Raw genomic sequence first — 45,387 nt, forward strand, 5'->3', positions numbered from 1 at the left:
ATCCGGATAGTAATTATTCCGAAGATAAAATTAGAAGTGTTGTCATTGCTAACTGGATTACTACCAGTGGTATTGCTTCATTATTAGTTAATAAAATTGCAACATTTTCGCAAACACAAATTATAAATGTTTTAACAGCACAGATTAACGATGCAATCTTAAATGACTGGCTAAGCAAGACAAATAATGTTTCATTATTTGATACTAATGAAGGCAAGAACAAAAAATAAACCTTAATGCATTATTAGTAAAGGATTTATTGGTTCGAAGCGGGTATTAAATTATTAAAACCATCTGAAAGCAGAAACATGCTAAAAAGGTACGGATATGCTATAATTAGTACAGAAATTAGTTTCCTGAAAGGTGGTTTTTATGAAAATCCTTGCATTATCTGGCTCAAATGCCAATAATTCATTTAATGAGGCATTGCTTAAATTTATTTCTAAGCATTTTGCCGACAAGTATGATTTTAAGTTTGCAACTGTTAAAGGGTTGCCAATGTTCAAAGAGGGTGAAGATGCTCCTGAAGCAATCCAAACCTTGAGTAAACAAATTGAAGACGCTGATTTGGTTTTAATCGGCTCTCCTGAGCAACAACACTCTGTTACTAGTGCCTTGAGTAGTGCACTTGAGTGGTTATCCTGTGTAACTCACCCATTTAAGGGCAAGCCTGTTGCTATTGTTTCAACTTCACCAATGCCACAAGGTGGTTCTCGTTCACAAAGTCGTTTGAAGAGTTTGTTGACTGCACCAGGCTTTGGCGCTAAGGTCTTTAACGGTGATGAATTCATGATGGGTGTTGCACCAACACAGTTTGATGATAATGGTGACTTGAAAGATGAGTCAACCGTTAAATTCTTAGGTCAATTTTTCGATGAAGTTGATAGTTGGTACGCACAAGTAACTAAGTAGGAGGGCCGAGAATGAAAATATTAGCAATTGTTGGTACAAATGCATCTTTTTCATATAATCGTTTTTTAGCACAATTTATTGCTAAGCGTTATAGTGATAAAGCAGATATTGAAGTAAAAGAAGTTGATAAATTGACTCCTTTCTGCAGAACAGAAATGGCTGATGACTCTATTAAGGCCTGGATTGAAGACATTAAGAGTGCTGATGGCATAGTAATCACTACCCCTGAATATGATCATACTATTCCTGCTGCTTTAAAGAGCAGTCTTGAATGGTTAGGCTCACATGCAGGTCCTAATGTTATGAAGATGAAGCCAGTTGCTGTTGCCGGTGCATCTTATGGTTCACAAGGTACTGGTCGTGCTCAAGAAGATATGCGTGAAATTTTGCTTTCACCTGATATGAGTGCAAATGTTTTGCCAGGAAACGAAGTTTTGATTGGTCAAGCTCCAGATAAGTTTAACAAAGAAACTGGTGAGTTGACTGATGAAGCAACTATTAAGCAGTTAGATGGCATGATGGATAACTTCTTCAAGTTTGTTGAGCAAGCACATAAATAAACTTTTGCCAGTTTAACTGGCAGAGAGTAAAATAACCGGATAGGAGCATCCTATCCGGTTATTTTTGATGTGAAAGGAAGTTGGCATGACTGAACCTGTCGTTTTACCTGTAAAATCTGTGCGAAATCCCCGTGACTTGGGTGGCTATATTGGCTTTGGTGGCCACAAAATTAAAAGTCATCGCTTATTGCGTACAGGCAACATTAGTAAAATAATTCCAAAAGATGAAAAATTTTTGCTTGATTATGGCCTGACTAAAATTATCGATTTACGTTCCCCGGCTGAGTGCAAGGCTAGTCCCGACCAAAAAATACCAGGTGTTGACCATTATGAATTTCCATTGTCAGTCGATGACAATACTGGTGGCAACGGACTAGATATGAGTATAGATTTTGAGCATTATCGCCATGATCAATATGCTGGCTTCTATACTATGTGTCAGAGATATCATGACCATGTCAGCAATAAATTTGCTCAGAATAGTATTCACCAAATTGTCAGTTTAATTGCTAAAACGACTCATGGCTCAGTTTTATACCATTGTTCGGAAGGTAAAGACAGAACAGGATTAGTAACTGTAATATTGCTTTACATTTTAGGAGTAGATTTAGAGACGATTCGACAGGATTATCTTTATTCGAATTTGATGCTCAACGATTACCGCAAGGTTCGTGATGAACAATTTAAAAGAGCCGGAGAAAATGATAAGTTTCGTGCTAACATGCGTATTTTAGGTTCAGTAGCAAATGCGTATATTGATACGAGCTTGATTACAATCAATGAAAACTATGGCGATATTGATTCTTATATTGATAAACAATTAGGAATTGATGAACAGATGCAGGAAAAAATAAGAGAAAACTATTTGGAGAAGTAGGGATAAAATCAATGATAAAAAATTTAGCTTTAGAACAACAAGTGGGACAACATCATGCTTTAGGCACATCAATAACTTTACAAATCTTTGGAGCACTGGATAAAAGCGTCATTAATGATTCTTTTACTTTGATTGATCATTATGAAGATCTGTTAACAGTTAATCGTGATGAATCTGAAGTTATGGATGTAAACCATGCGGCTGGTAAACATCCCGTGCAAGTTTCCAGTGGTACCTATGATTTGATCAAATTGGCAGTAGAAGAGAGCCGAAAAAATTTTGGCTTTAATGCTTTAATTGGTCCAGTCGTTAAACTATGGGCGATTGGTTTTAAGGATGCCCATGTTCCAACTGATGATCAGATTAAAGAAAGGATGAAACTGATTGACCCGTTTAGCGTTGACTTAAATGATGCTGATCAAACCGTCTTTTTGAAAAAGTCAGGAATGGAATTAGATCTTGGCGGTATTGCTAAAGGTTGGATTGCTGATCGCATTAAGGATTACTGGATGGCTTATGGCGTTCATGCTGGAATTATTAATCTTGGCGGCAATATTTTACTTGTTGGTGATTCTCCTAAACGGACTAGTGGTCAGTGGTCAGTGGGAGTGCAGGATCCTAAAGAGCCTCGTGGCAATAATATAGCTTCGGTAATGGTGCCACAATGTTCAGCCGTTACCAGTGGTACTTATGAACGGTACCTGGAAGTTGATGGGCATAAATATCACCATTTAATTGACCCTCGGACTGGCTATCCGGTTGAAACAAATTTAGCTGGAGTCACTACCTTTACTAAGTATTCAGTTGAAGCAGAAATTGAATGCAAGAGGCTGTTTTTTGCAGGTAAGCCGGTAGCTGGTTGGCATGATAATCCTGATCGCATCGGAGCTGTTTTTGTTTATAATGATGAGCACGTTGAGTATGACAATTTTCAAAAATAATAAATTAAAAAGTGCCTCGGAAGGCACTTTTTTGTTACAGTAAGTTTTTGTCTTAAAAGGGAAATGAAAAAGGCGTCATTTTTATTTTTTTAAAATAAAAACGGAGTTCTAATTTTAATTATTTTAAGCAGCTGTTCGACTAATGCTAAAAATGCTGTTAAACAGACCATTGGATAAACCTGGCGTACTGTAAATAATGAAACGGATAAATGATGAATCAAGAGTTTGCTGGATAAACCACGGATTTTGTAAAGCATTTAGCATAGACAAAATAATATAAACAAAAAAATAACTGGCAAAAAAAGACGCAACAGCACCTAATACGCTATCTAGTAAATTGCCAAAATTAGTTGCATGAGGATTTTTATTTGGCACCCATCCTTTAAAAATCTTAACCACCATTTTGCCGATAAAGACAATAATGAAAAAAGCTAAAAAACGGAAAAGCATCAGATTGGTTCCGGGAGTTAATGTGGTTTGAATATTTTGTCCCGTGATCTGACTATAAAGCCAATTGCCGACTGGATTTTGAAAAAGTATTGCTGCAATGAAGACAATGGCAGAAAATACCAAATTGATTATTAGTCTGGTAAAGCCTGTTTGAAATCCTTTATAAGTTTTTAGTGCCAAATAAGCCAGAACAATTAAAGTAACAATCATATTAATCTCCTTTGACGATATTATAGCTTAATTTATGCGTTTAGACTTTGACGATAGTCAAAAAATATTCCATAATTAAAGGGATGCATTGACTTTACAATAAGCCATTTTTAGCGTTAAATTTAAAGGGTGTGAAACAAGGTTTCACGGGTGAAAAATGAATCCTGAACAGTTTGTCCAAGAATTATCAAAACGTAATTTTAAATTAAATGAAAATCAAATCAACCAATTTAACCAATACTTTACCAGTCTGATTGAGACTAATAAAAAAGTTAATCTAACACGAATAACAGAAAAAGATGATGTTTACTTAAAACATTTTTTTGACAGTATTACTCCTCTTTTTACGTTTGGCGAAATATTTACGAAATCTCGGACTTTGTGTGATGTTGGTGCAGGAGCAGGCTTTCCTTCAATTCCTTTAAAAATTATGGTGCCTGAATTACGAGTAACAATAGTTGATTCTCTTGGCAAAAGACTGAACTTTTTGCAGGAATTAGTCACTCAGCTGGACTTGAAGAATGTTGCTTTAGTTCATGGACGTGCAGAAGATGTTGGACAGAATAAGCAGTATCGTGAGCAGTTTGATATTGTAACTGCCCGTGCTGTTGCCAATATGGCTGTGTTGAGTGAATATTGTTTGCCACTAGTTAAGAAAAATGGCAATTTTATCGCTCTCAAAGGACCAAAAGCCGAAGATGAATTAAATTCCAGTCAAAAAGCCTTAAAAACTTTAGGTGGCAAGACAACTGCTGTAAAAGAATTGCAATTGCCTCATAGCAGTGAAGACCGCACGCTGATTTTGGTAAAAAAAGTGCAGGCCACACCTAAAAAGTACCCGCGACAGGCGGGCACACCACACCGTAAACCAATTCAATAAACAGGGGGACTCAAAATGTCATTATTTTCTTCTTTGCGTCATCATGAAGAAATACCTAAAAATAAACAAGTTCAGGATATTGAACTAAGTAAAATTAAACCTAATTCATATCAGCCACGGCATGAGTTTTCTGAAGAATCAATTCGTGAATTAGCAACGACTTTAGATAAAGATGGCTTGCTTCAGCCTATTATTGTGCGTGAAAAGGGCGATGAATATGAAATTGTTGCTGGTGAACGCAGATTGCGGGCCGCAAAACATCTAGCTTGGGAAAAAATTCCGGCTATCGTAAACAATATGGATGATAGTCAAGCTGCTTCATTAGCTTTAATAGAAAACCTGCAAAGAGAAGATTTAAATCCCATTGATGAAGCACAAGCCTATAATAACCTCATGAAGTTAAATAATTTAACACAAACAACTTTGGCTCAAAATATTGGCAAGTCACAATCTTATGTAGCGAACAAGTTGCGCCTTTTAAAGTTAACGCCTAAGGTGCAGAGCTATTTAGCCAGTGGAGAAATTTCTCCTCGTCATGGACGCTGTCTAGTCGGACTTAGTGAAAAAGATCAAAGCCGCGTTCTCGATGAAATTTTGGCTCATAACCTTAATGTGAGCGACACCGAAAAAATAGTTAAAAATGTAGAACAATATTTTGTCGGTAAAAATGCTAAGGATAAAGAAAAAGAGCAGGCTGAAAGAACAAGACGAGCAGCCAATCGAATTCCCAAAGACCTAAAAGTGCAGATTAATACGATTAAAAAGGCAATAAAGCTTGCACAGCAGTCAGGTATTAAGGTTAAGTTTAAGGAAAATAACGATCCTGATGATTATATGATTACTATAGAATTAAAAAGAAAGTAGGAAGGCATGGAAAATATGGTGAGTGTAATTTCGGTTGCTAACCAAAAAGGTGGCGTTGGCAAGACGACCACAACTATTAATTTAGCGGCTTCGATTGCGGAACGCGGATATCAAGTCTTAATTGTGGACATTGATCCGCAAGGTAATGCAACCTCTGGCTTGGGAATAGAAAAATCCGAGATTGATCAAGATATTTATAGTGTTTTGATTAATGATGTTCCGCTTAAAGATACGATTTTCCATACCTCAACTAATCGCTTGGATTTAGTTCCGGCAACTATTAATTTATCAGGTGCTGAAACAGAATTGATTAGTATGATGGCACGTGAAACTCGCTTAAAATCTGCTTTAGATTCAATTAGTGGCAATTATGATTTTATCTTTATTGATTGTCCACCTTCTTTAGGGCAATTGTCGATAAATGCATTTACAGCATCGGATTCAATTTTAATTCCGGTTCAAAGTGAGTATTATGCAATGGAAGGTCTGAGTCAGTTGCTTAATACGATTCGTTTAGTACAAAAACACTTTAACAAAGACCTTGGAGTTGAGGGAGTTTTACTGACAATGCTGGATGCCCGGACTAATCTGGGCGCTGAAGTTGTTAAAGAAGTACGTTCCTATTTTTCTGATAAAGTTTATAAAACTATTATCCCGAGAATTACCAAATTGGCGGAGGCACCTAGTTATGGGGAAGCAATTACTGAGTATGCGCCAAATTCTCGTGGTGCCGAAGTTTATGATGATTTAGCTAAGGAGGTGTTGAAGAATCATGGCAAGAAACTCAAGAAGTAAAGATACAAAAAAACATGGTGGCCTGGGTCGCGGAATTGAAGCCTTGTTTGAAGATGAGCCACAGATTGAAGACAATGAGGAAGAAATTCAGGATTTAAACTTAGGCGATATCAGACCTAATCCATATCAGCCACGCAAAAATTTTGATGATAAGTCTCTTAAAGAGCTGGCTGATTCAATTAAAGAAAACGGGGTTTTTCAACCGATAATCGTCCGTCAGTCAGTTAAGGGCTATGAAATTATCGCTGGTGAACGTCGCTTTCGTGCCTCAAAACTAGCCAAAAAGACTACAATACCTGCCATTGTGCGTGACTTTAGTGAAAGCCAAATGATGGAAGTTGCGGTTCTGGAAAACTTGCAGCGTGAGGATTTAACACCGCTTGAAGAAGCCCAGGCATATGAAATGCTGCAAAAAAACTTAGGCTTAACTCAAGAAGAAGTTTCAAAAAGAATGGGCAAATCCCGTCCTTATATTGCAAATTACTTGCGTTTGCTTACTTTACCGAACAAGACAAAGCATTTGCTTCAGCATGGTGATCTTTCAATGGGTCAGGCCAGAACGCTTTTAGGTTTAAAAAACAAAGACAAGATTGATGAAGTAGCTAAACAAGTGGTTAAAGAAGGAATGCCAGTGCGCAAAGTTGAGGCACTGGTCGCCAATCTTAATGCTAAAAAGCCACGCAAAAAGACAGTGCAGAAGTCACCTTTTGTCCGTGCTACTGAACATCAGCTGGCTAATAAATTGGGTTCAACTGTCAATATTTCTGAAAGTAAAAAAGGCAGTGGTCATTTATCTATTGGCTTTTCTTCAACTGCTGAATTAAACAGAATACTTGATGTACTAGGAGTCGATCTTGATGAATAAAGAAATTTCCTATAGTTTAGCGGACACGGTACTGATGAAAAAGCCTCACGCCTGTAAAACTAATGACTGGGAAATTCTACGCTTAGGAGCAGATATCAGGTTAAAATGCATGGGCTGCGGCCACGTCGTAATGATGCCGCGTTCAAAATTTACACATAACTTTAAAAAAGTTTTAACTAAGGCGAATGATCCGGTCAACACCAAAAATGAGCTTTATGTGCCTAAAAATGAAATAGCACAACCACACTTTAATCAAGATAATAACTAATTTTGTTTTAGAAAGAGGATAAAAAATGTCACTAACTGCTGGGATTGTTGGGCTGCCTAATGTTGGTAAGTCGACCTTGTTTAACGCAATTACTAAAGCGGGGGCGGAAATGGCCAACTATCCGTTTGCTACGATTGAACCGAATGTTGGTATGGTTGAAGTTCCAGACAAGAGACTTGCTAGAATTCAGGAATTGATTCCTGCTAAAAAAATAGTTCATACTACTTTTGAATTTACTGATATTGCCGGCTTAGTTAAGGGAGCTTCAAAAGGAGAAGGTTTGGGTAATAAATTTCTGGAAAATATTCGCCAAACTGATGCCATTATTCATGTTGTCCGTGCTTTTGAAGATGACAATATCACTTCAGTTACTGGCAAAGTAGATCCGGAAGAAGATATCAATACTATTAATCTGGAATTAGCAATTGCTGACTTAGATGCCGTTAATCGTCGGATTAGCAAGGTGAAAAAGATTGCCCAGCAAAATGACAAGGAAGCTAAAGCTGAATATAATGTTTTGCAAAAAATTAAACCGATTTTGGAAGAGGGTAGCGCCGTTCGCTCAATCAAGTTCAATGAAGATGAACAAAAAATTGTTAAGGGCTTGTTCTTGCTAACTGATAAACCAGTTATTTATGTTGCTAATATTGCTGAAAATTCAATGGCCGATCCCGAAAAAGATCAATATTATCAAATTGTTAAAAAGCACGCTGAAAGTGAAAATGCTGAATGTCTAGGAATTTCTGCAGCTACTGAAGAAGAGATTGCTGGTTTGGATGATGATGAAAAAGCGGAGTTTTTAGAAGCTGAAGGGGTAACTGAGTCGGGTCTTGACCGTTTAATCCGGGCAGCCTACCATATTTTGGGACTAAGAACTTTCTTTACAGCTGGTGGTCCTGAGACTCGTGCCTGGACTTTCCATAAGGGGATGAAAGCACCACAAGTGGCTGGAGTTATTCACTCTGATTTTGAACGCGGATTTATTCGCGCGGAAGTAGTTTCATACACCGATTTAGACAAATATGAAACCATGCAGAAAGTTAAAGAAGCTGGTAGGTTGCGTCTTGAAGGGAAAGATTATGAAGTTCAAGATGGCGACATTATTGAATTTAGATTTAACGTTTAGGAAATAATAATGGCAGAAAAGAAAACTGAAGCACAAGCTAAAATAGATACTAACAAGCAGGAAAAACTAAAGGAAAAAGTAATCAATCAAAATATAGATGATGAGGTCAAACAAATGCAGCCTGCCGAGTTGCGTAAACAACTTAGCAATAAAAATTCTGACTATGTTTTTCGCTTGCAAAAAGAACTTGAAACACAAGGCAAGATGAGTCATGAAGAGGCTCAAAAAAGAGTAGATGCGCTCTTGAATGATTTAATAATTGCACAGCGTCATGGTCAACCTGCCAGTACATATTACGGCATGTCACCTAAATTAAAAGCTGCTGACATGTTAAAGCCCAAAAAGAAGAAAGCTTCAGATATTCCGTTTTGGCAATATGCCACGGATAATGCACTGTTTTATGTAGCTTTGCTATTTGGTCTTTTTGGCTTAATTGGTTTATTCCAAAAGAACAACAAATATAATTCAGAGATGGGTGCCTTAACTTTGTTGATTGTTGGTGCTGCACTGGGCGTTTTTATGACGAAGTATAATGAATGGGTCTTACCTAATGGCAGTAAAAATCGCAAGATCCCCTGGTCAAAATTAATTTGGGGTTTTATTTCAATGATGGCATTGCTCTTTATCTGCTTTGGCGTTTTATCTCTGAGAGCATTACAAATTATAAATCCTGTTTTGCCTGGAATATATAATTTAATAATTGCTGCAGTGGTATATGGTATTCGCTGGCTTTTCCGTCGTCATTATCAAATTATCGGCTCTGCTTTTTCACCAGCTGATAGGAGCAAATAGGTGCTTTTTGTCAAGAAAAGAGCTATACTTAGATAACTATATGTTTTAAAGGATAAATAGATTTATCATGAATCTATTTATCCTTTTTAAACTGAATACACGTTTAAAAATAACGCATTAATAAATTAGAAAGAGGTATTTAATGATTAACACGCTGAGTAAGTCAATCAGGCAGTATAAAAAACTGTCTTTGCTGTCACCACTCTTTGTCACTGGTGAAGTTATCATTGAAATGTTAATACCATATTTGGTTGGTATTTTAATTGATAATGGCATTATGAAAGGGAACATGCCCTACATTACTAAAAGCGGTATTGTTTTATTGGTGTTTACGGTTCTTTCACTTGTTTTAGGTGCTGGTGCCAGTTATGCCTCTGCTCATGCTGCAGCTGGGTTTGCAGCCAATTTGCGTAAAGACATGTTTTATCATGTGCAAGATTATTCTTTTGAAAATATTGACAATTTTTCTAGTGCCAGTTTGGTGACGAGAATGACGACTGACGTTAATAACGTTCAGATGTCTTATCAAATATTAATTAGAATTGCTGTCAGAGCGCCAATGATGTTATTGGTGTCAATAATCATGTCTGTTATTGTCAGTCCCCAATTATCACTGGTATTTGTAGTGATTGCACCAGTTTTTGTCATTCTGCTCGGTATCATTATTAAAAGTGCCAGCAAGTATTTTCCTAAGATTTTTAGGGGCTATGACCGCATGAACCAAGTAGTGCGGGAAAACATTCGCGGCATTCGTGAAGTTAAAACCTATGTTCAAGAAGAAGCACAAACAGTTAAATTTAAAAAATCTGCCGGCTTTATCTACAGACTATTTGCAACTGCACAAAAAATCATGTCGCTGAACTCACTTGTTGTTATGGCAGTGTTAAATATTTCTAACTTGGCTATTTGCTGGTTTGGAGCCAAAGAAATTGTTGGTGGCAGTTTACAAACCGGTCAGCTTATCTCAATGTTTTCATATTCAAACTCTGTCTTAGGCAGTTTGAATATGTTGGCAATGATCTTTACACAGCTGGTTGTCTCTGCTGCTAGTGGTCACAGAATTGCTGACGTTATCAATGAAAAGCCATCAATTGAAAATCCACGCAAACCTTTAAAGCATGTAAACAATGGTGAAGTAATTTTTGATCACGTTAATTTTAAATATGATCCAGATGATAAGAACCTGGCTTTAAACAATATCAATCTAACCATTAAACCGGGTGAGACAATTGGTATTATTGGGAAAACCGGGTCATCTAAATCAACCTTAGTATCCATGATTCCACGGCTTTATGATACAGACTCAGGAGCCGTTCGGGTATCTGGACACAATGTAAAATCATATGATTTAAAAACACTGCGCGACAACGTAGCAATGGTTTTGCAAAATAATGTTCTGTTTTCAGGAACCATTAAGGAGAACCTGAAATGGGGTAACGAAAATGCCACTGATGAAGAAATTGTTGCTGCTGCCAAAATTGCTCATGCAGATGATTTTATTCGTGAAATGCCTGACCAATATGAAACTATGGTTGAACAAGGGGGGACTAACGTTTCCGGTGGCCAAAAGCAAAGAATTACAATTGCACGGGCATTGCTGAAGAGGCCTAAGATTTTAATTTTGGATGATTCTACTTCAGCGGTTGATACACAAACTGAGCGTCAAATCCGCGAAGCACTGGTAGAAAATATGCCAGATACCACTAAAATAATTATTTCGCAGAGAATCGTATCCATTAAGGATGCAGACAGAATAATTGTCATGGATGATGGTAAAATTCAAGATATTGGTACACATGAAGAGTTAATGAAACGCAATGATCTGTACAGCTCAATTGCCAAGTTTCAAGAAGAACAAAAGAAGTAGGTGATTAATTTGAATAAAGCAGTGGAAAAACAAAATAGCCAAATCTCTGGTAAACGTTCTGCAATACTGTGGCGTCTGCTTAAATTAGTTGCTAGTACCAGTCCTTGGATGCTTATCAGTTCTACAGTTGCCATAATTCTCACGGCTGCTGCGAATGTTTTAGGATCCTTGTTTATCGAGCGCTTGATAAATACTTACATTATTCCGCTAACTAAAGAGGCCAGACCAGACTTCGGTCCACTTTTGCACGCAATTGCAGTAATGTTTGGCTGTTACGCTATTGGATTCATTTCTAATTATCTTTTTGCAATGTTAATGGCAGTTTTAGCTCAAAAAGTCCAATTCAGAGTGCGGATGGAAATGTTTGAGCACATGGAAAAATTGCCAATTTCTTATTTCGATGAGAATGATTATGGCGACATCATGAGCTGTTATACAAACGACATTGATACGTTGCAACAAATGATTTCACAATCGATTCCACAGTTTATGAACTCAACTTTAAACCTTATTTTCGTTTTAGGTGCGATGTTGGTTTTAAGCTGGCAGCTAACTATTTTTACTTTAATAGTCTTTGCTCTTTCTATTATCGTTGTACGCTTTTTAACGATACGTTCAGCTCATTACTTTAAGCTGCAGCAAAAAGAATTAGGACAAGTTAACGGTTATAATGAAGAAATGCTTAATGGCCTTAAGGTAATTAAAGTCTTTAGCCATGAGCCTGAAGTTGAGCAAGATTTTAATGCTTATAACGATTCATTGCAGGTAGCATCTGGCAAGGCTCATACTTATGCCACGATTTTATTCCCAATTATGGGTAACTTGGGCAACTTGCTTTATGTGTTAATTGCAGTTTTAGGTGGTGCGGTGGCCATCAATCATATTGCACCTCTTTCATTAGGTGTTATTGGTGCCTTTCTGCAGTTATCAAAACAGTTTGCAATGCCGATAGCTCAGATTTCGCAACAGTTAAATTCTATCGTAATGGCATTAGCCGGTGCGGAAAGAATTTTTAAATTAGAAGATCAGATAGTTGAAGTTGATGATGGTGATGTAACCATCACTAAAGACGAAGATGTAAAGGGTGCATGGCACTGGAATGTACCGCAAAAAGATGGGTCAGTGAAGAAAGTTACTGTCAATGGTCATATTGTTTTTGATCATGTTAACTTTGGTTATTCGCCAAATAAACAAATTTTGTATGATATTTCGATTGATGCCAAACCTGGTATGAAAGTAGCGCTGGTTGGTGAAACTGGAGCGGGCAAAACCACTATTTCTAATATGATTAATCGTTTCTACGAAATTAATTCTGGTACTATAACTTATGACGGTATTCCGATTAATAGAATTAAAAAAGATGATTTAAGGCGGTCGTTATCAATAGTATTGCAGGACACACACATGTTTACCGGTACAGTTATGGATAATATCCGTTTTGGTAATGCTGAAGCAAGTGATGATGATGTGTACCAGGCAGCGCACTTATCGCATGCCGATGAATTCATTCATCACTTGGACGAAGGCTATAAAACTATTATCGATGGTAATGGCGGAGATCTGTCTCAGGGTCAAATGCAACTTCTCAGTATTGCGCGGGCGATGATCGCTGATGAACCAGTCATGATTTTAGATGAGGCAACTTCCAGCATTGATACGCAAACTGAAAAGCTAGTGCAGGCTGGTATGGATAATCTGCTTGCAGGACGTACAAGTTTTGTTATTGCCCACCGTCTTTCAACAATTGTTAACTCGGACTTGATTTTAGTACTTGATCATGGTCATATTATTGAAGCCGGTAACCATGAGCAGCTTCTAAAGCAAAAGGGTTACTACTACGAGTTATATACTGGTAAAAAAGAAATACAGTAATTTTTGATTATATTTTCTCAGCATTATGGTGCTGGGAATTTTTTTGCTTAAAAAGACTTGCAAGCAATAATTGCTTGCAGAACTCAGGTTTGTGTTATGGTAAGGTTTAAGAAATTAGCTAGGTCTAAAGCTATTAGCATAGTACTTTATGTAATTTAGGATAATTAAAAAATTGGCCTAGACAAAAGGAATTAAACGATGAATCAAATTTTCCAAATCTTAAGTGAGCGCAGGGGCGATTTGGGCGTAGCCCTATTGCAGCACCTGCAAATCTCATTAGTTTCGCTACTAATTGCAATGGTAATTGCAATGCCTCTGGCTTTTTGGGCAGTAAAACACACCAGGGCTGCGGAATTTTTATTACAAATTGCCAGTATATTGCAGACAATCCCTTCATTGGCACTGTTGGGTTTGCTAATTCCACTTGTAGGAATAGGAACAGTACCTGCTGTGATTGCCTTAGTTGTATACGCCTTATTACCAATTTTTCAGAATACTTATCTGGGTTTAACTGAAATTGACCCTGCTCTTGAAGAAGCTGCAGACGCATTTGGCATGTCTCGTTTGCAAAAGTTGCTTAAAGTAGAATTGCCTTTAGCTATGCCAACAATTATTTCCGGTATTAGGACAGCACTGGTTTTAATTATTGGAACTGCCACTATGGCGGCTTTAATTGGTGCTGGTGGTCTTGGTAGTTTTATTCTATTGGGAATTGACCGTAATAATACCGCATTAATTGTTATAGGAGCAGTATGTTCAGGTATTTTAGCAATCACGTTAAGTGCTTTGATTAAGTGGCTGGAGCATGCGTCGGTTAAAACTGCTTTAGGAATTTTAAGTGTCAGCATTATATTTTTGGCCGGAAGCGGCATTTACCAAGCAGTTACCAGTCAAAAGGAGACTATTATTATTGCCGGCAAGTTGGGTTCTGAACCAGAGATTTTGATCAATATGTATAAAGATTTAATCGAGCAAGACGATTCACATGTGCAGGTGACTCTGAAACCCAATTTTGGTAAAACGACCTTTTTATACAGTGCTTTGAAAAATGGCAAGATTGATATTTACCCTGAATTTACAGGGACCGTTTTGGAAACTTTTGCCAAATCTCCAGTAAAAACAGCAGGACTAAGCGAAAAAGAGACTTATGAAAAAGCTAAAAAATTAATGTATGAGCAAGATAAACTAACTTTGCTTAAACCCATGGCGTATGATAATACTTATGCTTTGGCTGTCAAAACCTCTTTTAAAAATAAAAATCATTTAAAGAAAATCAGTGATTTGGCTAATATTACTAATCAGTTAAAGGGCGGCATGACTTTAGAGTTCATTGACCGTGGGGATGGTTTTAAAGGGATCAAGAAACTATACAAAATCGATTTTCCTGTTAAATCAATGGAGCCGGCTTTGCGCTACCAAGCAATAAACCAGAATAAAGTTAACATCGTTGATGCCTATTCAACTGACAGTGAGTTGCGGCAGTATCATCTAAGTATTTTAAAGGATGACAAACATAACTTCCCTATTTATCAGGGTGCTCCTTTAATGAGTAATGACTTTGCAAATAAGCATCCTCAAATTGTGCATAGTTTGAATAAATTAGCAGGCAGAATTACTGAAAAGCAAATGCAGGAAATGAACTATGAAGTAAACGTTAAAAATATGGATCCGGGACAAGTTGCACATAATTTTTTAGTAAAACAGCATTTGCTTAAGGAGAAGTAAGATGACTTCAGCGATAAAATTTGATCACGTAAAAAAATCGTTTGCTGATAAAGTAGTAGTAAATAACCTTAATCTCGATGTTCAGCAAGGTGAATTATTTGTTTTAGTTGGCAACTCCGGTAGTGGGAAAACAACATCTGTTAAAATGATTAATCGTTTGGAAGACCCAAATTCTGGCCTGGTTTTAGTTAATGAACGGCCCACTACAGAATACAATGTGCAAAAATTGCGCTGGCAAATTGGCTATGTTTTGCAGCAAATTGCACTTTTTCCCAACATGACAGTTGCTCAAAACATTACTCTGATTCCGGCGATCCAGGGTAAGAGCAAGAACCTTGATGAAATAGCTGCACGACTATTAGAAAAAGTGGGGTTAAATCCGCAAGAATATGCCTCAAGATATCCGCATGAATTATCTGGTGGGGAGCAACAGAGGATTGGAATACTACGGGCAATTGCTTCTAAGCCGCCTATTGTCTTAATGGATGAACCGTTTAGTGCCCTTGATCCACTTTCACGGGCAAATTTGCAAAAACTGGTTGTTGACTTGCATCAACAGCTTCATAACACCATTATATTTGTCACTCATGATATGAATGAGGCGCTGCTTTTGGCGGACAGAATTGGTATTATGAAAGATGGGCAATTATTGCAGGTGGACAAACCGGAAGAAGTTTTAAGGCACCCGGCAAATGACTTTGTGAGAGACTTTTTTAAAGGCAGTTTGGGCAATAACTTATACGAAACGCCTTTGAGGCAGGCGGCTTTATTTAATAAATATAAAAAAGATGCTTTAAGGTCACTGCCTGATATGATGGTAATTGGTGAAGAAGAAACTATCGCCAGGCTGCTGCAGCTGTTGTGCGATCATGAAGAAGTGGCAGTGCAAAACCAAAATAAGGAACTTTTAGGATATATTGATCGACAGTGGATAGTGGAATATTTAAATGGTATTAGTAATTTAAACTAAGAAAGCAAGCTGGAAAAATCCAGCTTTTTTAATAAAATAATAAAGTTATGCTTGAATATTAGTAGTTTGTTACAAAATTGTCTAAAATATTAAACATAGATTCTGCTACACTATATTTAGTAGAATAGAAAAACAAAACGAATATAATCAATAAGTAAAAAGAAGGGAAATTAGCCCTATGAAAATTTTAGTTGTTGACGACGATAAAGAAATCGTCGAACTGTTAAGTATTTATCTCAAAAATGAAGGTTATACCCCGGTTGTTGCATATAGTGGCAAGGAAGCAATTACGAAATTAACTACCACTCCGGATATTGCTTTGATGATCTTAGATGTCATGATGCCTAATATGAGTGGGATTGATGTTATCAAGGAAGTTCGTAAAGATTCTGACATTCCTATTATCATTGTGTCTGCTAAAACAGGAGACATGGATAAAATCCAGGGTTTGATTACGGGTGCGGATGACTATGTGTCAAAGCCATTCAATCCATTAGAGGTTATGGCGCGAGTTCGTTCGCTTTTACGTCGCAGTCAAAAACAGGTCAAAGATGATGAACCTGACATTCTTGAAGTTGGACCGCTCATTATTAACCGTGATTCACATGAAGTTAAAACAATTGATGGCAAAGATATTCAGTTGACTGCTTTGGAATTCGGTATTCTGTATCTTCTTGCCAGCCACCCTAATCGTGTATTTTCTGCTGATGAAATTTTTGAACGGGTTTGGCAACAGGAATCGATAGTTTCTGCTAAAACCGTTATGGTGCACGTTTCGCACTTGCGTGACAAGATTCAAACGGCCACAGGCGGCGAAGATGTTATTCAGACTGTTTGGGGTGTAGGCTATAAAGTTGAGGCTTAGCTAGATGAAAAAAGAAAGGGTCAAGCTGACAGCTGCTGAAAAAAGCGAGTTGTTTGCTGAAGGCGTTATAACGGTTATTTTGCTGTTATTGTTAAACCTATCGGTGATTATTTTAATCAACTTGACAATTTTACAAAATAAAAACCTGGTTAACGGTATTTATTTTTTAAAAAAGACCATTACTTTTGCTGGTGGACGCCATCTATGGTCTTGGCAAAATACCTTTATTATTTTTATGGGTATTGGCGATTTAATCGTGCTCTACTGGCGCTTAATTCGGCGTTATCATCAAATGCAGTTAAGACACGTTATTTCTGAACTGCATTATATTGCAAAGGGACATTTTGATCACACAATTTCTTTTAAAGTCAAAACAGATTTACAAAAAGTAATTGATTCGATTAATTCATTAGTCGATAGTACAGTCAACGCAATTAATGAAGAAAAGGCGATTGAAAAATCTAAAGATGAATTAATCAGTAATGTTTCTCATGATATCAGAACGCCCTTAACTTCTATCATTGGATATTTAGGATTACTTAAATCGGGGGTGTCAGATCCAGCAGATCAGCAAAAATATCTTAATATCGCGTATATGAAAGCTGAACAAATGAAGTCTCTGGCTCATGATCTGCTTGAGTATACAACGTTAAAATCAACAAGTACCAAACTGAATCTGTCTTCTTTACATATTTTTTCTATGTTGGAACAAGTGGCAGCGGGATTTGAATTTGAAGGTCAAGAAAAAGGGATAGTATTTAATATTGAAGCAAGACCTAAGAATTTAACGATTGAAGCCGATGCAGAAAAGTTAGTACGTGTTTACAATAATCTCATCACTAACGCTTTGAAATATGGTACAGGGGCAACACAAATTAATTTGATTGCTAATTTGGTCAATAACAATGAAGTGGAATTACGGGTAGAAAACAATGGTGCCCAAATTCCTGAAGAGTCGTTAAAAAAAATATTTGAACGGTTCTATAGAGTAGAAGGATCTCGGAATACTAAAACAGGTGGTACAGGACTGGGTCTGTCAATTACCAAAAGCATTGTTGATCTTCATCACGGCAAAATTCGTTGTGAATCTGATAAAGATTGGACACGTTTCATTATTTGTCTGCCTTTGAACCTAAAGAGTGAAAAAACTCCAGCATAGCTGTGGTATAATTTTGACTGAGATATTAAATAGAGGAGTATAGCATGAGTATTTCTTTAAATACCTGTATTTTAATTTTAAAAGAGCACCATCTGCTTAAATCAAGTGCTGTTCAGGACACCGTCCCATCTAAAATGGAATATGTGTCATATGATTCACGGGATGTTCAAACCAATACACTGTTCTTTTGTAAAGGTGCTGGTTTTCGTCCTACATTTTTGTCAATGGCAAAAGCAAATGGTGCCAACTGTTATGTAGCAGAGCAACCATATCCAGAAGGCAAGGGAATGCATGCACTGATTGTGCGCAATGTTTCTAAGGCAATGGCTCTATTGTCTGCAGCCTTTTTCCGCTTTCCTCAAGATGATTTATATTTAATTGCTATTACTGGTACTAAAGGTAAAACCACTTCTGCTTATTTTTTAAAAGGAATGCTGGATCAAGTCAATGGTGGCAAAACAGCACTGATTTCTTCGGTCAACACAGTTGTAGGTCAGGGAAAAGATGATACTTTTAAATCCAGCTTAACCACTCCTGAATCACTTGATTTGTTCCGTGATATGCGAACGGCTGTGGACAATGGTATGACGCATATGGTTATGGAAGTTTCCAGTCAGGCTTATAAGAAAAACAGGGTGTTTGGACTAACTTATGACTTAGGCTTTTTCTTAAACATTTCACCCGATCATATTGGACCTAATGAGCATCCTAACTTTGCTGATTATTTACACTGCAAACTGCAGTTATTGGTTAATGCGCGCAAGTGTATTATTAACGCTCAGACTGACCATTTTGACGAAGTTTATGCTGCTGCCACGACTACTACTGATCCAGACAGTATCTACTTGTTTGCTGACGAAAAATTTAGCAATCCGAACCTAAAACAGACAATTGATTTTCGGTTTGCAACCGAAAAACTTGATATGGCTCAGACTAAATTTCAGGTATTATGTGTCAGTGACAAAGCAAGGCAGCTTAAAATAGCTGGTGATTACCAGTTAAAGATGCTGGGTGACTTTAATGAATCAAACGGTACGGCTGCAGTAATTGGAGCCGGACTGGCCGGAATGGATCATGACGATGCTGCTAAAGGAATTAGTCAAGTAACGGTTCCTGGACGGATGCAGACAGAAGTGACCAAAGACCATGGTGTAGTGGTTGTAGATTATGCACATAACGAAGCTTCCATGATGGCACTTATGGGCTTTATGCAACGTGAATTTAATAATCCAAAAATCATTGTTGTTGTAGGTGCTCCAGGTGATAAGGGTGTCTCTCGCCGTCCCGGTTTTAGTCACAGTTTAAATACGTATGCGGATAAGGCTTTTTTAACTACTGATGACCCGGGATTTGAAGATCCAAAAGAAATTGCACAGGAAATTAATGCCGGAATTGATCATTCTAAAGTTGATGTAACAATAGAACTCGATCGTAAGAAGGCCATATATGATGCCATTAATTTGTCGAAAAAAGGTGATATTGTCCTGATTTGCGGTAAAGGTGCAGACGGTTTTCAAAAAATACGCGGTGTAGATACGCCATATCCATCTGATATTATGGTTGCTCAACAGGTAATTGATGAGCTTGAAGGCAAAAAAGAACACTTTAGAAGTTAGAAAAGCAGGTATAATGAAACATTTTTTTAGTATTATTGGCGGTATGGGCACTATTGCGACTGAAAGTTATGTCCGGATGATTAATCATCGTATCAAAATTACTAAAGATCAGGATTATTTAAATTATATTTTAGTTAATGATGCACAAGTTCCTGATCGTACAGCATATATCAAAGATCCCAGCAAGCCTAATTTCTTCACTGCTTTGCGTGAGGATGTGCTCCAGCAAGCACAACTAAAGCCTGATTTTTTTGTAATGCCATGTAACACAGCTCATTATTGTTATGATGACTTGGTCAAACTGACAGACATACCTTTTTTGCATATGATGCGCATTGCTGTTCATAAGTTTATAACCGATTATCCACGAGAGAAAAAAATTGGTTTAATTGCCACCGAAGGATCAATTTACGATCATTTGTATGAAGATGAGATTAAAGAAGTAGGGCGCGAGGTTGAACTTGGTGGGCCTGAGATTCAACCAATGGTTACTGAGCTGATTTATTCCAACATTAAGGAAAAAGGCGTAGTTGATGGCGAACTTTATCACCGCATATTACGCACTATGCATGATCAGTATGGCTGTAATGTAATTTTACTTGGCTGTACTGAATTATCGTTAGCTCAGGAGAAAGCGCCAGAGCATCCCTATAATGTTATCGACCCGCAAGTGATCTTGGCTGATGTAGCAATTGAATTAGAACTAAAAATTCGTGCAGGAATGGATCCTAAAACAGCCATAGAGAAGTATCTGTATTAAATAAAACGTAAGGTTTAACAGATTAAAATAGACTAGTAATCAATTTGATTGTTAGTCTATTTATTTTGCCAAAAAAAGTTGACAATGTTATCACTAAGTAGTAGTGTATTATAAAAGTGATACAGTTAAAAATAGGAGGGCTAAGATGCTATATCTTTTGTATATATTTATTAGCATACTGATAATTGTCACTACTAATTTAGCAGTGACAACAATTTTGAGTATCAGAGACGCTTATTGCAATCATCTTAAAGATCATTCGTCATTTGGCACTGCCTTTAAAAAATATTTTGGTAAAAACAATAATATTCCTCTCCATTTGTCTGATTGGAAGTTTTAAGGAATAATTTATTTAAGTTTGAGCTTATCATGTATTTAATTATATAAAACAATAAATTGCTATTGCCGATAGGGCATAACTATATTATACTAAAAACAGTTGAATACGGTTTCTTCGGGGCAGGGTGTAATTCCTTACCGACGGTGACAATTAATGATTGAAGTCCGTGACCCGCGTTTTGCGGTGGAACTAGTGCAAGTCTAGTACCGACAGTTAAAGTCTGGATGGGAGAAGAACAAACAAGATTAAGCAGAAAACTCGCGTCGTTATTAAACTTCGCTGAAATCTTATTTGATGAATAAAAAAATAAGCCTCGTTGATTTTATCAACGAGGTTTTTTAATGCTTAGGAAGTGAAATAGTGCAGGATAAAGATTATATGCAAATGGCAGTCCAAGAGGCTTTAAAAGCTCAGGGAATGACTTGGACAAACCCATTAGTTGGTGCAGTTTTGGTTAAAGATGGTCAGGTTTTAGCAACTGGCTACCACCATCAATTTGGCAAAGAACATGCGGAAGTAAATACACTGTCACACTTAGCAGATCCCAAACAAGCTCGGGGAGCAACTTTGTATGTAACATTGGAGCCTTGCAGTCATTATGGTAAGCAGCCACCTTGTTGCAAAAAAGTAGCCGAGGCCGGAATCAAAAAAGTTGTTATTGGTCAGGTCGATCCTCATCAAATTGTGGCAGGTAAAGGCATTAAATATCTTAAAAGTCATGGTGTTCAGACTGAGGTCATTGGTGGCACTGAGAGTTTAAATGTTGCGTATAACTTTTTTTATCAGCAAGAAAGGCCCTTTGTGACACTTAAATATGCAATGTCTATTGATGGCAAAATTAATGCCGCAGGCAAAAGAAGAACAATGTTGACTGGGGATGCGGCTCAAGTAGATGTACAAAAATTGCGGTTGCAAAATCAAGCTATTTTAATTGGCGCAAACACATTACGCATTGACAATCCGCTGTTAACTGTCAGAATAAAAAACTTACCACATCCACCTATTAGGATTGTGTTAACTAAGGATGCCAATCGGTTGGATTTTACCAGTCAAATATTTAAGACCCAGGGTCAAATTTGGTTACTGAGTGAAACAAACTTAACTCAAAATGTTGGAGAAAATGTGTGCTGTTATACTGCTAGCAAATGGACACCCCAAAAGGTGATCCAACTTTTGGCTGAACATGAAATTCAATCGTTGTTAGTTGAAGGTGGCAGCAATGTACAAGCCCAGTTTATAGCAACTGATTTGGTGGATGAAATAGTAACGTATATTACCCCTCTGGTGTTGGGTGGTACAGCACTACCTGCTGTGTACGGACAGGCTTTAGCAGAAATAAGTCACTACCAATTATTGGATGTTAAAAGTTTAAACCAAGATGTAAGAATTCGTGTGAGGAGAAAAGAATGTTTACAGGAATAATTCAAACAACTGGTACGATAACTCGCTTAGAAATAAGTGCGCAACATGCCAGACTAGGTATTTGTGCGCCAAAATTGATGCAAAAAGATTTGCCTTTAGGAGCAAGCATTGCCGTGAACGGCATCTGCTTAACCATTACCGATTGGAGCGATAATGACTTTGCGGTAGACGTGATGCCGGAAACGATGAAAAGGACTAATCTAGGCCATTTACAAAAAGGTAGTTTGGTAAATTTAGAGCCCGCACTAGCACTGAACGGCAAACTAGATGGTCATATTGTTGCGGGTCATGTTGATACCACAGCTGAACTGGTGATAAGAAACGAAAATGAAAATTCCATAGAATTAGAATTCGCAGTACCACATAAGTATGCTCCCTTTATTGTTGAAAAAGGGTCGATCGCTATTGACGGCATCAGTTTAACCGTCACGATGGCAGAGAATGATCATTTTGGCGTAAGTTTAATTCCTTATACTATCCAAAATACTACGCTTGCACATTATCAGGTCGGTGATAAAGCAAATATTGAAGTGGATATGATTGGTCGCTACGCAGTTAAGCAGATTCAGGCTTGGAAAAAAGAATTTTGATGGAGAAAAAAATGACAGAACAATTGAATGAAAAAATGCAAAAAGTATTACAGCATATGTTAAAAGGTGGATTAGTTATTGTCGCTGATTCGCCTCAACGTGAGTCTGAAGGGGACATGATTGGCTTAGCAGAGAAGGTTACACCGCAAGCGGTTAATATGATGATTACTAAGGCTCGTGGATTATTATGCGTACCAATGAGCAAAGCGTATGCCGACCGTCTGCAATTAAAACCAATTGAAACTGGCTCGAACGATACTTTTGGCACGGCTTTTACTCTTAGTGTTGACTCCACTGAAACTACTACGGGAATTTCAGCTTTTGATCGTGCGAAAACAATTAAAAAGTTAGCTGATCCTAATAGTAAATGGGCTGATTTTTATCATCCTGGTCATGTTTTCCCGTTAGTAGCTAAAGAAGGTGGCGTGCTGGAACGGACCGGTCATACAGAAGCAGCCTTAGATTTGGCAAGACTAGCTGGCGTTGCTCCTGTTGGCTTTATTTGTGAGTGCATTAAAAAAGACGGAACAATGGCCAGACGCAAAGATCTAAAAGCTTTAGCAGAAGGACTTGGCATACCTTATTTGACCATTGAGGAGTTAATTGAGTACCGTAAAAATCAGGAAAACAAAGATTTGGGGATTGAATCTTTTACTAAGGTTGACTTTCCTACAAAATATGGTCACTTCCAGCTTGAAGGTTTCAGAGATACCAAGCATCCTGAAAAGCAGCCTACTTTATTAATTAGCAAAGGTGAAGTTAAAAAAAGTGAGCCGCTTTTATTGCGGCTTCACAGTGAATGCTTAACGGGAGATGTATTTGGTTCTAAGCGTTGTGATTGTGGCGCTCAACTGGCTGAAGCATTAACTAAAATTGAAGAAAATGGTTCAGGAGCGGTTTTATACTTGCGTCAAGAAGGTCGAGGAATTGGCCTGGAAAACAAGTTACGAGCCTATAAATTGCAAGATGAAGGTATGAATACGGTAGAAGCTAACCAGCATCTAGGCTTGCCAGTTGATGCTCGCCGCTATAATGTCGCAGCCGAAATCCTAAGACAAAAGGGCATTAGTGAGGTTAATTTGATGACCAATAATCCTGACAAAGTGGCACAATTAGAAAACTATGGTATTAAAGTTGCGAAACGAATACCAGTTGAAGTGGGCATGACTGAAGAAAATAAAAAATATTTAGCGACTAAAAAACATGAAATGAATCATATTTTAAATGAGGTGGATTAATTATGAAAGAAATTAACGGAAACATTGCTCAAGGACAAGATAAAAAGATTGGTATTGTTGTTGCTCAGTTTAATGGTGTGGTAACGGATCGTCTCCTTTCTGGAGCTGTGTCACAATTAAAAAAATCGGGCGTGAAAGATGAAAATATTGTGGTAATACGGGTACCTGGTGCCTTTGAAATTGCCCGTACGGTAAACTGCTTGGCAAAAAGTGGTAAGGTTGACGGTATCATTGCATTAGGAGCAGTAATTCGGGGTGAAACAGCTCACTTTACCTACGTTTGTGAAGGCACTACTTCACAGTTAGCAGCGGCATCAGCAAATGGCACAGTGCCAGTGATGTTTGGCGTGTTAATGACTGATACGGTGGCACAAGCAACTGATCGTGCCGGTGGTAAATCGGGCAATAAAGGTGCAGAGTGTGCTACGGATGTGTTAGAGGTTTTAAATATAGAAGAACAAATTAAACAATTATAATTACTACATTTAATCACTGTTAATAATAACTAGAAAACAAGTCGCTTCTACTATCAGAAACGACTTGTTTTATTTTTTAATTAATAAATATATTGTTATTATATAATTATATATTGCATAAAAGTTGTTGGTGTTATTTTATATCTTGAATTTTATTGTGATATTTTAATTTCTTTATCATTATTTTAGTAAAAATAATTTAAAATAAGCTTGCTTTGTTATTATTTAATATATATAATAAAGATGTAATAATATACATACTTTTTTCGGATAGACAAAATAGTTGAATTTATGTTAGGAGGTAAGAAATGAATAAAGGATTAGATCACAATAAGCGGACTGGAGCACTGCTTTTTAGCAGTTTAACGGCAGCTGCGCTTGGTTTGATGAGTTTGAATACTAATGTCGTAAAGGCTGATAGCAATTCAGGAACACAAGACACTGCACGAAGCTTTAATAAGAATGATAATGATAGTCGTGTTAAAACTCGAGTAGCAAACAATACTGTATCTCAAGCAAATAATCAGGGCGTTACTACTGATAATGCGAATACCACTGCACCTGAAGGAAATACTAATGGTACTACAGATAATGCAGATGAAACTCAAAATGGGAGTGTAGAATCGCTGCAGGGCAACAATAAAGATTCCAACTCCCAAACTTCTGCTGGTAATGATCAACCAGAAACAGACATCACTAAGAATGAAAACAAAATTAGTACAAAAACTATTAAAACAGGTAAGTGGGGTAATGCTGACGTAAGTTATGATAGTGATACTAACGTATTAACTGTGAGTGGGAGCCATGATAAGGAAAACCCGACCATTGTAAGTAATGCTGGTCTCGTAGCTGGATTTCTAGGTCAAGATGGACCGGACCCTGAGTGTACGCATGTAAAAAAGGTAAACTTTGACGGTTACTTTAAAGTTGTTGGCGAAGTCAAGTCAGTTTTTATTCGTCTTAGGGGTCTAACTGATATTGAAGGCTTGGAAAACGTTGATACTTCGGAAGCGACCACCATGTATGCCTGGTTTAGTCAATGCAGTAGTCTTAAACACGTAGATCTTTCTCATTTTAATACCTCAAATGTTAAAAACATGTCTTATATGTTTGACCGCTGTACCAATCTCGAAGATCTTGACCTAAGTAAATTTAATACTTCCCAAGTCAAAGATATGTCATATATGTTTGTTGGTTGCAAAAGTCTCAAAGAATTAGATTTGCAGAGTTTTGATACTTCCCAAGTCACAAATATGTCATGGATGTTTGCAGGGTGTGAGAGTCTTAAAAAATTAAATGTTACTAGCTTCACTACTACTAATGTTAAAGACATGTCATTTATGTTTAATCACTGTGCAAGTTTGACTAACATTGATGTACACAGTTTTGATACTAAAAATGTTGAAAATATGGCGTCAATGTTTAGTATGTATTATTCTTATAAGAGCGATACGAGTTCAAAGTTCGGTTGGGATTCCAGCCTTGTCTCACTTGATCTTTCTAACTTTAATACTAGTAAAGTTACGGATATGTCATTTATGTTCATGAAATGTACAAAGCTAAAAGACCTAAACATCTCTAGCTTTGTTACCTCTCAAGTTACAACTATGAACAGTATGTTTCAAGGATGTAATAAGTTAACATACTTAGACCTGAGCAACTTTGATACTGCAAATGTTATAGATATGTCATACATGTTTCGTGATACGAATAGTTTAGTTGGTTTGAATTTGTCAAGTTTCAATACTTCTAAAGTACAAAGCATGAGTCAAATGTTCTATCTCTACGCTAATCCTAAAGTAGATGGTCAATATCCTAAAATTTCGAACTTAAGAACCCTAGACATCAGCAATTTTGATATGAGTAGTAACGGTAACACCTTTGATATGTTGAGAGGGCACCAAAACCTGCTAGTTTTGAAACTGGGAAAAGGAAACAAATACGTTTCACAAATGGGTCTTGATACACCAGGAACTTGGTTAAATGTTGGAAATAAAACAATGCAGGATCCTGAACGCTCAGAAATATGGTCATCAGATCAACTGATAAACAATTGGAAAGATGGTGCAAAAGATGAAACGTACGTGCGTGAAACTACAATAACAGCTCATTATCAAGATGAAAAGGGCAAGACGCTTGCAGATGATGAGACTTTCACTGGTACATACGGCACTCCTTATGAAGCTAAAGTCAAAGAAATTCCTGGTTACGTTTTAACGGCTATGCCGAAAAATGCTAAAGGACTGATAGGCGAAAACGTAGATGATATTATGTTTATCTATCAAAAACCTACTAAACCTACTGACAATGGTAACGGTAAAACGCCTGTTAAGGCCGCTGATGTAACGGTTCATTATGAAGATGAAAACGGTAATCAAATCGCTCCTAATGTTATTTTAAGCGGTAATGTTGGTGACGGCTATCAAACTGAAACAAAAGCTATTTCTGGTTATACGTTAAAGACCAGACCTAATAACGCTACAGGTTTCTTTACCAGCGAATCTCAAGATGTGGTTTACGTTTACACGAAGAATGATCAAAGTGCTAAGGAACCGGGAAAAGAACCGGGACAGGAACCAAGCGACAATCACAATAGTCATAATTCTAGCGGTAATTCAAAGCCGAATAAGAATAAGAAGGGAACACATAAGACTAATAAAAAGGCAACTAAAGAAAGCAAGTCTACCAGTAAGCCAAATGAAGGTCGTGAGCAACTAGGTAAGTCTACTGGAGCAAATAAAAAGACCAGAACTTTGGCTCAGACAGGTTCAGATTGGAAATCTCAAGTAGGTATGCTTCTCTCAGGTGCTTCAGCATTAGTTTTGAGTCTTTTAGGTGTGGGGATTAAACGCAAAAGAAAAGAATAATAACTTTTTAAAGCATACTAATTTAAAAAGTTAACTTAAATCAATCACTTCTATTATGAGAAATGGTTGATTTTTTTGACCAATTTTTAATTGATCATTTCTAAGCGGTATCGTTGCACATTATTGCCTAAAAGGCTAAAAACCAGTAAAAGGGCAATTCCAGCAGCAAGTAAAGTAAGAGCTGGCTGGTGGCAAGCATTGGCAATTGCGGATACTCCGACAGTAAAAAAGATATTCAATAGAGCACTCCCCAACTGCAAGAAACTTGATTGGGAAGACTGCACCTCTTTACCGGTTCTTTTAATTCTGGTTTTATTGCACCAATTAGCGATTGGTAAAGTTTCGCCATATATCAGTACAGTAATAACGCTCATAGTAACGATTGTTTGATTTAAAAAGAAAATTCCTAAAGCCAGCGTGGTAATAAATACTAAAGTACTAAGTAGCCAAAATGTATTATCAAAGCGAATAAGAACAGCACCTAGGAAAAGACCGCTGACTACTGCAACTAGTAGCCAGTAAACGTGACTGTAGTTAGGATCAATTGCTTTCCAGAAATAGATCATCAACCCGTTAAATACTGATTGGAGGGCACTGGTAAAAATGGCAACAATAATTGAGGCGCGTAAGCCTTTGCTAGCAGTTATGTTGTGCCAAACTGTCATGAGGTGGGTTAAGGTTTTAAAACTATTTTGGTTTTTAGTAAAGTGATTTTGGCGTAAAGCAATAGAGAGAAAGATATTTATAAAAAAACCGTAGCTTGCTACTAAGAGAAAATACAAATAGTTGCGGGTAGTAAAAATTAAAACTGCCATCGCTGCCACACTGGCAATATTACCAATAAGTCCGGCAATGGAATTAAGGTTAATAGTTGACTCCACTGCATTATCAGTCAGAAGTGACTTTAAATTCCCAGTGAAAGATAACCCTTCTACTAAGCTAAACATTGTTATACAAAGGTCAACCAGAATGTATAAGGGTACAAAGTATTTTTGCGGGAAAGTAAAAGGGAGTAATAAAAATAAACTCAGTAAAATATACATCCAGATAAGCATGCGTCGCTTATCAGTGTTGTCGAGCTTGGAACCAATAAATAAAACGCTCAAAATAAGTGCTAACGAACTGATACTCGAAATTAAGCCGTTAATAACGATATTATCTGAATATTCACGGATAATTAGTGAACCACCAATTCCAACTAAGATGCTGCTAAAATTAGTCAAAAAATTGATTAGTGGTAATAATATTTGGTTACGGCTGAGAAAGTTATTATTGTCCAATTTTGCCACGCTTTCGTTTAGTGTAATGAGAAGCGTAACATATAGGAACTTAGCTGACACCAAAAGTAACATAAAAGGCCGTTTCTTTTACTTGAAACGGCCTTTTTCAATATGCAAAAACCAATTTACACTCTGATATTCGAAAATGCTTATTCATCTTTGAAATTATCTAAAATCACTTTTGTGTGTTTACTTAGTCTTTTTATAAATCGCTCTTTTAAATCGTTATTAGTTATCACTCCAGTCACATTTTTCCAATCAGTAATTTCATAAAGACTTTTTCTTTCAAACTTGGTTGAATCAGCCAGGATATAACTTTTCTCACTATGAAAAATCATTTTTCTCTCAATTGCAGAATCGGAATAAGAAGGTGTAGTCGGCCCAAAAAAGCCATGAAAACCATCACTACCGATAAAAGAAATATCAACATTAATTTGGTCGAGTGCTTCTTCAGTCCAACTCCCGTAAACTGAAGAACTTTTTGGTCGTAATTTTCCACCCAAGAAATATACTTCGTTATTTGAAGATTGCAAATAACTAACCGCAGGTATTAAATCAGTAATTATTTTCAAATTATTTCTTAAGACCAGCAATTTTGCTAACTCATAAACTGTACTCCCTGTGCCTAAAATTATACTGGCTCCATTTGGTATTAAACTTAGAGCCTTTTTGGCGATGCTTTGCTTTCTGTCAATATTTTCTTCCCTTTTTAATGTAAAAGGATTTTCAATAGAATTCTGATTTGAAATTGCACCACCGTGACTTTTTACAAGTTGGTCTTTTTCCGCTAAATAATTCAGATCTTTTCTGATAGTTTCATATGACACGTTAAATTTTTGAGACAAATCATGAACTGTTACGGTTCCATTTTTTAGCACCTCTTCAAGAATTTTCTTTCGTCTTTCTTCCATAATTGCCATTTCATTCACCATTTCCTAATAAAAAATGTAGTTTCCATTTATTTTACACCAAGACTTAGTTAAATGAATATTATGTACAATAATTTGGCTTTTATTGGCATTAAGTTTAAAATTACTGTTGACTACAACTAAAACCAATTATATAATTGGTTTTAGTTGGAAATGTAAATATATTAAAGGAGGAGTTATTTTGAATAAAAAGATTGCAATTGCGTGTGACAATGTTGGGTTTGAAAGAAAAGAAGAAATCAAAAAATACCTAATAGAGCAAAAAGGCTATGAGGTTGTATTTGATCCTGTGAAAAAGAAAGAAGATGGTATCCATACTTATGCCAAATTAGCTGATGAAATGGCTGAATTTATACAACGGGACAAGTGTAGATTAGGTATTTATATTTGTGGAACTGGTATCGGTTTCACAATGCAGGCAAATAAGCATTGGGGAATTCGGGCTACGGCAGTAACCAATCCTTATTCAGCTAGAAGAGCAAGACTGAGCCAAAATGCACAAATTATTGGTTTAGGAGTCAGAGTTAATGGTCTTCCGTATATGGAAATGGTTCTCGATGCCTGGCTAGATGAACCTTTTGATTTTGATAAAGCACGCGAAAATTCTAAGGTAAATTTGCTTGAAGCTAAAGCAGATGACGATCGTTTTCTTAAAAAGCCAGACTTTGTCGCGTGGAATATGGGCTTTGAAAGAGAAAGCTAGAGGTAATAAATATGGCGATGATAACACAATTTATCAATGATATTGGTAATTTTATATTTATTCCCGTAATTTTCCTATTTTTGATGAAAGCGTTGGGTAGAAGCTGGTCGGAAGCGACACAGGCTGCGATGAAAGTAGGTATAGGTTTCATTGCATTAAGCATGGTTGTCTCATTTATGCTTGATAAAATGCAGCCAGCCATTACCGGTCTTTCTCAAAAAACAGGCTCTTCACTGTCAGCAGTTGATGTTGGTGGTGCAGCTACAGCGGTCATGGGATTTGGTTCACCTGTTGGTGCAGTAGTAATCCCACTATGTGTAGGTGTTAACATAATTATGCTGATACTGAAACTAACTGATTGTGTAAATGTTGATGTTTTTAATTTGCATCAAAACGCATCCATGGGTGCCATTATGTATGCTTTTACTGGCAGTTTTGTTGATGGATTATTAACAGCAGCAATTTTCCATATGATTGCTCTAATTGGAGCAGACTTGGGTGCGAAAAATAATCACGACTTTTATGATTTGCCTGAAGGTGTGTCAATATCTCATCCAGTTGCAAATACCTATCTGTTCTTTGCATATCCATTTAACTGGCTGTTTGATCATATCCCAGGTGTTAGAAATTGGAATGTAACGGCAAAAAGCATCCAAAAGAAATTTGGAATTTTCGGTGATCCAACAATGGTTGGCTTCATAATTGGTTTATTCTTGGGACTAGCAGGATACAATTGGAATGATCCTTATCATGCTATTATTGACAGTATTCAACTAGGTATGTATTTAGCTGCTATTATGCTTTTATTGCCGAAAATGACCTCAATAATGATGGAAGGCTTAGTACCAATGTCAAATGCTGTGCGTAAAAAGATGGTTAAGAAATTTCCAGATAGACAAATTACTGTTGGTATGGACACAGCTCTAATAGTTGGTGACCCGTCAGTTATAGCACCGGCATTGTTATTGATTCCAGCTTTGGTTATTTTGGCAGTTTTGCTACCAGGTAATAAAGTACTACCTATGGGAGACTTATCATCATTAGTATTTTATGTAGCTGCAATGGTTCCTGTATTTAAAGGTAATATAATCCGCACATGGCTTTCATCCATTATTTTATTCGGTGGAGGATTATACATCGCTTCTTGGATGACTCCAGCTACAAACCAGGTCTTTCAAAAATTTGGTGCTGGTGCTAAGAGTGGCGTAATGTACTCATCAATTGATCCATCAGCTAATCCTTTTACTGGATTATTTGCTTTAGCTTCTCGCATTGGCATCATTGGCTTTATTTTGATCGCAGTGCTTGTTGTACTTGTAGGCTACTGGCTTAAAAAAGTAGAACGAGCTAAGGTTGCTTAATAATTTGAATTTAGAGGAGAAATAAAAATGAAAAAAGTTTTAGTAGTTTGTGGAAATGGTATTGCTTCTTCATCAATTATGTTGGCTGGATTAAAAGATTATTTAGACGAACAACATATTTCTGCAGATTTAGAAAAAGCTTCTTTAATGACTTGTTCTGATGATTTCTGCAATGATAAAGACCTAATTGTTTCGTCCACTAAACTTGATCGGCCAGGTATTAAAACTCCGGTCATTGTAGGCTCTGGTTTATTGACAGGAATTGGAGAAGAAGAAGTATTAGAGAAAATAAAAGAAGCCATTCTTAGCTAACACTGGAGGAGTTATGAAAAACAGAATTTTAGTTTCGGAAGCTAAAAATGAGACATTAAACTCTTATCAAGATGCTATCAAGGTCACTGGTCAGCAGTTTATTAACGAAAAAATGATACTGCCACAGTATGTTGATGCTTGTATCGATAGAGAGAAAGAATATCCTACTGGGCTTGAGCTAAAAAATGACATGGGTATAGCTATTCCACATGGAAATCAAAAATTTGTTAAAGAAAGCGGTATCAGCTTTTTACGACTTAGCCAACCCGTAAACTTTGGGCTGATGTCGGATGCAACAAAACAGGTTTCATGTAAATTTGTTTTTAACTTAGCCTTGTTTGAGGGTGAGCAACAATTAAATATGTTAAGACAGCTGATGGGACTTTTTAGGGATGAAAAGTTTATAGATTTTATTAGCAAAAGCGATCTTAATTCCATTCAGAAGTTTCTGACACAAAAACTGGTTTTTTAAGTAAGAGTGGTGCAAAGCATAGTGAATAATACGATAAAAGAAGTAATAATTAAAGAAAGTAAAGAATTAGAACACATAAGTAATACTCTTGACTACCAAAAAGTTACTGAACTTTGTGACCTATTGGTTAAATGTAAAGGCAATATTTTTATAACGGGGTGTGGTACTTCTGCTATGGCCGCCAAGAAGGCCGTTCATACTTTGAATGTGATTAATCAAAAGGCTTTTTATCTTAATCCATCTGATGCTGTTCATGGTGAATTAGGTGCAGTAAGTGCTAACGATATAGTGATTTTTATTTCCAAGGGCGGAAACACTAAAGAATTAACGTCGTTTATTAAGAATGTTAAAGACAAGCAGGCTTATATGGTTGCTGTTACAGAGAATGAATCATCAGTAATAGCAAGTAATTCTGATCTGATTATTAAGGTGAAAGTTGAGGCTGAAGCTGATCAATTCAATATGTTAGCAACGTCGAGTACTTTAGCAGTTATTTCCTTATTCGATGGAATAGCTGTAACTTTGATAAACAAAGAAAAGTTCAATAAAAAAGAATTTTTAGGTAACCATCCGTCAGGAGCAGTTGGTGAAAGACTTAAAGAAGAAAATATGAAATAGCTAAATAGATTTTAAATAAAAAACGCTTAATTTCTCAATATCTTGTCGAAGGGATAAAAAGACCATTTCCATTAAGGAAATGGCTTTTTTATATGTTTTTTAAAGTTTGAATTTGTTTTTTAAAATTGCCTTTAAAAATGTAAGAACCGGAAACTGCAATATCCAGTCCCGCTTTTTTAAGTTCATTAATATTTTGGTTGCTAATGCTGCCATCAGCTTCAATTTGATAATGATAATGATTAATTTGTCTCAAATCATCCAGTTCTTTAACTTTGTTAACAGCGTTGGGAATAAATTTGGCACCGCTTGTTCCCGGATCAACTGACATGACCATCACTTGATCAACGAAATCGAGAACAGGAGTTATGGCATTGACAGGAGTACCAGGATTAATAATAACTTCGCTTTTTTTGCCTGCATGTTTAATTAATGATAGAGCACGATGAATATGCTGTGTTGATTCTACATGTATGCCAATTACTTTCGTAGTTTTGCAACAGTAGTGGTTAATTAATTTCTCTGGATTATTTACCATCATATGAATATCGAGTGGGATTGAAGAGTAATCACTTATTTCCTTAACCAGATTTTCGCCGAAATCAATTTCAGAAACAAAAGTACTATCCATTACGTCAATATGAAAATAATCAGCTCCTCCTTCTTTTAATAAAGTTAATGTTTTCGCTAGATTGATTTTAGGACCACTATGTAAAGATACGGCTACTTCGACCATTTTCTCTCCTCCTTAATACAATTTATAACCAGCGTATTCTTTTATTGCAAAATAATTTTTGCCCAGTGAGAGTGAAAGCTATTCTCATTTTATTTTCACCTTGAGGTGCAAAATTGCTTTTTCCTTTATTAAATAAAGCGCTTAATATTGGAACATAAAGAAAGGCGGATGAAGGAATGTTCTTCGATAAAAGAATAATCAAGCTAGATGTTGATGCACGAGATAGCACAGAAATAATCACCAAAATGGCTAAGGCACTGAAAGAAAGGGATGTAATTAAAGATAGTTATTTGGAACATGTTTTAAAACGGGAAACCGACTTTCCAACTGGGTTAGAACTTGAAGAGGGATTTGGAGTGGCAATCCCTCACACGGATTCGGCATATGTCAATACTTCACAAATAGCTCTAGCAACTTTAAAAAAACCCGTTCTGTTTAAAAGCATGGTAAATAAATCTGTCAATGTCAAAGTTAACATTGTCTTTATGATTGCAATGAGCAAGCCGCATGAACAGGCACAGTTATTAAGCAATTTAATGAATTTTTGCCAAAATAAAACGGCTATTAAAGCGCTAATGTCAGCATCTGATATTGATCAAGCAGATCGAATATTGAAGAAATACGGATTGAATTAAAGGAGTGGTAAAAATGTTTGTACAAGCCATACATTGGTTCTTAGACTTAGGCTCAACAGTTGGTATACCAATTATTATCATTATTTTGGGTCTCATTGTGGGTTTAAAACCATCTAAAGCACTGATATCTGGGTTGACCTTAAGTGCTGGTTTTATTGGAATGAATATGGTAGTCAACATGATGGCTACTAACTTGCAGCCTGCAATTAAATTGATGGTTGCAAGATATCATTTGTCATTAAGTATTATGGATGTTGGTTGTGGAGTTGGAGGACCACTTGCCTTTTCCAGCTCATTAGGTGTTTTAGCAATTCCGCTAACTATTTTAATAAATCTGGTTTTAGTATGGATTGGTTTAACGAGAACACTAAACGTTGATATTTGGAATTTGTGGCAACCAACATTTATTGGTTTGCTGGTGTGGGCAGTTTCAGGTAATTATGTATATGGCATAATAGCTTTAGCTGGTGGCTTTCTACTGGAATTGTTGTTAGCAGACTTGATGCAGCCAATTACAGAAAAGTTTTTCAACTTGCCCAGTATTGCAGTAACCCATACAATGGCTCTTTCAGCTACTATTTTAGCTGTACCATTAAACTGGTTGTTTGATAAAATTCCAGGATTTAATAAATTAGATGCAAGTCCAGAAAAAATTCAAAAACGGTTTGGCGTTTTGGGCGATCCATTAGTTATTGGTTTCATTGTAGGAGTTGGTATCGGATTACTAGCTGGCTTTGATGTTTCTGGTATTTTACAACTTGGAGTTGAAATGGGTGCCACATTGAAGATTATGCCAAAAATGATTTCGATGTTTATGGAAAGCTTAACCCCGATTTCTTCGGCAACCCAAGAGTTTACTAAGAAGCATTTACACGGCAAAAAAGTAAACATTGGTATGGATGCTGCTTTAACTGTTGGTCATCCAGCTGTGATCGCTACTAGTGTTTTAATGATTCCAATCTCACTGTTCTTAGCCACAATTTTACCTGGTAATAAAGTTTTGCCTCTAGGAGATTTAACACTTTATGTTTATGTATTTACTCTATTAGTTGGTGCTTTTAAAGGCAATATTATCAGAAGTTTAATAGGAGCAGTTATCTATTCGGTACCAATGCTATATTTGTCTACTTGGCTCTCACCATTAGTGATGAAGAGTTTCAAGTTGGCCAACTACAGCATTAATACCAAAGGCGCGTTTTCATTTGAACTGTCTGGATTATGGACAAATTCAATTTTCGTTTGGATGACGCAAAACTTCGGTGTTATTGGTTTAGGTATTTTGATAGTTGTTTTACTTGGCCTTCTTTACTACTTAAATGTAATTAAGAAATTTAATGCTGGCCCAAGTGCAGAGAAAGGTGAATAATCATGAAAAAAATGTTAATTATGTGTGGTGCTGGACATGCTACTTCAACCATTGTCCACGCAAAAGTTAATGACTGGCTAAAAGAGAATGGCTTCGAAAATGACGTTGAAATTAAGCAATCGGCTGTCAGTCAAGAAGTTGAGAACATTCAAAATGGCAATTATGATATTGTTATTTCAACTACAATAGTTCCTGATGAAATTAAGGACAAGGTAATTAATGGCGTAGCGCTTTTGACAGGCGTTGGTACAGATCAAGTATGGGACAAAGTAAAGGCAGCTATTGAATCATGAGTTTCTATTTTGATGAATTAGAGCTAGAAACAGTTCAAGGCAGACCGTCTTATCATATGATTACGGAGCAGGTAAAAGATGCTATTAACAAAAGTAATATTGCTAATGGCATTTGCTTAGTACAAACAACGCATACAACATGTTCTATCTACTTTGACGAGTATATGCATGACAAAAATTACTATGATGATGATTTCCTGCAAGTTGATCTAACTAATGTGTTGGACAAGATAATTCCTCGTCAGCAATCAGAGAATTATCCCTATCTTAGTCCTGGTCCAGAACATATTGCCTATGGAATGAAAAAGACTGATCCTAATTATCCAGCGGTTAAATGGACGATGTTAAATACAGATGGTCATTTAAGGTCAGATTTCCTTGGTTCTAGCGTTACCTTGGGAGTTAAGCAGCATAAGCTACTTTTAGGTTCAGTTGGTCAGATCTTTTTTGCAGATTTTGACCAAACTAGAGCAAGAAAAAGGAAAGTTGAAATCATAATTCTGGGTGAAACAGATGAATAATTATGCCGCACTTTTCCAAGCTGAAGGCGAAGAAATTATTAAGCTTGGCCAAAGCATTAGTGAAGAAGATTTTACTCATTTACTAAAAACTTTAGAAAAAAATACTAATAATGTTTTTCTCACTGGTTGTGGTACTTCAGCAATGGCAGCTCGCAAAGTAACCCACACATTAAATGTTGTAGGCATCTCAGCTTTTTATCTTAATCCGTCAGACGCTGTTCATGGCGGTTTAGGACAAGTGAAAAAAGGCGATACTGTTATCTTCATATCAAAAGGTGGTTCTACTAAAGAATTAACCAGCTTTGACCAAAATGTTAAAGAGAAACAAGCAAAAATTGTCGCTATAACTGAAAATGTTGATTCTGTTTTGGCCAAAAATGCAGATTTGGTTGTAAAAGTTAAAGTTGAAAAAGAACTGGATGAGTTTAATATGTTGGCTACCACCAGTACATTGGCAGTAATTTCTCTATTTGATGTTATAGCTACAATACTAATGAAAGATGAAAATTTTACCAAAAAGGCCTTTTTATTAAATCATCCTTCTGGTAAAGTGGGGCAGCGACTAGCAAAGGATGTCAGAAATGATTGACGAATTTGATCAAATTATTAATGAACTTGGCAATATACATTGTGATCTCACAAATGAAAAAGCTGACCAAATTTTAAGAATGTTTTTGAATGCCAAAAGTATTTTTCTTTCGGGTGAAGGCAGAAGTGGCTTAATGATAAATGCTCTTGCAAATCGGTTAACGCAGTTTGGCCTTAGAGTGCATTTAGTCACTGAGATAACAGCACCAGCAATTGGTAAAGACGATTTATTAATTTTTAATTCTGCAAGTGGTAAATCATCAACTCTTATTTCGCAAGAGGAAAGTGCTAAAAGAGCAAAAGCAAAAATTATAGTTTTTACAGCCAATAAAAAGGCACCGCTTAATCAAAAATGTGATGTTACTGTATTAATTGAAGCTCAAGACAAGGATACAACTGGTTCTTCAATTCAGCCTATGGGAAGTTTGTATGAACAATCTTCTTTACTATTGTTTGACAGCTTGGTATTAAGAGCTCTTCATACTAATTTGGTTACAGCAAGTCAATTACGTTCAGTACACTCTAATCTTGAATAGGTGAGGAGATAAATGATGGGTGGCAACAGAGATTTATTAGATTTTTTACGACAAAATAATGAATCTTGGATCACTGCGAAAACTCTTGCAATGAAACTGGCAATTTCGGAAAGAACGGTGAAAAATAGAATAGCTCAGTTACGTCGAAACAATATTGAAATTGAAAGTGGACCAAAAGGTTATAAATTTAAAGGTAGTAATGAAATCCAGATAAAGAAAAGTAACTTACCGATGACTGTCAATCAAAGAAGTTCCTGGTTGATACGAAAATTGATTATGGCGGAAGAACCAATCAATATTTATGATTTATCTGGTCAACTTTACATTAATGATGTGGAGCTAAGAAAAGAAATAAAAAATTTAAGCAATGAGTTTTCCAACTTTGATCTGAAATTAGTTCGTTCTGGTGATTTTTATCATGTTGAAGGAAAAGAAGAAAATAAAAGGAAAATATTGTCATCAATCATATATCATGAATTGAACGGGACTCTGTTAAATGAAAAAGCTATTCAAGAATATTTTCCTAATGTCAAAGTTCATACAATTAGTAAAATTTTAAGTCAAAGTATTACTGAAACTAAGACAAAATTAGATTCTTTTAATTTTAGCAACTTCTTATTACACCTGGTAATTATGATTGATCGTTCTGATAAAACAATTGAAAAGTCCGATGTCAATAGAATTGATAATGTTTTAGTACATCGGCTTGTAGAAGAGATTAATAATAAAACTAATTATTGTTTGTCCGCAGATGATGTTAAGCAACTAGTAAATATGTCGGAATTATTAATAGGCAATCATAAGATTGAAGTACCCGAAAAGTCACAAATTAATAAGTTATTTAAGAGAATCGTTTTGTTTGTGAGAAAAACGTATGACTTAGATCTCGACGAAGAATTATTTAAAAAAAGATTTTTGCCACATTTATTACGTTTAATAGATCGTTTTAAGAATAACAATATAATTCATAATCCCTTAGCAAAAAATATTAAAAACTCTTCACCTACAATATATGAATGTGCTACTTTAATAGCATATGAAATAAATAATGTGTTAGGCATTTCAGTTAGTGAAGAAGAAATTGCTTTTATTGCTTTGCATGTAGGTAATATAGTTACCGAGCAAATCAGAAATGAAAATAAAGTTATTGGTCAATTGTTTATGCCGGAATATCATGGTAATGCTAAAGACACTGTAGACATTATTGATCAAAAATTTAATAATGATATGGCTTTGCTTAATACTATTACCGATGAATCTGATATTTTAGATGAAACGCAGCTGGTAATTGTGGCAGATTCAAAACAAATTATAAAAAATCATAATTTTGTGCAAATCTCTAGTTTTCTGTTACCTAATGACATTAATAAAATTCAAAAAGCAATTAAGCAGATTAAGGATGCAAATTTATCTCAAGAATTAAAACGTGGTCTGGCAAAATTTACATCTAAAAATAATTTTGTTAGAGAAAATGATAGTCGGAGCGCTTCAGAAATCATTCACTATATATCTACGCAATTTATTAAAGAAAAAAATGTTGGTCAGGATTTTGAAAAAAAGATCTTAGAAAGAGAAAAGCTTTCTAGTACAGCTTTTGGGTCAGTTGCAATTCCGCACCCTATTGATTATGATGCCGAGAAGAGCCAGTGGTTTATTTATATTAATCCTAAGGGAATAAAATGGGGAAACCAGTTAGTTTATTTAATTATTACTTTGGCTTCAAGCAAGAAGGATGAGAAGAAATTTCGTAAAGTTTTTGATGAGCTATCTGAGGTTATCATTAATGATAATAAAGTTTCCAAGTTAACTGCCAGTAAAACGTATGATGAATTTGTGAATGAAATTGTGAAAGTTGAATAATTAATTAGTAATATAAAAATGTATTGTTATTTCGGATAGCAGTACATTTTTTTGTTGGCAATTTTAAAAATTTACTTTCGCACTGTATAACTAAACCTTTATAATTAAGATACTACTTTTTTTAATCAATCTAATAAGTTGGGAGAACCTATGACTACAATTAGTAGCTTGCATGGCGTACCCGTAATTTCTAAAGTTTGTGACTTGCTAGTAGCAGCTACGGGATTAGTAATGGGACAACGGGGTGTCAATATGCCTCTAGCCTGCATTCGCGGTCTTGAATATGAAAAAGTTAGGCTTTTGGTATTGTCGATACCGTGAATTAGAATCAATCCGATTTTTCCAACTAGAAAGCTAAGATTACCAATTTTTTAAGAAAAGAATAGGAGAGATAAAAAGTGAAAATTATTTGTTATGGTGTAATTAAAATGGAAGAAAAAATTATTGAAAACTGGGCTCAAAAAAACCAAGTTGAAGTAAAAATCGTCCACGATTACTTGTCTGCAGATAATGCTGATTTAGCACAAGGCTTTGACGGAGTGAGTTCTGAAGGAAACCTTCCAGTCGGTGCCAGTGTTTATGAAAAATTTCGGCAATATGGCATTAAGCAATTATCCGTGCGGCAAGTTGGAGTTGATAACCAAGATTTAGCAGCCGCAAAAAAGAATGGCATTAAAATTACTAATGTTGCAGCGTATTCACCAAGGGCCATTGCCGAACTCGGTGTGACCGATGCAATGTATTTACTGCGTAAAATTGGGATTTACCAAGACAGAATGGCTCATGGGGATTTTACTTATGATAAAAGTACAATTAGTACTGAAATTTTTAATTGCACTGTCGGTATAATTGGTGCCGGTCATATTGGTGGAGCTAGTGCACACCTATACAGCGCACTAGGGGCTAAAGTTTTGGCTTATGATCCGGTTTATGACGCATCTTTGGAACCTTACCTCACTTATACTAACTTTGACACGATTCTTGCTGAATCTGATATTATTTCTTTGCATACGCCGTTATTAGCAAGTACTGAAAACATGATTGACAAAACTGCTTTTGATAAAATGAAGAAAAAGCCTATTTTAATTAACGTAGCTCGTGGGGGCTTGGTTGACACACAAGCTTTAATTGCGGCCCTTAAAAATGGACAAGTTTCTGCTGCAGCATTGGATACTTTAGCCGATGAAACAGATTTTTATGATAAAAAGAATATGCTGAACTCATTGCCGGAAGATTACAAGGAATTAAAAGCAATGCCTCAAGTTTTGATCACGCCGCACATTGCCTTTTTCACTAAACTAGCCGTTAAAAACAGTATTGAGATTGCTTTAAACGATGCTAAAACAATTATCTCAGGTGGAGAAGTAAAGAGTGTAGTTAACTTGTAAATAGATAGTGAAAATATTTTGGCCGCAAATGGTCGTTATAACAATAAAATGAAACAGCATCCTTAAACAAAAATAGCTAAGTTTTTACTTAGCTATTTTGTGGTTTCTCTGATTATTAATTTAGTTGGAATTAGAAATTGACTTCCTTTTTCATTTTGCTTATTGATGGCATGCATCATGCTGGTAACAGCTGTTTGTGCAATTTTTCTGGTATTTTGCTGAATGGTTGTTAACTTTGGTGTAACTATGTTAGCTGCAGGTACATCATCGAAACCAACAACTTGAATCTGTTGAGGAACTTGGTAACCAAGATTTTTAAGATATTTGAGTAATTCCATTGCAATACCGTCATCGACAGCGAATAAACTGTCAGTTTTGGGATTTTTTTGCAAAAATTTGACGAATGAAGATTGACTTTGTAACTTCAGTTCGTGGCGTGACTTGGCAAATTTAAGAGAATGATTTTTCAAACTTTCCTTAAAACCGTCAATTCTAGATTTAATTGAGCTACTAACTTTTTTGACTACGACTACAGGAGATTTTGCTCCTTTTTGAAATAAATAATTAGTTGCATCCAGGGCGCCCTGATAGTGATTAGAGGAAATAAAAACTGTATTATGAAAATTTTCTGGTTCACGATCAATACAAATGTATGGAATTTCTTTTAGAGAACTTTGAAATTTAAAACCATGTTGATAAGATCCGGAAATTACAATAATGCCATCAACCTTTTTGTTTTCAAGCATACGTAAGTATGCTTTTTCTTTTTGCTCATTTTTATCAGAATTACAAATAATGGTGGAATAGTTTTTGTTAAACAGCAACTCTTCAATTTTTTGAACCAAATCGGCAAAAAAGGGATTTTTAATGTCTGGAACAAGGATTCCGATAGTGAATGTAATATTCGTACGCAAACTACGGGCATTGTTATCGATTTTATAGCCAGTTTGTTCAATAACATCTAAAACCCTTTGCCTGGTTTTTTCAGAAAACCTGCCATTATTATTAATTACCCGTGAAACTGTTGCAGTTGAAACATTACATAATTTTGCAATGTCTTTAATTGAATATTGCTTCATTACCTACTCCTTCATTTATTGCCTAATTATATCATTAAAATAAAAAATGAAGATCCTTTTATAGTTAAACGATTGCTCTATTTATCATGTACTATTTAGAAAAACGTTTACAAAATAAAAATTAAGTGTAATAATATCAGTGTGTTGTGTGAGTAAACGATTACTCAAAAAAGGAGGAGAAAATGTCTTTAATACTAAGTCCGTCAATGATGTGCGCAGATTTTAGTAATTTAAAACAAGAAGTTGAAAAGCTGAATAACGCTGGAGTCGATATGTATCACATGGATGTAATGGATGGTAGATATGTTCCGAATTTTGCATTAGGACCAGAAGATTATCAAACAATCCGTTCCTTGACGAAAAAACCTATGGATGCTCATTTGATGATTGAAAATCCCCGTTCTTACATTAAATTCTTTAGTGATTTGGGAGCAGACATTATTTATTTTTGTCCAGATGCTGAAAAACAACCTGCGAGGACAATTGATGATATTCACGCTTTGGGTAAAAAAGCTGGAATTGCGGTAAATACGGGAACGTCTTTCAGTACAGTTCAGGAGCTTTTACCTAACGCAGACTATGTTTTAGTAATGACTGTTCATCCAGGATTTGCTGGACAGCCATTTCAAGATTTTGTAATGCCAAAGCTGGATCAGTTTATTGCAGCAAAAGAAAAGTATGAGTTTGTCCTAGGAATTGACGGAGCAGTTTCACGAGAAAAAATTAATCAACTGCATAGAAAAGGCGTTGATAATTTTATTCTCGGAACTTCAGCACTATTTAACAAGTCAGTTTCTTATCAGGAAACAATTGCTCAAATCAGAAAGGAAAATCAGTAAAAATGGTTGCAAAGAAAATAAAAATAGCTTTTGGATCAGATCATGTCGGCTTGGAACTGAAACCGACAATTATGGAATATGTTAAAAGTTTAGGTTATGAAGTTTATGATTTTGGGACAAAGAGTAATGAGCGAACTGATTACCCTATTTACGGTCAAAAGGTTGGTAAAGCCGTTGCTAATGGGGATTATGATCTGGGAATCGTAATTTGTGGCACTGGTGTAGGCATTTCATTAGCAGCAAACAAGGTAAAAGGTATTCGTGCCTGCGTATGCAGTGACTGCTATTCAGCTAAGCTCTCGCGAATGCATAACAATACAAATGTATTAGCTTTCGGCTCTCGCGTAGTTGGTCCAGAGTTAGCCAAGATGATCGTCAAAAATTGGTTAGAAGCCAAATATATTGGCGGTCGTCATGAAAGAAGGGTAGAAGAATTAGCAGCAATTGAAAGTGATGATGAACAAAAGTTTGATGAATTGGAGCACTCTAAAGAATTTGATGGCAAAGAACAATTTGAGGACCAATCATTGTAAGGGATAGGTAAAAAAAATGTCCGAAAATCTTGGCAAAAAAATCTTATCGTTAGTTGGGGGACAGGATAATATTACAAATATTACCCACTGTGCTACACGACTTAGGATGCGCTTAGCAAATAGTGAAATAGCTCATAAAAATAAAGCAAAAATTGAATCTTTAGATGGAGTCATTAGCGTTGTAGAAAAAGCTGGCCAGTTTCAAGTTGTTATTGGGCCAGCGGTACCTCAGATTTATGATCAGTTAATTGAAAACACGGATTTAACAAGCAGCGAAAATGAGCATACAGCTAAAGAAGAGAATACCAACTGGTTTCTAAAATTAATGGATGTTATTGGAGGAATTTTTACCCCATTGCTACCGTTATTTGCTGGGTCAGGTGTTTTTAGAGGGTTAGTTTTACTTGCAACACAATTAAACTGGTTATCTACATCTTCTTCTACTTATCATATTTTGACAGTGGCTTCAACGGCTGTCTTTTATTTCTTACCGATAATGCTTGCAGTTACCGCTGCTGAAAAGTTTAAGTGTGATAAATTTGTGGCTGCAGCCATTATGGGTGCTTTAATAATGCCTGAGTTTATGAAACTAATGGGTAGTACAGGCAATGGTACAGTTGTCCATTTCTTTGGTATACCTTTAGTGTTAATGACCTATACTTCAACAGTTGTGCCAGCTATCTTGGCAACTTGGTGTCTATCATACTTGGAAAAATGGCTAAGAAGTTGGATACCAACTAATTTACAGTTATTATTTGTTCCACTAATATCTTTATTTGTTATGGTGCCGTTAACTGCAGGAGTTTTTGGACCGTTTGGCGTATACGTAGGAGAAGGGATTTCAAATGTTATTAATTGGTTAATGAACCTTAACGGTTGGGTTGCAGGAGCCCTGATAGGTGGCGTGTGGAATATTTTTGTTATATTCGGCTTACAGTGGGCAGTTAACCCAGTAATGATTAATAATATTAGCAGCTTAGGTTATGACTATATTGTGCCATTAACATGTGCGGCCAACTTTGGTATGGCAGGAGCAACACTTGGTACTTTTGTCAGAACAAAAGACAAAAAAAATGAAGGCTTATTCTATCTCAGCGCTTTTATCAATTTTCTTTGCCGGCATTACAGAACCAGCGATATACGGTATTGGAATCCGTTATAAAAAGCCTTTAGTTGGAGCTGTTGCAGGAGGAGCAGTTGGCGGTGCGATTATTGGTGGAATGAAAGCTAAGGCATTTGCGTTTGTGTTTGGTGGTTTAACTACTTTACCAGCTTTCGTAGGTAAAACTTTTATTCCTTATTGTATAGGATTACTAGCCTGCTTTGTTGTCGGCTGTGTTGTCACAATGGTTTTAGGTATTGACGAGAATAATACCGAACAAGCAGCAGATAAATCTGATTCAGTACAACCTGTTTCAGATGAAAGTATTTTGAGTCCAATTTCGGGAGAGATTGAGGACTTAACCCAAGCTCATGATCCAGCATTTGCTGATGGTTCAATGGGTGACGGCTTTGTTATTGAGCCTAGTTCAGGAGATGTTTATGCACCATTTGATGGTGAAGTTACTATGCTATTTAATACTAAACACGCAATTGGCTTAACTTCAGACAATGGCGTACAAGTAATGATCCATATTGGAATTGATACAGTTAAACTAAATGGCGAATATTTTGAAAGTTTTGTCAAACAAGGAGATAAGATTAAGCAAGGTCAAAAGCTATTACATTTTGACTTAAATGCAATTAAAAAAGCAGGTTATGATTGCTCTACTGTTGTCATCGTTATGAATACTAAAGATTATCAAAGCGTTGAACTACTGAATGCAGGGAAAAATGATCATGGCAGTGCCACTTTGAAGGTTCAAGTTTAGCTTTTGTAATTTCTATTATAAGAAAAATATTAATTAATAGACTAATAAATTACAGTTTTGTTAACTTAATTTATTAGTCTTTTTTCTAAAATAAAAAGTTTTTTCACAAAGTAAATTGTTTTGATAGTATGTAAAATAAAAAATACCATTTTTATTTAATATC

General features: G+C 36.1%; 47 protein-coding genes, 1 pseudogene and 1 riboswitch. Of the genes and pseudogenes, 43 read left to right on the forward strand and 5 right to left on the reverse strand.

Going from position 1 to position 45,387, the window contains the following annotated elements; all coding sequences use genetic code 11:
* From JF76_RS10380 to JF76_RS01260, 5 genes and pseudogenes are all read left to right on the forward strand, one after another.
* Positions 1–230: pseudogene (locus JF76_RS10380) on the forward strand (TetR/AcrR family transcriptional regulator); the annotation flags it as partial.
* A gap of 142 nt (positions 231–372) precedes the next feature.
* Positions 373–912 carry an NADPH-dependent FMN reductase gene (locus JF76_RS01245; protein ID WP_045927471.1) on the forward strand — a complete coding sequence of 180 codons (540 nt, stop codon included), beginning with the start codon at positions 373–375 and terminating at the stop codon, positions 910–912.
* A gap of 11 nt (positions 913–923) precedes the next feature.
* Positions 924–1,472 (forward strand): NADPH-dependent FMN reductase, encoded by a 549-nt coding sequence (locus JF76_RS01250; RefSeq protein ID WP_045927472.1) that lies wholly within the window; start codon positions 924–926, stop codon positions 1,470–1,472.
* 85 nt (positions 1,473–1,557) lie between these two features.
* The gene (locus JF76_RS01255) at positions 1,558–2,349 is read left to right on the forward strand and encodes a tyrosine-protein phosphatase (RefSeq protein WP_045927473.1); all 792 of its coding nucleotides are present in this window, start codon (positions 1,558–1,560) and stop codon (positions 2,347–2,349) included.
* 11 nt (positions 2,350–2,360) lie between these two features.
* Positions 2,361–3,290: an FAD:protein FMN transferase gene (locus tag JF76_RS01260; RefSeq protein ID WP_045927474.1), complete on the forward strand. Its 930-nt coding sequence runs from the start codon at positions 2,361–2,363 to the stop codon at positions 3,288–3,290.
* Between the two features lie 123 nt (positions 3,291–3,413).
* Here JF76_RS01260 and JF76_RS01265 read toward each other — a convergent pair whose 3' ends face one another.
* A complete protein-coding gene (locus JF76_RS01265) occupies positions 3,414–3,950 on the reverse strand; it encodes a CvpA family protein (RefSeq protein ID WP_045927475.1) in 537 nt (178 codons plus the stop codon).
* A gap of 157 nt (positions 3,951–4,107) precedes the next feature.
* Here JF76_RS01265 and rsmG point away from each other — a divergent pair, with 157 nt between their 5' ends.
* The 20 genes from rsmG (at position 4,108) to JF76_RS09885 (ending at position 27,307) form a co-directional block, all read left to right on the forward strand.
* On the forward strand, positions 4,108–4,830 hold the full coding sequence (gene rsmG / locus JF76_RS01270; protein ID WP_045927476.1) for a 16S rRNA (guanine(527)-N(7))-methyltransferase RsmG: 723 nt from the start codon (positions 4,108–4,110) through the stop codon (positions 4,828–4,830).
* A gap of 15 nt (positions 4,831–4,845) precedes the next feature.
* Complete coding sequence (gene noc / locus JF76_RS01275) at positions 4,846–5,694, forward strand: nucleoid occlusion protein (RefSeq protein ID WP_045927477.1); 849 nt, start codon at positions 4,846–4,848, stop codon at positions 5,692–5,694.
* Between the two features lie 15 nt (positions 5,695–5,709).
* Entirely contained in the window at positions 5,710–6,489 is a 780-nt protein-coding gene (locus tag JF76_RS01280) for a ParA family protein (RefSeq protein WP_034979054.1), read from the forward strand.
* Complete coding sequence (locus tag JF76_RS01285) at positions 6,467–7,354, forward strand: ParB/RepB/Spo0J family partition protein (RefSeq protein ID WP_045927478.1); 888 nt, start codon at positions 6,467–6,469, stop codon at positions 7,352–7,354. Before JF76_RS01280 ends, JF76_RS01285 begins: the two co-directional genes overlap by 23 nt.
* The gene (locus JF76_RS01290; RefSeq protein WP_045927479.1) at positions 7,347–7,622 is read left to right on the forward strand and encodes a DUF951 domain-containing protein; all 276 of its coding nucleotides are present in this window, start codon (positions 7,347–7,349) and stop codon (positions 7,620–7,622) included. Before JF76_RS01285 ends, JF76_RS01290 begins: the two co-directional genes overlap by 8 nt.
* A 25-nt stretch (positions 7,623–7,647) precedes the next feature.
* Positions 7,648–8,748 carry a redox-regulated ATPase YchF gene (gene ychF, locus JF76_RS01295; protein ID WP_045927480.1) on the forward strand — a complete coding sequence of 367 codons (1,101 nt, stop codon included), beginning with the start codon at positions 7,648–7,650 and terminating at the stop codon, positions 8,746–8,748.
* 9 nt (positions 8,749–8,757) lie between these two features.
* Positions 8,758–9,540 carry a DUF1129 family protein gene (locus JF76_RS01300; protein ID WP_045927481.1) on the forward strand — a complete coding sequence of 261 codons (783 nt, stop codon included), beginning with the start codon at positions 8,758–8,760 and terminating at the stop codon, positions 9,538–9,540.
* A 142-nt stretch (positions 9,541–9,682) separates the two neighbouring features.
* Positions 9,683–11,407, forward strand: a complete 1,725-nt coding sequence (locus JF76_RS01305) for an ABC transporter ATP-binding protein (RefSeq protein WP_045927482.1) — start codon at positions 9,683–9,685, stop codon at positions 11,405–11,407.
* Positions 11,408–13,279, forward strand: a complete 1,872-nt coding sequence (locus JF76_RS01310; protein WP_156962737.1) for an ABC transporter ATP-binding protein — start codon at positions 11,408–11,410, stop codon at positions 13,277–13,279. It begins immediately after the preceding gene.
* A gap of 198 nt (positions 13,280–13,477) precedes the next feature.
* Positions 13,478–15,004 (forward strand): ABC transporter permease/substrate-binding protein, encoded by a 1,527-nt coding sequence (locus JF76_RS01315; RefSeq protein WP_045927483.1) that lies wholly within the window; start codon positions 13,478–13,480, stop codon positions 15,002–15,004.
* A 1-nt stretch (position 15,005) separates the two neighbouring features.
* Positions 15,006–15,974 (forward strand): ABC transporter ATP-binding protein, encoded by a 969-nt coding sequence (locus tag JF76_RS01320; protein ID WP_045927484.1) that lies wholly within the window; start codon positions 15,006–15,008, stop codon positions 15,972–15,974.
* Between the two features lie 178 nt (positions 15,975–16,152).
* Positions 16,153–16,839, forward strand: a complete 687-nt coding sequence (gene croR / locus JF76_RS01325; RefSeq protein WP_034978891.1) for a response regulator transcription factor CroR — start codon at positions 16,153–16,155, stop codon at positions 16,837–16,839.
* A 4-nt stretch (positions 16,840–16,843) separates the two neighbouring features.
* Positions 16,844–17,998 carry a sensor histidine kinase gene (locus JF76_RS01330; RefSeq protein ID WP_034978889.1) on the forward strand — a complete coding sequence of 385 codons (1,155 nt, stop codon included), beginning with the start codon at positions 16,844–16,846 and terminating at the stop codon, positions 17,996–17,998.
* 44 nt (positions 17,999–18,042) lie between these two features.
* On the forward strand, positions 18,043–19,614 hold the full coding sequence (locus tag JF76_RS01335; protein WP_045927485.1) for a UDP-N-acetylmuramoyl-L-alanyl-D-glutamate--2,6-diaminopimelate ligase: 1,572 nt from the start codon (positions 18,043–18,045) through the stop codon (positions 19,612–19,614).
* A gap of 13 nt (positions 19,615–19,627) precedes the next feature.
* Positions 19,628–20,374 carry an aspartate/glutamate racemase family protein gene (locus tag JF76_RS01340; protein WP_045928890.1) on the forward strand — a complete coding sequence of 249 codons (747 nt, stop codon included), beginning with the start codon at positions 19,628–19,630 and terminating at the stop codon, positions 20,372–20,374.
* A 446-nt stretch (positions 20,375–20,820) separates the two neighbouring features.
* Positions 20,821–20,954, forward strand: a riboswitch (FMN riboswitch).
* A gap of 120 nt (positions 20,955–21,074) precedes the next feature.
* Complete coding sequence (gene ribD / locus JF76_RS01350) at positions 21,075–22,136, forward strand: bifunctional diaminohydroxyphosphoribosylaminopyrimidine deaminase/5-amino-6-(5-phosphoribosylamino)uracil reductase RibD (protein ID WP_244267915.1); 1,062 nt, start codon at positions 21,075–21,077, stop codon at positions 22,134–22,136.
* Positions 22,121–22,726, forward strand: a complete 606-nt coding sequence (gene ribE, locus JF76_RS01355) for a riboflavin synthase (RefSeq protein WP_045927487.1) — start codon at positions 22,121–22,123, stop codon at positions 22,724–22,726. The genes ribD and ribE overlap by 16 nt, the downstream gene beginning before the upstream one ends.
* Positions 22,727–22,737: 11 nt before the next feature.
* Positions 22,738–23,964 (forward strand): bifunctional 3,4-dihydroxy-2-butanone-4-phosphate synthase/GTP cyclohydrolase II, encoded by a 1,227-nt coding sequence (locus tag JF76_RS01360; protein ID WP_045928892.1) that lies wholly within the window; start codon positions 22,738–22,740, stop codon positions 23,962–23,964.
* A gap of 2 nt (positions 23,965–23,966) precedes the next feature.
* Positions 23,967–24,440: a 6,7-dimethyl-8-ribityllumazine synthase gene (gene ribH, locus JF76_RS01365; RefSeq protein WP_045927488.1), complete on the forward strand. Its 474-nt coding sequence runs from the start codon at positions 23,967–23,969 to the stop codon at positions 24,438–24,440.
* A 308-nt stretch (positions 24,441–24,748) separates the two neighbouring features.
* Complete coding sequence (locus JF76_RS09885; RefSeq protein ID WP_052697041.1) at positions 24,749–27,307, forward strand: BspA family leucine-rich repeat surface protein; 2,559 nt, start codon at positions 24,749–24,751, stop codon at positions 27,305–27,307.
* Between the two features lie 86 nt (positions 27,308–27,393).
* Here JF76_RS09885 and JF76_RS01375 read toward each other — a convergent pair whose 3' ends face one another.
* Positions 27,394–28,587 (reverse strand): MFS transporter, encoded by a 1,194-nt coding sequence (locus JF76_RS01375; RefSeq protein WP_156962738.1) that lies wholly within the window; start codon positions 28,585–28,587, stop codon positions 27,394–27,396.
* Positions 28,588–28,736: 149 nt separating this feature from the next.
* Complete coding sequence (locus JF76_RS01380; RefSeq protein ID WP_045927490.1) at positions 28,737–29,507, reverse strand: DeoR/GlpR family DNA-binding transcription regulator; 771 nt, start codon at positions 29,505–29,507, stop codon at positions 28,737–28,739.
* A gap of 190 nt (positions 29,508–29,697) precedes the next feature.
* Here JF76_RS01380 and JF76_RS01385 point away from each other — a divergent pair, with 190 nt between their 5' ends.
* The 5 genes from JF76_RS01385 to JF76_RS01405 are packed head-to-tail and all read left to right on the forward strand — an operon-like array spanning position 29,698 to position 32,982.
* Entirely contained in the window at positions 29,698–30,219 is a 522-nt protein-coding gene (locus JF76_RS01385) for an RpiB/LacA/LacB family sugar-phosphate isomerase (RefSeq protein WP_045927491.1), read from the forward strand.
* Positions 30,220–30,230: 11 nt separating this feature from the next.
* Positions 30,231–31,580 carry a PTS galactitol transporter subunit IIC gene (locus tag JF76_RS01390; RefSeq protein WP_045927492.1) on the forward strand — a complete coding sequence of 450 codons (1,350 nt, stop codon included), beginning with the start codon at positions 30,231–30,233 and terminating at the stop codon, positions 31,578–31,580.
* 27 nt (positions 31,581–31,607) lie between these two features.
* Positions 31,608–31,892, forward strand: coding sequence for a PTS sugar transporter subunit IIB (locus JF76_RS01395; RefSeq protein ID WP_045927493.1), 285 nt, complete (start codon positions 31,608–31,610; stop codon positions 31,890–31,892).
* Between the two features lie 13 nt (positions 31,893–31,905).
* A complete protein-coding gene (locus tag JF76_RS01400; protein ID WP_045927494.1) occupies positions 31,906–32,364 on the forward strand; it encodes a PTS sugar transporter subunit IIA in 459 nt (152 codons plus the stop codon).
* A 21-nt stretch (positions 32,365–32,385) separates the two neighbouring features.
* Positions 32,386–32,982: a KpsF/GutQ family sugar-phosphate isomerase gene (locus tag JF76_RS01405; protein WP_244267916.1), complete on the forward strand. Its 597-nt coding sequence runs from the start codon at positions 32,386–32,388 to the stop codon at positions 32,980–32,982.
* Between the two features lie 88 nt (positions 32,983–33,070).
* On the opposite strand, the gene JF76_RS01410 is transcribed toward JF76_RS01405, so the two are convergent.
* A complete protein-coding gene (locus tag JF76_RS01410; protein ID WP_045927495.1) occupies positions 33,071–33,715 on the reverse strand; it encodes a ribulose-phosphate 3-epimerase in 645 nt (214 codons plus the stop codon).
* Positions 33,716–33,891: 176 nt separating this feature from the next.
* Here JF76_RS01410 and JF76_RS01415 point away from each other — a divergent pair, with 176 nt between their 5' ends.
* The 9 genes from JF76_RS01415 (at position 33,892) to JF76_RS01450 (ending at position 40,902) form a co-directional block, all read left to right on the forward strand.
* The gene (locus JF76_RS01415; protein WP_045927496.1) at positions 33,892–34,350 is read left to right on the forward strand and encodes a PTS sugar transporter subunit IIA; all 459 of its coding nucleotides are present in this window, start codon (positions 33,892–33,894) and stop codon (positions 34,348–34,350) included.
* A gap of 13 nt (positions 34,351–34,363) precedes the next feature.
* Positions 34,364–35,716, forward strand: coding sequence for a PTS galactitol transporter subunit IIC (locus JF76_RS01420; protein ID WP_045927497.1), 1,353 nt, complete (start codon positions 34,364–34,366; stop codon positions 35,714–35,716).
* A 2-nt stretch (positions 35,717–35,718) separates the two neighbouring features.
* Positions 35,719–36,009: a PTS sugar transporter subunit IIB gene (locus JF76_RS01425; RefSeq protein WP_045927498.1), complete on the forward strand. Its 291-nt coding sequence runs from the start codon at positions 35,719–35,721 to the stop codon at positions 36,007–36,009.
* Positions 36,006–36,530, forward strand: a complete 525-nt coding sequence (locus JF76_RS01430; protein ID WP_045927499.1) for a YjbQ family protein — start codon at positions 36,006–36,008, stop codon at positions 36,528–36,530. The genes JF76_RS01425 and JF76_RS01430 overlap by 4 nt, the downstream gene beginning before the upstream one ends.
* Positions 36,523–37,119, forward strand: a complete 597-nt coding sequence (locus tag JF76_RS01435) for a KpsF/GutQ family sugar-phosphate isomerase (protein WP_045927500.1) — start codon at positions 36,523–36,525, stop codon at positions 37,117–37,119. Before JF76_RS01430 ends, JF76_RS01435 begins: the two co-directional genes overlap by 8 nt.
* Entirely contained in the window at positions 37,112–37,654 is a 543-nt protein-coding gene (hxlB, locus tag JF76_RS01440; protein ID WP_045927501.1) for a 6-phospho-3-hexuloisomerase, read from the forward strand. The genes JF76_RS01435 and hxlB overlap by 8 nt, the downstream gene beginning before the upstream one ends.
* A 15-nt stretch (positions 37,655–37,669) precedes the next feature.
* On the forward strand, positions 37,670–39,514 hold the full coding sequence (locus tag JF76_RS01445) for a BglG family transcription antiterminator (RefSeq protein WP_045927502.1): 1,845 nt from the start codon (positions 37,670–37,672) through the stop codon (positions 39,512–39,514).
* A gap of 150 nt (positions 39,515–39,664) precedes the next feature.
* Positions 39,665–39,835: a hypothetical protein gene (locus JF76_RS10195; RefSeq protein ID WP_156962739.1), complete on the forward strand. Its 171-nt coding sequence runs from the start codon at positions 39,665–39,667 to the stop codon at positions 39,833–39,835.
* 77 nt (positions 39,836–39,912) lie between these two features.
* Entirely contained in the window at positions 39,913–40,902 is a 990-nt protein-coding gene (locus JF76_RS01450) for a D-2-hydroxyacid dehydrogenase (RefSeq protein ID WP_045927503.1), read from the forward strand.
* A 92-nt stretch (positions 40,903–40,994) separates the two neighbouring features.
* Here the strand turns inward: JF76_RS01450 and JF76_RS01455 are convergent, their stop codons facing one another.
* On the reverse strand, positions 40,995–41,981 hold the full coding sequence (locus tag JF76_RS01455; RefSeq protein ID WP_045927504.1) for a LacI family DNA-binding transcriptional regulator: 987 nt from the start codon (positions 41,979–41,981) through the stop codon (positions 40,995–40,997).
* 182 nt (positions 41,982–42,163) lie between these two features.
* On the opposite strand from JF76_RS01455, the gene JF76_RS01460 reads away from it, so the two are divergent.
* The 4 genes from JF76_RS01460 to JF76_RS01475 are packed head-to-tail and all read left to right on the forward strand — an operon-like array spanning position 42,164 to position 45,224.
* Entirely contained in the window at positions 42,164–42,820 is a 657-nt protein-coding gene (locus JF76_RS01460) for a ribulose-phosphate 3-epimerase (protein ID WP_045927505.1), read from the forward strand.
* A gap of 17 nt (positions 42,821–42,837) precedes the next feature.
* Entirely contained in the window at positions 42,838–43,353 is a 516-nt protein-coding gene (gene rpiB, locus JF76_RS01465) for a ribose 5-phosphate isomerase B (RefSeq protein WP_045928895.1), read from the forward strand.
* 16 nt (positions 43,354–43,369) lie between these two features.
* Positions 43,370–44,515 carry a PTS transporter subunit EIIC gene (locus JF76_RS01470; protein ID WP_045927506.1) on the forward strand — a complete coding sequence of 382 codons (1,146 nt, stop codon included), beginning with the start codon at positions 43,370–43,372 and terminating at the stop codon, positions 44,513–44,515.
* Complete coding sequence (locus JF76_RS01475) at positions 44,427–45,224, forward strand: glucose PTS transporter subunit IIA (RefSeq protein ID WP_045927507.1); 798 nt, start codon at positions 44,427–44,429, stop codon at positions 45,222–45,224. The genes JF76_RS01470 and JF76_RS01475 overlap by 89 nt, the downstream gene beginning before the upstream one ends.
* Positions 45,225–45,387 lie beyond the last annotated feature (163 nt).

The sequence above is a fragment of the Lactobacillus kullabergensis genome, from assembly GCF_000967195.1.
Classification (GTDB): Bacteria; Bacillota; Bacilli; order Lactobacillales; family Lactobacillaceae; genus Lactobacillus; species Lactobacillus kullabergensis.

Bases quoted from the DNA above. Each gene is read 5' to 3' on its own strand.
- JF76_RS01245 (WP_045927471.1), top strand. From the start codon at position 373: ATGAAAATCCTTGCATTATCTGGCTCAAATGCCAATAATTCATTTAAT.
- JF76_RS01250 (WP_045927472.1), top strand. From the start codon at position 924: ATGAAAATATTAGCAATTGTTGGTACAAATGCATCTTTTTCATATAAT.
- JF76_RS01255 (WP_045927473.1), top strand. From the start codon at position 1,558: ATGACTGAACCTGTCGTTTTACCTGTAAAATCTGTGCGAAATCCCCGT.
- JF76_RS01260 (WP_045927474.1), top strand. From the start codon at position 2,361: ATGATAAAAAATTTAGCTTTAGAACAACAAGTGGGACAACATCATGCT.
- JF76_RS01265 (WP_045927475.1), bottom strand. From the start codon at position 3,950: ATGATTGTTACTTTAATTGTTCTGGCTTATTTGGCACTAAAAACTTAT.
- rsmG (WP_045927476.1), top strand. From the start codon at position 4,108: ATGAATCCTGAACAGTTTGTCCAAGAATTATCAAAACGTAATTTTAAA.
- noc (WP_045927477.1), top strand. From the start codon at position 4,846: ATGTCATTATTTTCTTCTTTGCGTCATCATGAAGAAATACCTAAAAAT.
- JF76_RS01280 (WP_034979054.1), top strand. From the start codon at position 5,710: ATGGTGAGTGTAATTTCGGTTGCTAACCAAAAAGGTGGCGTTGGCAAG.
- JF76_RS01285 (WP_045927478.1), top strand. From the start codon at position 6,467: ATGGCAAGAAACTCAAGAAGTAAAGATACAAAAAAACATGGTGGCCTG.
- JF76_RS01290 (WP_045927479.1), top strand. From the start codon at position 7,347: ATGAATAAAGAAATTTCCTATAGTTTAGCGGACACGGTACTGATGAAA.
- ychF (WP_045927480.1), top strand. From the start codon at position 7,648: ATGTCACTAACTGCTGGGATTGTTGGGCTGCCTAATGTTGGTAAGTCG.
- JF76_RS01300 (WP_045927481.1), top strand. From the start codon at position 8,758: ATGGCAGAAAAGAAAACTGAAGCACAAGCTAAAATAGATACTAACAAG.
- JF76_RS01305 (WP_045927482.1), top strand. From the start codon at position 9,683: ATGATTAACACGCTGAGTAAGTCAATCAGGCAGTATAAAAAACTGTCT.
- JF76_RS01315 (WP_045927483.1), top strand. From the start codon at position 13,478: ATGAATCAAATTTTCCAAATCTTAAGTGAGCGCAGGGGCGATTTGGGC.
- JF76_RS01320 (WP_045927484.1), top strand. From the start codon at position 15,006: ATGACTTCAGCGATAAAATTTGATCACGTAAAAAAATCGTTTGCTGAT.
- croR (WP_034978891.1), top strand. From the start codon at position 16,153: ATGAAAATTTTAGTTGTTGACGACGATAAAGAAATCGTCGAACTGTTA.
- JF76_RS01330 (WP_034978889.1), top strand. From the start codon at position 16,844: ATGAAAAAAGAAAGGGTCAAGCTGACAGCTGCTGAAAAAAGCGAGTTG.
- JF76_RS01335 (WP_045927485.1), top strand. From the start codon at position 18,043: ATGAGTATTTCTTTAAATACCTGTATTTTAATTTTAAAAGAGCACCAT.
- JF76_RS01340 (WP_045928890.1), top strand. From the start codon at position 19,628: ATGAAACATTTTTTTAGTATTATTGGCGGTATGGGCACTATTGCGACT.
- ribE (WP_045927487.1), top strand. From the start codon at position 22,121: ATGTTTACAGGAATAATTCAAACAACTGGTACGATAACTCGCTTAGAA.
- JF76_RS01360 (WP_045928892.1), top strand. From the start codon at position 22,738: ATGACAGAACAATTGAATGAAAAAATGCAAAAAGTATTACAGCATATG.
- ribH (WP_045927488.1), top strand. From the start codon at position 23,967: ATGAAAGAAATTAACGGAAACATTGCTCAAGGACAAGATAAAAAGATT.
- JF76_RS09885 (WP_052697041.1), top strand. From the start codon at position 24,749: ATGAATAAAGGATTAGATCACAATAAGCGGACTGGAGCACTGCTTTTT.
- JF76_RS01380 (WP_045927490.1), bottom strand. From the start codon at position 29,507: ATGGCAATTATGGAAGAAAGACGAAAGAAAATTCTTGAAGAGGTGCTA.
- JF76_RS01390 (WP_045927492.1), top strand. From the start codon at position 30,231: ATGGCGATGATAACACAATTTATCAATGATATTGGTAATTTTATATTT.
- JF76_RS01395 (WP_045927493.1), top strand. From the start codon at position 31,608: ATGAAAAAAGTTTTAGTAGTTTGTGGAAATGGTATTGCTTCTTCATCA.
- JF76_RS01400 (WP_045927494.1), top strand. From the start codon at position 31,906: ATGAAAAACAGAATTTTAGTTTCGGAAGCTAAAAATGAGACATTAAAC.
- JF76_RS01410 (WP_045927495.1), bottom strand. From the start codon at position 33,715: ATGGTCGAAGTAGCCGTATCTTTACATAGTGGTCCTAAAATCAATCTA.
- JF76_RS01415 (WP_045927496.1), top strand. From the start codon at position 33,892: ATGTTCTTCGATAAAAGAATAATCAAGCTAGATGTTGATGCACGAGAT.
- JF76_RS01420 (WP_045927497.1), top strand. From the start codon at position 34,364: ATGTTTGTACAAGCCATACATTGGTTCTTAGACTTAGGCTCAACAGTT.
- JF76_RS01425 (WP_045927498.1), top strand. From the start codon at position 35,719: ATGAAAAAAATGTTAATTATGTGTGGTGCTGGACATGCTACTTCAACC.
- JF76_RS01430 (WP_045927499.1), top strand. From the start codon at position 36,006: ATGAGTTTCTATTTTGATGAATTAGAGCTAGAAACAGTTCAAGGCAGA.
- JF76_RS01435 (WP_045927500.1), top strand. From the start codon at position 36,523: ATGAATAATTATGCCGCACTTTTCCAAGCTGAAGGCGAAGAAATTATT.
- hxlB (WP_045927501.1), top strand. From the start codon at position 37,112: ATGATTGACGAATTTGATCAAATTATTAATGAACTTGGCAATATACAT.
- JF76_RS01445 (WP_045927502.1), top strand. From the start codon at position 37,670: ATGGGTGGCAACAGAGATTTATTAGATTTTTTACGACAAAATAATGAA.
- JF76_RS10195 (WP_156962739.1), top strand. From the start codon at position 39,665: ATGACTACAATTAGTAGCTTGCATGGCGTACCCGTAATTTCTAAAGTT.
- JF76_RS01455 (WP_045927504.1), bottom strand. From the start codon at position 41,981: ATGAAGCAATATTCAATTAAAGACATTGCAAAATTATGTAATGTTTCA.
- JF76_RS01460 (WP_045927505.1), top strand. From the start codon at position 42,164: ATGTCTTTAATACTAAGTCCGTCAATGATGTGCGCAGATTTTAGTAAT.
- JF76_RS01470 (WP_045927506.1), top strand. From the start codon at position 43,370: ATGTCCGAAAATCTTGGCAAAAAAATCTTATCGTTAGTTGGGGGACAG.
- JF76_RS01475 (WP_045927507.1), top strand. From the start codon at position 44,427: ATGAAGGCTTATTCTATCTCAGCGCTTTTATCAATTTTCTTTGCCGGC.